Source organism: Sinobaca sp. H24, from assembly GCF_023845525.1.
Map to the genome: position 1 here is coordinate 1 of NZ_JALBWT010000037.1, position 53,266 is coordinate 53,266.

The following is a 53,266-nucleotide window of genomic DNA, read 5'->3' on the forward strand; positions in this document are numbered from 1 at the left end:
TTTTCCGACCAGACCTTCATATGCCTCACGCCAGGAGGCTTCTGCTGTCTTCTGTACATTTGTATATCTGCTTCGGTCATTTTTTTATTTTCATAGTATTCCTCCTTTAGAAATTCCGGGAAATCTGCATACTTTTCTGAAGAACGGGTAATGCGTAACAATATAAGATATTATGAGGAGGATTTTTTATGGGAAGCCAGGCAGGACAATCACTAAAAATCGGAGCCAACTATACAGCGAAAGAGCTGGACAGCTTCGTGGAAAATACGCACGTCACATTAATCGCTACAAATGAGAATTATTTATTCAGCGATCCTAACCGCCAGTATAAGGTCATTCATGAAGTACAAGGCTACTTCGATCATTCAAAGGAAATCGGCGGCAAAGAGTATATTGAGAAAAAAGCCTATATTGTAGAAAAAGCATAAAATATCTGCCTCTGCCGCCTGCAGAGGCTTTTATTATGTCAATAAAGCAGTCGCTTCTGAAATGACAGCCATTGTCCGGCCCTTAAAGGAAGGCGGCACACTTTCATTTTTTTCATTTTTATAATAAAACGCATTATTCTCTTCTAAACGAATATACCCCAGGGAAAGCAGTGCCTGCTGAAGAGAAACAGGAAGCTCCGGCGTTCCTTCCGATTTTATGTAAGCGGCAGAAGGATAAACATGTACATCTATATCTCCTTTGCCTGTATCAATGACAATAAGATCCTCGGGCTGGCGGGACACCCAGATTCCTTTGGAATAAACAGAGATTCTTGCTTCTTCCAATGATGCCACACCTTTGAGGTTGATGCCAAATACAGAATCGATCCACATCCGTGCTCTTTCTCCATCCCGATGCGCTTCCTGCTCCAGGCAGTCCTGCAGCACTTCCCATTTGGGAAGATTCATAATCTCAGCGTCGGTAATCGGCTGACGGTTCTCCGCCGCCGCTTCCATCACCGGATCGCTGTAACGTTCCTGCTGTAAGCCTTCCCCGCGGTCTGAAATTTCTTTCAGATCCAGGTCAAATATCTGCTTTACCGTTTCGTGAACTGTCTTTAAGTACCCGCTTTCTGAATGATTTATTACCTCATCCATCTGGTTTAGCTTTGACTGCTTTTTCGATTCTTGATTCATCCATTCCACTCCTATGTAGTTATCAATGATAGAAAGAAAGCATGAGGCCGGGCGGACGCGGCATCATGCTATTATCGTCCTAAACGTGCTGGACGTTCTCCCGGTGAATGAGTTCAAGTCGATCATCCACTTCTGCTTTAGACAGTTCATGTTTAATAATATAGCGGTTTCTCGGCGTGACACGGCATTCATGCGTGCAGCCTCTCATATATTTATCTTCATTTTCTTCCGAGCAGAGGATCTGCTTATTGCATTCAGGGTTGCCGCAGTTAACGTAGCGCTCGCACGGCTGCCCGTCAAAATGGTCACGGCCTACAACGACATGCTCGAGCTGATTAATAGGAACACTCAGGCGTTCATCGAAAACATAGCAATTTCCGTTCCACCCGGCCCCTTTTACTTCTTCATCTTTTCCGTAGGTGACGATGCCCCCATGAAGCTGAGAAACATTTTCGAAGCCTTCTTCTTTAAGCCAGCCGGAAAATTTTTCACAGCGGATGCCGCCGGTGCAGTATGTCAGAATCTGTTTTCCTTCAAATTGTTCTTTATTTTTTTCTATCCAGTCCGGCAGCTCTTTAAAAGAGCGGATGTCCGGACGTACAGCCCCTTCAAAATGGCCGATATCATACTCATAGTCGTTACGTGCGTCAAGAACAATCGTATCTTCACGCTGCATGGCTTCATAGAATTCTTTCGGGCTTAAATAGTCCCCGGTCTGCTCTTTCGGATCAATATCATCTTCCAGGCGCAGCGAAACAAGCTCTTTCTTCGGACGCACATGCATTTTTTTGAATACATGTCCTTCCACTTCATCTATTTTAAAAATAGTCTCTGCAAAATGTTCATCATGGCGCATGGCGCGGATATATTTTTCGGTCTGTTCCACCGTACCGGAAACGGTGCCGTTGATCCCTTCGGACGCTATAAACACACGCCCCTTTAAGCCGATATGCTTACAGTAGTTCAAATGGGCGGCCGCTTTCGTTTCCGGATCGTCAATCGTTACATAATGGTAGTACAATAATACCCGATACTGCTGGTTCTCTTCCATCTTTTATCACCTATTGTTTTATATTTGCAAGATATAAACTCGTAAGGCTTATTACACATACGATTTTCTTACACTGTACTATTGTATAGAGTTCCACTATTTTTGACAACTTTTCTTTCTTGAGCACTTTTTTCTATTTTTCCCGCGCCGGACGAAATACCGAAGACAGAATAAGCAGAGCGCTTCCCATGACTGTAGCCGCTAAAGCTACAGGATGGGCCGGTATGAGAAAATAGTAATCGGTAATTCCGGCTATAGGAAAAAATCCCATGAAAAACAGGATTAGTCCCGCGATTCTCATTAGTAGCGGCTTCATTGTTTACCCCTTTGTTCCTTTTTATTTCATGTTCTTTAGTATAGCAAAAAACCGGTGCAGACGACATCACCGGTTTTGCTGGTATATTTTGCTTTTCTATTTGTACATCAACGTCTGCAGGTGACGAATATTCTTGATAACAATATGATTTTCCTGAAAATCAATAACATCCTCATGCTTCCAGCTGTTTAAAAAAACGGTTCACGCTTTCTCTGGTCAGACCGATTAACGCGCCTATTTCTGTATTGGTGAGCCTGACCGACAGCTTTCGCCCTTCCGGACAGGGGATGCCAAAGGAAGCATCAAGTTCGAGAAGCGTCGAGGCCAGTGCCTCTCTCTTGCCATACAACAGCAGATCCCGGCACCTTTTTTGATACAAGTACTGCTTTCTGCCGACCCACCTTGAAAACTCAACGGCAAATTCTCCCGATTCCCTCATCAAATCTTCCAACGAACCGGCAGAGATAACCAAAGCCTCCACTTTTTCCAGTGCTACCGCTCCATAACTGTAAGAGCCGTCGACCTCTCCGTAGTACTCCCCAATCAAGTCCCCTTCATTAATAACGGCATAAATAATCTCCCGGCCATCTGAAGTCGTTTTCTGGAGCTTGACCTTTCCTTTTCGAATAAAATAAAATTCATCAGCACGATCTCCTTCGAAGAAAAGGTAGCTCCCGCGGCACTTATGAATCACCGGCCGCTGCATCCGGCTTTGCAGCCGGCGAAATGGATCATCATAAAGAAAATCACGAACCGCCTGGCTGTTCTTTAAACGCGCCGGCTTTCAATGGAAGAAGCAAAGGTCATGGTTATCACTCCCTTTACTATTTACCTTAATCATAACAGGTGCAGCACTTCTTTGTATGCGCTTAATTGGAAAAAATTTGTTAACTTTCCTGCTCGGTCATTCGAACATGAGCACATCACATTTAGCCCGCCTTGCAATTTGTTCGGACACACTTCCTATAATAAAACGTTCTACGGCTCCCAGACCGGTGGCTCCCGCAATAATAAGGTCTGCTTCGTATTGTCCGGCTGTTTCTTTTGGGATTTTCACTTTAGGAGACCCATGCTCTAGTACAGGCGTTACTTTTCTGACTCCCGCTTCATTTGCCTGCTTTCGTAGTCATCAACAAGTTCTTGGCGTAGTCTTCGAGACCTGCAATAAAGGCGGAGCTGTAATGTTCAATTCTGTTATAGGAGCTCGTGTCGACAACGTGGCAGATAATCAGCTCTGCATCTTCCTTTTTAGCCAGAGCGATTGCTTTTTTGAAAGCATTTTTAGATTCTTCTGATCCATCCACAGCTACTAGAATTTTTTGATAGGTTTCCATTGATCATTACCCCTTTCAAAGGTAGTTTTTTATCTACTCTTAGTATAATAGGTCTTTGTGCATAATAGTGTGATTTACATCACAGGGAAGCATACTAAAATTGACAATCTTAAGGCATCGCATGAAAAAAAGAAGCTGCCGGAAAGGGACAGCTTCTCTGTTTGTTACGATTCAATAATAAACGTTGTCTGGCCATAGTTAGGCTGAAACGATGTATCATGCTTTACTTTTTTTGTTAATTGTCCATTCTTGTCTGTCTTAAACGTCAGCTCAAATTCTTTTCCTTCTAAATCTTCTGCGTCAAGGAGACCATCTACGTGCAGAAGCTGGCCTGTCGTTCCGTGTGCATCTCCACTTTCAAGCACCGCTTTCGTAAAGGCCAGATTTCTTTCTGAAGTCGAGGCATTGGTTACGTATACTCTTTCCATATCCTTATCTCTCCTTTTATCATTCATGACCTTTGTATTCCCAAAATGAAGAGCAGCAACACTTCTTTTATAAAAATCCCTCTCGTCAAAAAAAGCCACCCTTTTCCAGGACGGCTTCATTCTTTTATTTGTTTTTGTTTTCAGCTTCTTCGAGCTCCTGCAGACCTTTATGCGTCTGTGGAAATCCGTTTGCCTGCCATTCTGATTTATGGGCGGAATCCAGCTGGGAAAGACCTTCTTCTGAAGGATCTATTTGAGCATCCACGCTCTCTCTTTCGTCTATTTTGGGGGAATTACTGATTTCTTCTTTTTCTGAGCGCTGCGGCAGTTCCTTTTGGCTGTTCTTGCAGGTGGCTGCCAATACGACAGCTGCTACAGCAGCAAAAACTGCGACCAGGCTCCATGTACAGTTCGAAACATTTTTCATACATTTCTCCTCCATCTTTATGCCAAAACCGTTTTGTTCGGCACCATCGGCATATATATAATCTATCTTTATTGTATGTATCCTTTTTCCGCCTCCTTGAAACCCCCTGAGGTCCATCAGCCGAAGGAAAAAACAGGAGTGTCGCTCCGAAGCGTGTTGTTTGCTATACTTACAAGTATTAAAATAAAATGCCTGAAGGAAAATATCCGGAAAGAAAAGGTGTCTGTATGGAGATTTCTATCGTACAAATTGGAAAAATGCTATATTTAGTCCTGTTTGTTGGATTTGGGCTGTTTTTTTGCCTATAATCATTTTCAGGAAGGCGATATGGTTTGGATGATTGCTTTTTTATTAGCTTCTGTTATCCCCTGCATTCTTATCGTAAAGGAATGGAAGGCAATTAAAGAAGCCAATGCCCACAACAATGAATCTTCTAAATAAACGAAGGAGGAAGATCAATGAGTTATTCTATTGATGTCTTTACCCAGCCCAACTGTGAATCCTGCCTTAAAATAAAAACGTGGATGCAGGAACAGAATATCTCCTATACGGAGAAGGATATCGTGAATGATCCGGCTGCGAATAAAGAATTCGGCGAAGCCGGCCAGAAATTTGTTCCTTATACTGTTATCAGCATAAAAGATAAAACGCTCAGCGTTGTAGGACCAAACACGAAAAAGATTGATAATATTCTCCGATTGAACGGGGCTTACGCTAAAAAGAGGTAATCCTGAACAATATCAGGCTGTATATTTTAATCCCCGTTGCCTTTCTGAGGCATCGGGGATTTTTCTGCTCTTTGATTACAATGCAGGTCTTCCCGCCTGCGTATGACGGAAAAACTCAATAGCATCTATAAACTCGATATCGTAATATTCTTCTACTTCTTCCAGACTGTAAAGCCTCATGCCATCACGGTTTTCCAGGGCAAACATATAATCATGACGCAGCCTGTCCATCGGCTCTTTGCCCAAAAACTGGTGCTCATATTCCCCGTACTTTTCCTGAAAGCTCTGCGTGAATTCCAGTATCGTGTCAAATGACAAGTCAATAAATGCGTGTACAAGCACTAATTTTTTCTTTCGGTAGGCTATGGCTCTATAATAATTACCTCGTTCGTCCTTAATGACATCTTTATATAAGGAAATATCCATTGTCCTGCCCCCTTTTCCTGGTGTACATCTATTATACGCCCAATCAGAAAGGCAGAAAACGAATCTGCTTCACTATTAATACAGTTTTTCCACGGATGTATAAAATAGTAGACAGCTTTGTGACAGAGTGAATAAAACAGTTTTGGCGGAGCGAAAAAGGATCGCCGAAGAACTGGGGGAGGATCGTATCCATCGTGTGCTTCATCTTGTCAATCAGCTGCTTAAATACTTGTTCTTCGGTGTACATGGTTGTTTCTCTTCCCTGCAGCCATTCCAGGTAGGAAACAATTACGCCCCCTGCATTAGCCAGAATGTCCGGAATAATCACGGTGCCCTTATTGCTTAAGTACTTATCTGCTTCTGCTGTAATAGGAGTATTAGCTCCTTCAACGAGCAGCTCCGCCTTTACATCTTTCATGTTGGTTTCGTCTATAACATTCCCAAGCGCTGCGAAAAATAGAGCGTCCACGTCTAATGTAATAATATCATCCCGTTCCATGATATCGGCTTCTATACCCAATGCCTTTATCTCTTCAGCAGTTTGGGGAAGATCTCCTTCATTTTCTTTTGTAAATGCGGCAAGCACAGGCACCGCCAGACCGTCCGCATTATAAAGCGTAACATTTCTATCATCACTGACGGCTACAACTTTATTATTGAGGCGGGAGCAGTGATACGCCTCCAGTGCAGCGACAGAACCGACATTTCCAAAGCCCTGTACGGCAATTTTCAGCGGCTTGTCTGTGTATTGTACCGCCGTTTTCAGAAAGGCATTTGTACTGTCCGGATAATCTTCTTTATGTTCTTTAAGAAAATCATGAAGGATGTAGCGAAAGGTAAAATAAACGCCTTTTCCTGTGGCTTCTCTTCGTCCGAGCGACCCGCCATTCAGAACACTTTTTCCTGTGAAGCTTCCTCTGTATGACTCTCCAGGATGAATGTTCTTAAACTCGGCCATCATCCAGTCCATTTCTCTTTCGCTTGATCCTACATCAGGTGCAGGGACATCCTTATCTGTGCCGAGAATATCGGCAAAGTACTGCACGTATTTTTTGCAGATTAGATTCAGCTCTTTTTTATTATAATCCCTCGGATTGATGGAAATACCGCCTTTGGCACCGCCAAATGGCACATCATGAAGCGCGTTTTTAAGAGACATCAGCGATGCAAGAGTAATCGTCTCTTCTTCGTTTACACTCTCGTGAAAACGAATGCCCCTTTATAAGCCCAAGCGTGTTATTATGCTGCACACGAAAAGCGGGAATCCGAACTACTTTATCGTCGCGCAGCGTCACCCTTAGAAAAGACTTATGAATATGATTAGGTGTGGAAAGAATGGACAGAAGAGAAGAAAAAGCTTTGTCTCTGGCATCACCCTGTAAATCGGGAAGAAAATCCTCTTTTTTCATCAGCGCCTGCAGAGAATGCTCTATAATAGCTTCTGTATTATCCATCATACTGACAGCCCCTTTCGATTATGTATTTGCTCTTTCATCTATTCCACTTTTCTGCCGGGAATAATCACCGGTTTTTCAGATGAAGGCTTTGGCGTGTATGGTCCGGAATGTGGTACAATTCATTTTAGAAGATAAGCTGGAAATGACATTCTTATAGAGGAAAGAGAGCTTTTTATGCAGACAAATGAACGGGCACTCAGAGAAAAAAGTATTGTTTTTATCGGATTTATGGGCGTTGGCAAAACGACCATAGGCAGGCTTGTAGCAAAGAAACTGTACCGGTCTTTTATAGATATTGATGAAGTCATCGAACAGGAATATCAAATGCCGGTGCCGGAAATTTTCAAAACCATCGGAGAGAAAGAATTCCGGGAAAAAGAAAAGCAGCTTATTCAGCATTATGCCCAGCAGAAGTTAAAGATTATTTCTGTCGGCGGAGGCGCTTTTATGCAGGAAGAAGTCGCGAAACCTGTATGGCTAACTGCATTATCTTTTATCTTGATATTACATGGGATTCCTGGAAAGAACGCCTCCATATGATTGTGGACAACCGTCCGGTACTCCAGGGACGGAGTCTGGAAGAAATTGAAGAGCTGTTTAATAAACGGAAAATGATCTATTCGGACCACAGTTCCAAGATGGTTACAGACCAGCTGAATGAAGAAGAAGTGGCAGAGTATATTACAGATTCTTTAAAAGTAGCATGGGAAATGAACGACTAAAACCGATGGCTCAGGCACCATCGGTTTTGTTCTGTTTATTCGTCAAAGAAGACTGCCGGACTACCAGATCCGGCTGTAAAATTACCCGTTCTTCTGCTCTGGCAGGATCCTTTATTCTTTCGTGAAGCAGTTTGGCTGAAAAGCTTCCGATCTGTTCAGCATGGGAAGAAACGGTGGATAAAGAAGGATAGGACAACACCGATGCCTCCTGCGCGTTATCAAATCCGACCACTGCCACATCTTCTCCCGGTACATACCCCAGCTGCCTTAATTCCTGCATGACCCCAAAAGCAACCAGATCATTAAAACAGAACAACGCTTCAGGAATGATACCATGTGCTTCAAGATGACGAACGGCTTCTATACCGCCGGCGCGTTCTGCCGAACTCTCTACTATATATTTATCTTCTACTTCTATTCCTGCCTGTTTGAAAGCACGTTCGTATCCTTGTCTGCGTTCCTTCCAGGCGGACGATTCAGCGTCCCCGCCAAGAAAGCCGATACGTCGGTGCCCTTCGTTTATCAGGTGATTGACGGCAAGAAATGCTCCCTCTTCGTAGTTAATGCCGACATAGTCTTTTTTTATACCTTCAATTTCCCGCACAGCCAGAACAAGAGGAAGGTTCCATCGGGCCGCGTCTTCCACATTTTCAATTGACGCTTTTGACACCGGGCATAAAATAACCCCGCCTACCCGGTTTTCCATCATTGTAGAGAGCAGTTTTTTTTTGTTTTTCAATCGAATCAAACGTCGTACCGAGTAAAACGGTATAGCCTTCCTTTTCTAAAGCCTGATGCACTCCTATAAGAAGATCCGAATAAAAGGGGTTTGCAATATCTGTAATAATCAAACCGACCGTGGTTGATGTCTGTTCCCGGAGGCTTGCGGCCACTCTATCGTATACATAACCGAGCTCTTTCATCGATTTAAGCACTTTGTCTCTTGTCGGCTGGGAAATACTTGGACTGTTCCGAACAATTAAAGAAGCAGTTGCCCGGGAAACTCCCGCGTGTTCAGCTACCTGCTTTAAAGTCACCCGTGATTTATTCTGTTTCATGATTTACACTTCCTTCGGATGTCCCTGGAGTAAGCGGATTCAATCTCTTAATTATACGTAGCTGCAAAATCGACTGTCAACCCGCCTCTTCCTTAAGTTAAATAGTCTACCACTGCATGAAGTGCTTCTTCCGCGTCGTTACCTTCCGCCCGGATGTTTATCGCATCTCCATTTCCCAGATGTATAGTAATAAGACCAAGCAGGCTTTTCAGGTTAATTTCGTGCATCATGCCTCTATACATTTTTGTTACATACACTTCTGCCTCGTACTGCTGCATTCTGTCACTAAGCTCGATGATTGTCTGTTCTTCCTCAATGTGTACGGTAACTTCCTGTTCGCGTCTCATCCGATCCATCCTTTTTTATTTATTATAGTAAAAACATCGTAAGCTGAGGAATGAAAATAAGAATAAACAATGTAAACAGCATTGCTGCAAAAAAGGGCAGCACGGCTTTGGACAGAGATTCAATGGAGATGCCGGAAATACCGGAAGCGACAAATAAGTTCACGCCAAGCGGAGGGGTAATAAACCCTATAGCCAGGTTAACAATCATAATAATTCCAAAATGTACCGGGCTGTATCCCAGTTCTACTGCAATTGGCAGAAGAAGGGGTGTTAAAATAATAATAGCCGCGAGCGTATCCATGAAGCACCCGATCACAAGCAGAATAGCCGTAATAATCAGGATGATAACAATCGGATTTTCAGATAAGGACAGCATCGCCCCTGCTACCTGACCTGGAATTTGCTCGATCGTCATAATCCTTCCAAATACGGTAGCTGTGCCGATAATGATTAATACAGTAGCTGTTGTTAGTGCGGAATCCGCAATAATTTTCGGAAGATCCTTAAGCTTCAACTCTTTATATAAGAGAGTGCCTGCGATCAGACCATAAACTACTGCTACGGCAGCCGCTTCTGTAGGTGTAAACACTCCTCCGTAAATTCCTCCAAGAATAATAACAGGAATAATGAGCGCCCACTTGGCCTCCCAGACGGCTTTACCTAATTTGCTGAAAGTAAATGGAACACCGGTCCCATGATATCCTTTTCTTCTGGAATAAATATAAGCATAGAGCATCAAACCAAGGGCAACTAATATTCCGGGAACGATGCCGGCTATGAATAAGTCGCCGACCGAGGCTCCTCCTGTGATACCATATATCACCATTGGAATACTTGGCGGAATAATGACCCCCAGCGCGCCGGAGGCCGCTACCAGGGCTGTTGCAAATTTTTTGTCATATCCCATTTTCACCATAGCAGGAATCATAATTCCACCAATAGCCGCAACAGTTGCCGGACCGGAACCGGAAATAGCCGCAAAGAAAAGGCAGGTTATAATGGTTGCCATTGCAAAACCGCCGGTCTTATTCCCGACTAATGTGTTGGCTACCTCAAACAAACGGTTTGTCACTCCCCCTTTTCCCATTATCTCACCAGCCAGAATAAAGAATGGCACTGCCATAATCGGAAAAGAATCGACGGATGTCACAAGGTTCTGCACTATATATTCCACAGGCAGAGCCCCCGAATAAAGTAATGCAATTAATGAAGCCACTCCTAAAGCAATACCGATCGGCACGCTGATCAGCAGCAGAAACGCAAAGCTTCCGAATAAATATACTGCGGTCATGCTCTTCCCCTCCTGCCATCTATGCTTTCTTCGAGTTCATCGCTTACGCCGTAATTATCCGTCATTCGATCAGCGGTTACTTCCTCTTTATCTACTTTGCCGCCTCTTAAAAAAGTATACTGTTTCATCATCTGCTGAATAAGACGGATAGCTGTTGCTCCCATCCCTACCGGAGTGGCAAGATAAACCAATCCCATTGGGATGCTGAGAGCAGGAGAAGCCTGGCCCCATCCCAGAATGTATACAGCAATAGAAGATCCGTACACTACAACAAACAACGCAAACAGCAGAAAGATAAAGTTAGCCGCAAAATTCAACACTACCTTCCCCTTATCTTTAAATAAAAGGAGCAGTACATCTACTTTAATATGGCGCTGTTTTTTCACGCCGTAGCTGATACCCATATAGACCAGCCAAATAAAACAATACCTGGCCAGTTCCTCCGACCATTCCAGAGAAGAACCGACGATAAAACGCATAAAAACCTGTAATGAGATCGATCCAACCATAATAACGGAGAAGAACACGAGAAATAATTCCTCAAAATGCCGGTCGAGCCATTTAATCGCTTTCATAATCATCTCTCCTTTCTTTCATTTACTCTCTGCCGGACGCTTCTAATATGTCATCTACTAATTCTTCTCCGTTTTCTCTTCTAAATTGATCAATCACAGGATCGGCCGCGTCAATAAAGCGTTCCTCTTCTTCTTCTGTCAGCTCAGTAACTGTCATTCCTTCTTCCTCTAATAGTTCATAGCCTTCTTCACTTTCCAATGCATTTAATTCTCTTTGATGATCTTTTGCTTCTTCTGCAGCTTCCGTCATAATATTCTGTTCATTTTCAGTTAAAGAATCCCAAAAAGGTTTGCTGATCATAAATACACTTGCATTATATATATGATTTGTATTCGTAATATAAGGCTGTACTTCAAAAAAATTATCATTGGTTACATTACCTACCGGATTTTCCTGACCATTTACCGTCCCCTGCTCCAACGCTACGTAGAGTTCTGTGTAGTTAATAGGCGTTGGGTTGGCGCCGAATTCATTCCAAAGAGAAATATGCAGCGGATTTTCAAGTGTTCTTATATCCAGGCCATTAACATCTTCTATGCTTTCCACTTCCCTCACTCCATTAGTCAGCTGCCTAAAGCCATTTTCCCAATAGTTCATGCCGATAACGTTTTGATCCGGAAGGTCCTGCAGCAGGTCTTCTCCAATAGGTCCGTCGAGTACTTCATGGGCACTTTGTTCATCTGGAAATAAAAAAGGGAGGTCGAGTACTTCAAAGCGTTCTGCAAACTGTGCTACAGGTCCGGTGGAAATAGTCGTTCCCTGAATCGTGTTAAGCTGCATTCCCTCGAACACTTCCCTGTCTCCGCCCAGCTGTCCGCTTGCATATACCTCTACATTGACGCTTCCATTTGTTTCTTCTTCTACAATTTCTTCAAATTTATATAACCCTTTTGTTAACGATCGATCTTCTGACGTTACTACCGCCAGCCTCATCGTTTTTTCATCTTCAGACTCTTCTCCAGAAACACCTGAACAGCCTGCAGCCATTAGACAGCACCCAGCTCCTATAAGACTTGTTTTTATTTTTTTCATGTTTCTCCTCCTTATCTTTATCAAGTAAGCGCATACATATTTTTCATTTTATTAGATCGATCTAATAGACGGATCGACCGGTACTCAATTTATTCTTTTTCATGAATATTGCCATCTTACCTCACTCAATTATTTTATTCAACAACTTCTTTTACGTGATAGTACATTCAAAAACCCGTTCACTTTAAAAGAGAACGGGTTTTTATAGTAAATGCTTATTTGTGAAACATTGTCATCAATGCGTGATACAATTCGACGCACTGGAAAGTGACCAGGCTTAGTGCTGTAAGCCCCATTGCTCCCATCATGACAAAGCGGAAGCTTTGTAGAAAATGTGCTGCAATCATGTAATCATCTCCTTATTGAGATTATCATACTCCCTTCCTTGAAAAAATCAAGCATTTTTCACTAAAATTGTTAAAAAAAGTTCACAATCTACTATTGTTTTTTATATAACGTTTTTTCAAATGGTACTTACGAAGCTCCCCAGCAAACGCTGTTGAGCGCTGAATAATAGCTTTATTTTTCTGCTGTATTCATTTTTGTATCCTCCAGCATCCGGCTCACTGCAGTCAACTTTCCTTCCATATGTATGGTCTCCCACTCATCTTTTTCTTCTGCTGTTACTTCAAAGCCGTGCTTTTTCCAGAAAGAAAGTCCTCCTTCCAAAAATAACTGAGTGTGCAGATAAAGCGTATGGTAATGATGCCGGCTGCAAAAGTGAAGAAGTTCGGTGAGTAACGCCGTGCCGACCCCTTTTTGACGCATGGAAGGATCAACATAGCATTTAATAATTTCACACGTTTCTTCCAAATTATACCTTCCCTTTAGGGAGACAATTCTATCATCGTAAGGTCTTACTGCTATCGTACCTGCAATAACCCGTCGATGTAAGCACCGATTATGACAGTACCCTGCGGCTTTATGAACCGTTCATTCATGTATTGCGCATCGAGCCTGGCCGTTTCCGTTAATGGAAATGGAAAAGCTTCTTTCATCGTTTCAAGCAGAAAACGACCGGCTTCTTTCGTATCATCTTCCTGTAGTTCTTTTATGTACAGCAAGGCTGGTTCCCCTCTCCTTTTTCTATTCTTATTTATTTTCTTATACATTCCTTCAAGAAGAAAGCTTTAATTCTTTTCATTTTTTTGTAAAGTGTTTGCTGTCCCTGCCGATAATATAAGTATAAAGTCCTTAATTCAGTTTATAATAAGCCAAAAACAGGACAATAAGACTATATTTTATATAACGTTGAGAAGGGAAGCTGAAAAATGAAACGTATGAAACAATGGTTCACCTTATCCACTATACGAGGAAAGCTGATTACTTATTTTCTTCTCATTGGGCTTCTTCCAGTTACTATTGTATCGTTTCTGCTTTTTTATACGAGCAGTGATGAGATTATTGCAAAAGAAGAAGAGTCTGTACAAGCTTCTACTGAATACACAGCAGAAGCGATGAACAGCTGGGTCGATAAGCATCTAGATGAAATCCGTCTTGGTGCCGGAACCGAAGATATTCGGGGCAATGATCCTGATACGCAGCTCCAGCTCGTAAATGAAATTCAGGCTCAGAACGATAACTATGAAACCGTTGTATTTACGGACGATGAAGGAATAGTCCGTGCTCACACTATTGCGGAAAATATTGATACATTGGATTTGTCCGATCGTGATTATTATCAGAATGGGATGAACGGAGAGGAATCCACATCAGAAGTTCTCACATCCAACTCTACTGGAAACCGTATTGTGGTCGTTGCAGCTCCTGTGATAAATGACGCCGGTGACAACATAGGCGTCTTGTCTGCTTCCGTTAATTTTGAAAACGTCGTGACTCAATTTTTAACAGATGATAACAGTGGTTTTGCTTCAGCTGAACCTATTCTTATCGATCAGCAGAATGTGATCCAGGTTCATCCGCAGGAAGATCTAATCGGTACTACGACAGAAGAAGCAGGCTGGAGCGGCGAATGGAACAGCCTGCTTGAAACCGGTAAAACGGAAAGCGGCTATGCTACGATAGAAAGCGGCAGTAACGAAGAGCTGGTTGCCTACTCACCAATCGCAGCAGCCGGTTTGTCGCTGTTCACTGTAACTTCAATGAATGATGTTCTCGCAGCCAATGATGCTATCCAATGGATCAGCATCACTGCCATTCTTATTTCCGCTGCACTTATTGTTGCTGCCGCTGTCTTTATTGCTAAAAACATCAGCGTTCCTTTGAACAAGGTAGCAGAGCAGGTCCAGCTCGTTGCGGACGGCAATTTAACCGGAGACGAACTGGCAGTAAATCGTAAAGATGAAATCGGAACGCTTGCCATTAACAGCAATGCAATGACGGCCAGCCTTAAGGATTTAATCTCCCAGCTGGCTGTAGGCTCAGACCTTGTAAAGACCTCCTCTCAGGAACTCCTGACGAGCTCGGGTCAGTCTACAGACTCAACAAAAGAAATTACAGCCTCTATTCAGGAAGTGGCTGCCGGATCAGAAAAGCAGTCTGAAGGTGTGATGGAAAGCCTTCAATCCATGGAGGAAATGACAGAAGGCGTCCAGCAGATGGCCGACAGCTCTTCTTCTATTTCAGACAACGCCGGCCAGACGCTCGAAATTGCCGAAAAAGGTGATCAGCGAGTGCAGGAAACCCTGGATAAAATGAAATCCATCCAGCAGTCTGTTTTACACTCTACAACCATTACGGAATCGTTGAACGAAAGGTCCCGGGAAATCGAAGAAATTCTTCAGGTTATTACAGGCATCGCCGAGCAGACTAATCTTCTTGCATTGAACGCAGCTATTGAGGCCGCCCGAGCAGGCGAGCAGGGCCGCGGTTTTGCAGTCGTAGCCGATGAAGTCCGTAAGCTGGCAGAAGGTTCCCAGGATTCTTCGAAACAGATTGCTAAAATTATTAAAGAAATCCAGCTCGATATTACGGAATCCTCTCAGTCAATGGGTACAGTCACTACAGAAGTAGAAGAAGGATTATCTATTGCTGAAGAATCCAAGATGACTTTTCAGGAAATCGTCCAGCGCACCAGTAAAGTTGCAGGTCAAATTGAAAATATGGCTGCGGTATCTGAAGAGATGGCCGCTGGATCCGAACAGGTCGCTGCCTCGTTTACGAGTATCGCGTCGATTTCCCAGAACACGACAAGCAGTACCCAGCAGATCGCTGCAGCTTCCGAGCAGCAGCTTGCTTCTAGTGAAGAGATCAATGCAATTGCCCAAACGCTGCATCTTCTTGCAGAGGAACTAAATGGGCTGGTTGGAAAATTTGAAACAACCCAAAAATAAATAAAGTTTCAGTGGAGGTTTCCGCAGGCACAGCCTGCAGGGACCTCCATTTTTTTAATTTTATCATTTCCTAAAATAAAATATCGAAGATAGAATGTTTAAGATGCTCTTGAAAAGGAAATGAAAACCAATATGTAAATATTACACAAAAGGAGTTTTCATACATGGTTCAAGACCCACGCACTAAATATTATAATAACGACTATCCTAAACAATATCAGGAACCACCTGGTGTACAGAAATATATGGATCCGCAGCCGGACTGCGGCGAAGAAAGCTATACAGGCACCGGCCAGCTGAAAGGACGCAAAGCTCTTGTAACCGGCGGCGATTCCGGCATCGGCCGGGCAGCAGCTATTGCTTACGCTCGTGAAGGAGCCGATGTTGCTATTAACTATCTTCCTGTAGAAGAGCCGGATGGCCAGGAAGTTAAAGAACTCATCGAAAAAGCAGGTCAAAAAGCTGTGCTTATTCCAGGAGACCTTCGTGATGAAACCGTCACGCGTGAAATTGTACAATCCGCTGTCAAAGAGCTCGGCGGCCTCGATCTTCTCGCTATGGTTGCCGGAAAGCAGCAGGCCGTGGAAGATATTGCCGATTTAACGACAGAGCAGATCGTATCAACCTTTGAAACTAATGTTTTTTCCATGTACTGGATGACGCAGGAAGCCCTTCCTCATATGCCGGAGGGCAGCTCCATTATTACGACTACTTCCGTGGAAGGGTACGACCCATCCCCTATGCTGCTTGACTATGGTGCAACAAAAAGCGCTATTATCGGCTTTACAAAGGCACTTTCCAAACAGGTAGCATCTAAGGGTATTCGGGTTAACTCCGTTGCTCCAGGACCATTTTGGTCACCGCTGCAGATTTCCGGCGGACAGCCTCAGGAAAACATCCCGAAATTCGGAAAAGAAACGCCGCCCACTCCAATAGAGCGGGCCGGACAGCCGGTGGAGCTTTCCGGTATTTATGTTTTTCTTGCTTCTGAACAATCAAGCTACGTAACAGGTCACGTGTACAGTGCTACCGGCGGATTAAACGCCAACTAATCTTTTTATAAGAAAAATGGGGACCGATCTCAGGATCGGTCCCCATTTTTGTATATATGACTTACTAATACTGTCCAAACGTCCAAGATGACGCATGCTCCATAGAAGAGCCGTCTCCCAGAACGCCATACAAAACAATGACAGCGGCGAGATAAAGCACGCCGGAAATAATCCAGGTCAGAATCGTTTTATCCATCAGCCGGCCCTCCTATGCTTGATTTTCTGAAGTCTGAGCGAGTTTGTTACAACAGATACGGAGCTGAAAGCCATTGCCGCACCGGCAATCCATGGTGCCAAAAGGCCTGCAGCTGCGATAGGAATACCAAGCGAATTGTATAGAAATGCAAAGAAAAATTCTGCTTGATGTGCGCATCGTTTTCCGGCTCATTGTTACGGCATCAACGACGCTTAGAAGATCGCCGCGCATCAGCGTCACATCAGCAGCTTCAATCGCAATATCTGTCCCTGTTCCAATAGCCATGCCAATATCCGCGGCAGCCAGAGCCGGAGCATCATTAATCCCGTCTCCGACCATCGCTGTTTTTTTCCCTTCCTTTTGAAGCTCGCGAACATGGAATGCTTTTTCTTCCGGAAGCACTTCAGCCAAGACTCTTTCAATACCGACCGTTGAGGCGATAGCCTGGGCCGTTTTTTCATTGTCCCCTGTCATCATAACCACTTCGAGACCCGCTTCTTTCAGCAGGCGGACGGCTTCAGCAGATGTTTCTTTTACCGTATCTGCTACAGCGAGCGCGCCCATATATAATCCGGCGGAGGAAATAAGCATAACTGTTTTCCCTTCGGCTTCGAGAGCTTCAACCGCCTCCCGGGCCGACTCAAAGTCTATGCCGTTTTCTTCCATCAGCTTTTTGGTTCCTGCAAGTATTTCCCTTCCTTCTACTTCCGCTTGTATACCTTTGCCGGGTATGCTTTTAAAAGATGCAGCGGAAAACAGAGAAGCTTCTTCTTTTTCAGCCTTTTCCATAATCGCTTTTGCTAGTGGATGCTCCGAATCTTTTTCAGCAGAGGCAGCTATAGAAAGAAGCTCTCTTTCTTCTTCCGGACGGACTGCCAGTATATCAGTCACTGCCGGACGGCCTTCTGTAATCGTACCGGTCTTATCAAGAATCACTGTATCGATGCTTTGCGTGCTCTCCAGGTATTCCCCGCCTTTGAACAGAACTCCCATTTCTGCCGCACGGCCGGATCCTGCCATGATGGAGGTTGGTGTCGCGAGACCAAGCGCACAGGGACAGGCAATAACCAAGATAGAAATAACAGGAATCAACGCTGTACCGAATTCACCCGGTGCAATCCAGATCATCCAGACAGCAAAGGTGAGAAACGCTATTCCGATAACCGTTGGTACAAAAATACCTGAAATACGGTCAGCGAGGCGCTGGATATCTGCTTTTGAATTCTGTGCTTCTTCAACGACTTTAATAATACGCGCAAGCGCCGTATTTTTTCCGACCCTTGAAGCCTGCACACGCAGTGATCCGTTGCTGTTCATCGTTGCACCCGTCACCGCGTCGCCTGCTTCTTTATCAATAGGCATGCTTTCACCAGTAAGCATGGATTCATCGACAGAAGAACTGCCTGAAAGGATTTCTCCATCCACTGGAATTTTATCCCCGGGACGAACCAGCACAATGTCTCCCTGCACTACCTCTTCAACAGGAAGAGTCATCTCTTCACCGTTTCGTTCCACAAGCGCCGTTTTCGCCTGAAGGCTGAGCAGCGATTGAATGGCCTGTGAGGTTCGGCCTTTAGCCCGGGCTTCGAAGAGTTTTCCGAGCACGATCAGTGTGATAATAACAGCCGCTGCTTCAAAATAAAGCTCCGGCATTCCCATCGAGCCTGCGGCTGTCCATTCCAGACCTAAATAAATACTGTAAAAATAGGCCGCAGAGGTTCCCATGGCAACGAGAACATCCATATTAGCGCTTTTATTCCGAAGCGCTTTGTATGCTCCTTTGTAGAAAGGAGCCCCGACTATAAACTGAATAGGAGTGGCCAGCGCCAGCTGTACCCATGGATTCATAAACATTGCGGGCACCCAGATAAAGGAAGTGAATTCAAAATGGGTGACCATCGTCCAAAACAATGGAAGTGCCAAAATCAATGAAAAATAAAACCTTCCTGTTTGTACGGAAATATCATGCTCCCGCTTAGAAGCGGTTTCACTGCCGCTCTCGGTTTTCTGCTTTAATTCATATCCCATTTTATCGACAGCTGTTTCCATATCTTCCGGCTGGATTGTTTCTGGAAAATACTCCACGGATGCTGTCTCCGTGGCAAGATTCACTGCAGCATATGACACGCCGGGAAGCTTGTTCAGCTTCTTTTCTACTCTGGTCGAACAGGCGGCGCAGGTCATGCCCAGAACATCAAATTCTGTTTTTTCCTGTTCCACATGGTATCCGAGAGCCTCTATTTTATCTGCCATTTCTTTTTGAGACACGCTGTCCGCATCGTAGGTAATCGCAGCCAGCTCCATAGCAAGGTTTACCTGGGCTTCCTCTACTCCGGAAAGCTTCCCTACCCCTTTTTCAATTCGCGAAGCACAGGCCGCGCAGGTCATACCGGATATATCAAAAGTGACTTTTTTCTCGTTGGACAATGTAAATCCCCCTTTATACCCTATAAGGGTATATGAAATACAAAAATATAAGCAGGGAGCCCCTGCTTAAGAAACGACGTCGTATCCCTGGTCATCGATAGCTTCCACGATATCTTTATGGTCTGTTTTCGTTTCATCGTAATCTACAGAAACGGTTCCTTTTTTTAGATTCACATCAACAGACGACACCCCGGAAAGCTCTCCCACTCCGGATTTCACTGCTTTCACACAATGATCGCAGGACATTCCTTTTACGTTTAATGTTTCCAAAGCCATATAAAGTCCTCCTTTATTTTCATTATGATACTTCCATTATATACCCTATATAGGTATATGAAAAGCTTTATTTCAACATTTTTCCCATTACACTCATTAGTTCCTGAATAGACTCTTCACCATTTCCCTGCTTAACTGCGCTGGAAACACAGTGATTCGTATGATCTTCCAGCAAAGCAAGCGATACTTTATTGGTTGCGGATTGAATGGCTGCGATCTGGTTAAGAATATCCACGCAGTAGCGGTCGTTTTCCACCATTTGATGAACTCCTCTTACCTGGCCTTCAATACGTTTCAAGCGATTGAGAAGCTGTTGTTTATTAGGCTGAACGGTACCTTTTACGCTTATTTCTTTTTCCATGCTAAAGCCCCCTTTTTATACATATACCCTGTATTTATTTTAGTTTAACAAAAAACGGAATTATTTCCTAGAGAAATAATTCCGCTTCTGATTATTTAAGCCGCTGCCTCTTTTTGATAGGCTGCTTTTTTGTTCATTCTGGCTACGTTTGCCAATATTCCAAGACATAGCATAGAAACAAGCAGGGAAGATCCGCCGTAGCTTACCATCGGAAGCGTAATGCCTGTAATCGGCATCAGGCCGGTAGCCGCCGCCAGGTTAAATAACGCCTGCATTAATAGGAAAAACACAATGCCAAATGACAGCAGTTTTCCAAATGTGGTTGTACTTTTTCTGCCAATTAAAAATCCTCTCCAGGCAATAACGGCAAAACAAAGCACTACAAATAGTAAACCGAGAAATCCAAGTTCTTCTGCGATAACGGCAAAAATAAAGTCTGTATGAGGCTCCGGAAGATAATGCATTTTCTGGACGCTCTGTCCAAGACCTGTGCCCGTAACGCCTCCATTAGCCATCGCAATATAGGATTGAATAAGCTGATGCCCGCTGCCTTCTGCCTCCCATTCAAATGGGTCCCGGAAAGCAACCAGCCTCTGCATCCGATAAGGCTCCTGCACGGCAAGAATTGTAACAACTGCGGCCGCAAGGCCCCCCAGCACACCAAGATGCTGCCAGCGCGCTCCTGATAAAAATACGATCGTTCCACCGATCAACAAAATCATCATTGCGGTTCCCAGGTCAGGCTGGAGCATGATCAATGCGAAGATAAACACTACAACGACAAGGGGCGGAAGTACGCCCCGGATAAAGCTTGTGATATAATGCTGTTTTCTGGAATATACATGTGCTAAGTAAATAATAATCGCCAATTTCACAAATTCAGAAGGCTGAATCTGTATAGGACCGAATGACAGCCAGCGCTGCGATCCATTGACTTCGATACCTACAGCAATTACTGCCAGAAGCATCAATATGCAGGCTCCTATAATAAAAGGAGTTAATTTCTGATAATATGTATAAGGGAAATGCACCACAAAAATAAATACTACAGTACCTAAAACAAAAAATATTAACTGTCTGCTGATGAAATGAAGCGGATTATCAAACAGGTCAATACCGAGTGGAAAACTGGCACTGTATACCATAATTAATCCAAATACTGCTAATATAAAAGAAGCACCTATGAGAGGCCAATCGTAAAAACTCCATTTTGTTTTCATATAAACGCCTTTACCCCTTTTCAAACGATCATTCACGTGTTCACAGCCCGCTTTTTACATGGCCTTTAGGTGTAAAACTACTAGAAAGCAGTAATGGTTTCAAGCGGTTTTTATTATTCCTATAAAGAAATAAGCAGAAATAGCACTATTTAATGAAAATTAAACAAGACAATTGCAATGGAGGATACTATGACACAATGGTTTGCCCACCGCGGCGTTTCAATAATAAAACCCGAAAATACAATGGCTGCTTTCCGTCTCGCAGAAGAAAGAGGTGCGGACGGTATTGAGCTTGATGTCCAGCTTACCCGCGACAACCGGGTCGTCGTTATACATGACCTGAGCGTTAACCGTACAACCAACGGCCGCGGATCCATCCGCAGCAAAACGTGGGAGGATTTAAAAAAACTCGACGCCGGATCCTGGTTTGGCGGTACGTATGAAGCTATTCCCCTTCTAGAAGAAGTGACAGAGTGGCTTGCCGGAAATAATCTGATTGTTAATATTGAATTAAAAGGACCATTAAAAACAATGCCCGAGCTTATCCGGGCCGTGAAGACTATTGTTGAACCTGTTCTGCCCGCATCCCGGGTTATTATCTCAAGCTTTCATCATCCTTCTGTTGTTTCTCTGCATGAAGAATGGGAGGAACCGGAGAAAGCACTGCTGGTTTCCTCCGGCCTGTATAAACCTCTCCGCTATCTGCAGCAGGCAGACGTCTTTTCGCTTCACGTAAAACGCCAGACTATTTCTGATAAAGAAATTGTCGAGCTGATGGACCAGGGCATTATAGTACGTGTGTTTACCGTTAACGATGAAAAAGCCCTGCAGCGCCTTGTGAACCTGCAGGTAGACGGCATTATGACCGATCACGGCATTCTGCCAATTACACTCTCCCACTAGACCAATATTGATAAAACAGGTGGTGCCTCTATGACTCGCAGCAAAGCTTATCTTCTTACTCTTATAGGGGCCTCTCTTTGGGGAACGATTGGCCTATTCGTTGAATATTTGTACCAGGCAGGCTTTACTCCATGGGAAACGGTAGCCATTCGGGCCGTGTTCTCTGCTGTATTTATTGTATGTATTCTCGCTGTTAAATTTCCACACTACTTGAAAATAAAAGCCAGGGACTTTCCCTTTTTTATGGGAACCGGCATTGTAAGTATTGTATTTTTTAACTACTGCTACTTTTTAGTCATCCAGGAGGCTTCTTTATCTTTAGCCGTCGTTCTTCTCTACACCGGTCCTCTTTTTGTGACGATTTTATCGAGGTTGTTATTTAAAGAGTGGCTCACGCCTAGAAAGCTGCTGGCTCTTGGCTTTACAATTACCGGCTGCGCCTTTGCCGTTGGTCTTCTGCCGGGCTTTCAGACGTCTGTGACCACTCTTGCCATTGCGGCCGGTATCGCTTCCGGCTTTTTCTACGCCCTTTATAGCATTTTCGGTAAATATGTAAGCCGGACGTATCATTCTATTACCATCACAGCGTATTCGTTTATCTGCGCCAGCCTGCTGATGATACCTACCGGGGGTATTTTTGCTAAAAGCAGCCTGCTGTTCCAGCCGCAGGTGCTGCTGTTTGCGTTCGGTCTTGCGATTATCCCGACGGTACTTGCCTATATCTTGTACACGATCGGTCTGACCCATGTTGAATCAAGCCGTGCTTCTATTCTTTCCACGGTGGAGCCGGTAGTCGCCATTATTATCGGGGTTGCTGTATTTGGCGACCGGCTTGATGGATGGCAGACGCTCGGGGTGCTGCTCGTCCTGTCCTCTGTTCTGCTTGTTGCCGAAACTAAGAAATCAAAATCCGCTCTTCTGCCCGAGAGTCCATAAATAAGCCAGCTTTCCTTTGATTAGGAGAGCTGGCTTTTTCTGCGCAGTATTTCTGCTGTCTGTGCGGCTTTTTTTAATGCAATCACGTGCATCGTATCGTCTTTCATAATCACGATCAGCCTCTTTTTTTCCGCATAGGGCGAGCCGACGCGGTTTGCCTCATCATGTTCGAGTGCAGACGGCCCCTGTGATACCTCAATTCGTTTCATCTGATCAATCGGAAGCGCCAGTGTCTGCAGAGAATGCTTAAGTATCCTCCCTATTTTGGCACGTGTGCGCACAAAGTACACATACACTGCCGCAATAACGAGCAGCAGAAGAATGCCAGCAGCCATTTTCATGTTTATTCCCTCTTTTCTATTTATCCTGCCAGGGTCTATTCTAACAAAATATCGAATCCGCTTTGCAATTCTTTTATTCTCCCTATAAAATAAGAACAAATGTTCGTAAAATGGTTTGTTTTTTTTGCTGTATTTACCTTTTGTTCATATAGAAGCATATCTCACACCCTGATTGTTGCACGGAAGAATAGAAAGGAGGGAACATCGTGGCTTATTATTTATCACATCTTCTGGGAAAATGCCCTCAGCTTGATCACTATATTCATACCCACAAACAAGCGCTCTCTTCTCCTCTTCTCCGGCAGTTTCTTGCCGATCCTGTTCACTGTAATTTGTTTATAGAGGCAGTATGCTGTAAGAAAGAAGGAGATCAATCAGCGCTCGATAAAGCATTCCGGCAGTATCGGGAGGAAAAGAAATTAACAGCGTATATTTTAAAGTCTCTTCATTGGCACGCAGTACAGTTTGATAAAAAACACCGGAAAATAGAAACCCTTCAGCCGCTTATTGTGGACAGCGATACGTGGGAAGAGCCGGTATGGGAAGCGCCGCTGTCCTCGCATGTTCTTGCCGAAGAGCTGGAAAGCAGAACGCTGTATACCGCCTATCAGGCATTAACTTCACATCAACAGTGGATTTTGCAAAAAAGCTATGCAGAACAAATGAGGGATTATTGCAAAACAAATGAGGGACCTGAGGGATATGACGCCTCAGGCTATTTACCGGTCCAGACATCAGGGCCTTTCCAGACTTTACGCTTATATTACAGCGACCATCTATTAAAAGGAGCGAGATATAATGACAGCCTCTCTATATGTCTTAGCAGAAAAAGCGAAACAGCAGGACCGGGAAGCCATGTATGACTTTCTGCAGAAATTTGAGCCCTTTATTCAGAAATCGCTGTCGCAGACAAAACCGCAGAACCGGGAAGATCTGCGCCAGGATCTTCGATTAAAGTGTATGGAATGCGTCCACCGCTTCGAACCGGGCCGGACGCCGGGGATTTTTCGAATTTGTCAACACACTCGAACACAATCAAAAATAACAGCAGAATCGGGTTTTTTAATCGCTATTTCCTTTTTTACACGGAATAGGACCTATTATATGTCTTACATGTCAATCTGATGACAGGGTCTTTAAGACTATATAACGCTTTGCAAATCCCCTTCTCTTTCGGTGCTTGTCCGGCTTATACTAATAAATGACAACAAACCTGACATTTTAAACAGCAGCAGACAGGTATCGATTAAAGGGGGATTATGGTGAAAAATCGTTTTTCATGGATGAAGTGGGGAATTCCGATAGTTATTGTTCTTACGCTGGGATGGGCTACGTATTATTTTGTTACTCCTACCTTCAGCCATCAGTATCAGCAGTTGACCGAACGTGTAGAAGTTGGCGTTAAATACACTAATCCCGAGGACTCTATTGTTTATATCCACCCCTACGTCGAAAATCCTAACAACGAGGAAATCACCTGTTATCACGATGATCAATTTGTAGAGATACGCGTGCTTGATGAAGACGGTAACCACCTTGATGAAGCGGTCTCTATGGAAGAAAAGCGAGGCGGATCTTCAACAGGCGAAGAAGTATTAAAGCCAGGCCAAAAAACCATGAACTCCACTTATTATAAAGTAGAACTTCCCGATAATGCTGATTCGATTCAGCTTGTCTATAATGGTTCCGTGAAGGATCAGCATGGTATCGACCAGGTAGAGGAAACGATAAATGTAAACCTGGACTACTTGATTATGTAGAATAGATGATAAACCAAAAACGGCTTCGTGCTCATAGAGAGCACAAAGCCGTTTTTTATTCTGACATATTTACAAATATATCATCAACGTTAGGCGTCTCGGAAATGTACTCCATTTCTTCGAGCCAGCTGATCGTTTCCTCCCAGGATTCCCGATCCTGGCTGCCAAAGGCTTCGTCTTCTGTTTCCATTTTATCCATCAATATATTCAGGCTTTCTTCTTCTACTTCCCGTTCCAGCGGAAAATTTTCCTGATCCTCATTCTCAAATAAAATGTCCAGGCTTTCTTCCGGATGATCTTTCATGTATGTGTAGCCTTTTTCTGCCGCCGTCCAGAAGGCATTAATTTTCTCTTCTTCCACTGCCAGCGTCTCTTCATTTGTGACGAGAACAAGCTCGTAAAACGGAGGAACGCCGTAATCGACCGGATTAAAATATTCTACAGACGTACCGGCATGTTCCAGCACAGGTACTTCATGATTAATGTATGCCCCGCTTACCGCATCGGCCCGGTCACTTACGAGAGAAGACTGCAGCTCAAAGCCGATGTCTACCAGATCTACTTCTTCGAATTGGCCGCCGTCGTCCTCCACCATCGTTTCTACAATCGGCTCATTAACCGGAATACCCGGATATCCGACGGTCCGGCCTTCTAAATCTCTCGGCCGTTCTATGTCAGAGTCCGCTTTGTACACAATGTGGTTAAGAGGAGACCGTACAATGGCCGCAACGCTTACTACAGGAATACCTTCAGTACGCGCCGTAATGACGTCCGGCTGATAGCTGATACCAAGATCCACTTCCCCTGCAGCGGCCAGATTCAAAGGATCCGTCGGATTCGTTGGAAACATAATATTCACGTCGAGCCCCTCTTCCTCGAAGTATCCTTTTTCCTGGGCCGTGTACAAATAGCTGTGCACCGCGTTGGGGTACCAGTCCAGCATAATATCAACTTCCTGCAGCTCTTCGTTTTCTGCCTGCTGTTCGCTTTCGCTTCCACATCCCGCCAGTACTGCAGCCCCTGCAGCAAACAGTACGGCCTGCCTGATCCATTTATTCCGCTTATTCATTATCTATTTCCTCCTTTTTTTGTAGTTGCATATTCTACTGCTTTTACTGCCAAAAAAAGACCAATGCCTACGAGCGACAACAGAACAATCGGTGCAAATACGCCGGCTGCGTCCATCTGCGTCATCATCCTGCGGCTGAAATATCCGAGTCCCGCATCTGCTCCCAGCCATTCTCCAATAGCCGCACCTATGACACTCAGCGTAACTGCAACTTTTAATCCAGAGTAGAAAGAAGGAAGGGCCATCGGTACCTGAACTTTTCTGAAAATCTGCCAGCTTCCGGCGCCCATCGTCCGAAGCAGATCCTGCATATCCCTGCTTGCTGTCCGAAGACCGTCAAACGCCCCGACTGTGATTGGGAAAAAAGTAATCAGCACCGTAACAGCGACTTTGCTCCACATGGAATAGCCAAACCACAAAACAAAGATCGGAGCAAGTGCAATAATCGGTATGGTCTGCGACGTGATAAGTAAAGGAAACACACTCTTTTCCACCACCCGGCTCCGGCTCATCAGCACCGCAATGCCAACTCCGCAAACAATTGAGATGCCAAGTCCGGTTCCTATAACGAGAAGTGTGGCCGGCAGGTGTACAAGAAATAATATATCAGCGAGCTCCACCAGCCGTTGCAGCACCGCAGACGGTGCCGGCAGTATATAAGGCGTGTCATACCAGCGGGCTCCTGCTTCCCAGATAATAAAAAAAACAGACGCAAGCAGAGCCGCTCCGATGTAAGAAACGCCTGTCCCTTTCCAGCCATTCATCGCAGCCTCTCCTCCCTGCGCATTCTTTCAATCAGCTCCCGCTTCAGCTTTAAGAGCTCCGGGTGATCCCGTGCCCCCTCGTCTCTCGGCCTTGGAAGCGGGACAGTAATTTCCGTGAGGGGACCCTTTATCGGCGGTTCGGTAAATAATAAAATACGATCGGATAGAAATAACGCTTCTTCGATGTCATGGGTAATAAAAATAAGCGTCTGCCTTGAAGCCTGCCACTTCTCAAGCAGCCACTCCTGCATCATAAAACGGGTTATGGAATCAAGCGCACTGAATGGTTCATCCAGCATGAGGATGTCGTTTCCTCCTACTACGGCACGAAGAAAAGACACGCGCTGCTTCATTCCACCGGACAGTTCATGTGGATACTTATGTTCGAGACCCCCGAGGCCGAATGCTTCTAAATGAGCGGATACCCGTTTTCCTGCCTCTTTTTTGGAAAGACCGTTTATTTCCAGAGGAAGCATGCCATTCTCCAAAATGGTGCGCCAGGGCAGCAGCATATCCTGCTGCGGCATGTAGCCTACCCTGCCAAGCCTTATGCCGGAATCTGATCCGTGCAGATGCACAGACCCATTGACTGGATTGCTTAACCCTGCGGCAAGCCGGAAGAACGTTGACTTTCCTGAGCCGCTCGGTCCAAGCAGGCTGACAAATTCTCCTTTCTCCACTACAGCCTGCACCTGCTCGAAGATCGGTGCATCGGTATCAGCATAGGCATAGGTCACATCCCGAAATTCCAGTGCCGGTTTCTGCTTTTTATTCATTTCCGCCCCCTTTTTTACATGTGCCTTGCTTTCCCGGAACTTGTATCTGCACACAAAAAAGCCGCTCCAGTAGAGGAGCGGCGGAAAAATCGTTCTATCATTAAAAACAGCACGAGAGGCTGCTTTTTCAGGTGAACATTCCGCACTTTCCTCCGCTGGTGTTATCCAGATCAGGTTCCAGGGTTAGGATGAATATCATCCCTCTCAGCTTTGCAGCACCCCTAGTGCTTGTTATATGATTTGTCTTTGCCTCTTAAAGATAGCACATATTCGAAATGGTTCATACCGGAAGTTTTATTCCAGAAAAATCTCTGCTCCTGTAACACGTACACGCATGATATGATTAAGAAAATGTCTACATTAGGAGAGTCTATTATCGCTGATACCATACTCACTATACATCTTGCTGCTGTAGCAGTAGTTATTCTGCTCGCAGGTGCTGTTTATATATTTCACAAGACCAATATGAATCGGACCGCTGTTCTTCTTCACTACCTGCTTCGATTCTTCTATCTGCCGCTGCTGTTAACCGGCGGGCTTGTTCTCGGTCTTCGTCCCGTTTATTTAGGCGGCCTGTTTAAACTGGCCTGCGGCTTAATAAGCATCGGATTAATTGAAGTTTACTTTGTTCACTTATTCAAGAACACCGGCCACCCTCTCTTCGTCCGTTTTGTGATAGGATTTGTTATATTTACTATTATTTTAGGATTGCTGCTCCCTCAGGGCATTTATTTACTATAAGACGAATTTGACACATAAAGGAGCGTTTTCCCATGGCAAAAAACAAAAAACAATTTGCTGTTATAGGCCTAGGCCGATTTGGAGGGAGTATCTGTCGGGAACTTTATCATTTAGGCTATGAAGTTCTTGCGATTGATCAGGATGAAGAAAAAGTGGACGAATACGTCACGTATGCTACGCAGACAGCCTGCATCGACTCTACGGATGAAAAAGCATTAAAGTCCCTGGGTCTTGGCAACTTTGACCATGTGGTTGTCGCTATCGGTGACCATATTCAGGCAAGTGTGCTTACGACACTTGTATTAAAAGATATGAACGTACCGATTGTCTGGGCCAAAGCCCAGAATAAATACCATCAGAAGGTGCTAGATAAGATCGGCGCTGACCGGGTAGTACACCCGGAATTTGATATGGGAATCCGTGTTGCCCACAACATGACTTCGGAAAAAGTTATTGATTTCATCGACTTGAGCAATGATTACACAATTGTCGAAGTGTATGCTACAAAAAAACTACACCGTAAAACCTTGATTGATTCAAATGTCCGGGCCACGTATGGCGTGACGATTCTTGCGATTAAACGAAATGAAGACGTTAATGTATCTCCCCGCCCTAATGATCAAATTGAGCAGGGAGACATGCTGATTGTTTTAGGTCACAAAGATGAGATCCGCCGCTTTGAGAACGAAGGCCTTTAGATTTAAAAGATTTCCGTTTTTAATGAAGCGGGGTCTCCCAAAAGGTACCCCTGACCAGCAAAATGCTGCCAGCCAAACCAGGCGCACGCTTTCGGCAGGCCATGCCTCAGCTAAAGAGAAAACCTTTCTTTATCTTCAGCGATGGCTGGTCTGCCTGAGTCGGCACCTGGTTATTTTTATGATTTTTCATAAGAGTCAGCTTAAAAAAATAAATAGCTCAACGATGCAAAAAGAACCTCACATCCTTGTAAAGTGGATGCGAGGTTCTTCATTTATTTCCTCATAGCATGATAAAAATATTTTTTGGGACAGTCTCTTTTTAATAAGATTCTTCAAAAGTGGTTGGATTTTCTTCGAATCGAACGCTTTTGCCTGTTTCGCTGCTCTCATAGAGCGCCTCAACGATTTTTGTCACTTTCATCGCCTGCTCCGGCTTCACAATAAGCTCTGCTTCACCTGTGCAGGAATCCACAAAATTATTTGCCTGATAGTACGGCTCTATATTATCGATTTTATTAATTTGAGCCGTGCTGTTTAACAGGGTGCCATATTTAGATTGATACAGTTCAAACGGAAAGAGCTGTAAACCGCCTTCTACTCCGGAAATGCTCAGCTGTTCCGTATCTTCTTTTATATTAGCTGCCCAGGAGCATTCCAGCTGCATCGTAATATCGTTTTCAAATGTGATATATCCGGTTACATGGTCTTCCACGTTAAATGTGTTCTGGTCAAACTGACCCCACTCGTTCGTGAGATTCGGCGCTTTGCTCAACCGATCGTACGTTTTTGCCATTACTTCCAGCGGCTTCGGATTTCCAAGCAGCCATAAAGACAGATCAAGCAGGTGACAGCCGTAATCAATCAGGCTTCCTCCGCCCTGGAGTTCTTTATTTGTAAAGACGCCCCAGCCCGGAACTTTCCGACGGCGCAGCGCCTGGAAACGACAGACGAGCGGGTCACCGATTTCATGGTTCTCCATCATCTGCTTGGCAATTTGGGCTTCCGGCCCAAAGCGGTAGTGAAAGGCAATAGCAAGAACCGAGTCTGTTTTTTCAGCGGCTTCTATCATGCGTTCGCATTCTTCTGTTGTGATAGCCATCGGCTTTTCGCAAAGAACGTGAATGCCGCGGTCCAGAGCCTGTACTGCTATATCTGCATGAAACTTGTTCGGCGTGCAGATCACAACGGCATCTACTTCTTCAAGCATTCTTTCAATGTTGTGATATACCCGGGCAATAGAAAAAGCAGCTGCTACTTCCTGAGCCCGGTCCTGATTAATATCATATACGCCTTCAATGGAAACTTTATCTTCCAGCTGCTGAAAAGTGGGAATGTGCCTGGACTGCGCGATTCCACCTGATCCAATGATGCCAATTTTTAGCTTATCCATTAGAATATACCCCTCTAGTGTCGCCATCAGCGTTTAACAGCGGTTGTGCCGGCAATAGGTTCAAGCGGCTGAGCGTTTCCGTAAACCGGCTTTGGTGTGGCCAGTCCAGCTGCCCAGTGCACGCCGTTACGTATCACACGCTGAATGTCTGCATGGTAGTACGTCGGATACGTTTCATGTCCAGGGCGGAAATAAAAGATTTTTCCACGCCCGCGCTGAAAAGTGGCACCACTTCTGAATACTTCTCCACCCTCGAACCAGCTGACAAATAACAATTCCTCCGGTACAGGGATGTCAAAATGCTCCCCGTACATTTCTTCTTTTTCCAGCTCAATGAATTCTCCTATGCCTTCTGTAATAGGATGCGTCGGATTGACGACCCAAAGGCGTTCCTTTTCATCCGCTTCCCTCCACTTCAAATCACAGGAAGTACCCATCAATTTTTTAAATATTTTCGAGAAATGGGCAGAATGCAGTACCACCAGTCCCATTCCTTCCAATACGCGTTCTTTCACACGCTCTGCGACTTCTTCGGTCACTTCGTCATGAGCCTGATGACCCCACCAGATAAGAACGTCTGTATTGTCGAGAACCTCTTTTGTTAATCCGTGCTCCGGTTCGTCCAATGTAGCCGTGCTTACATCAAGTCCCTCTTCTCTCAGGAAGCCTTGAATCGCTCCGTGAATTCCTTCCGGATAAATGGAAGAAACCACTTCGTTTTCTTTCTCGTGCCTGTTTTCGTTCCATACAACTATTTTCATAAAAGCCTCCTGTATTCATTATAATATATTTTCGTAATAAATTAACCTTTTGTTGCTCCAGCGGTCAGCCCGGAAATGAGCCATTTCTGCAAAAATAGATAAATGGTGGCAATCGGAAGCGCGATCAATACGGATCCCGCAGCAAATCGGGTGAAATTATTAGAAAACTGATCATTTACAAAATTAAATAATCCCAGTGCCAGCGTATAATTTTCTTCACTTCTTAAAATAATGCTGGGCAGAAGAAAATCCATAAAGGGCATCATAAAGTTAAACAAGGCAACGATTGCCAAAATCGGCTTTGCCAGGGGAAGAAGAATCGTAAAGAAAATTCGGAAATGACCAGCTCCATCCATCCTCGCTGATTCATCAAGTTCTTTTGGAATCGTATCAAAATATCCCTTCACAAGAAAGGCGTTCATCGGAATGGCTCCGCCAATATAAATCAGCATAAGACCGGCCAGCGAATCAAGCAGACCGATAATATTTAATAGAATATAAAGAGCTACCATTCCCATTAATACCGGAAACATCTGCAGAATTAAGAAAGCATAAATGCCGTACTTTCTGCCTTTGAAACGGTATCTGGAAAAAGAATAGGCCGTTAAGGCGACGATAAATGTAGCGACGACAGAAACGGTAACGGCAACAATTAATGTATTTTTATACCAGGTTAAATACATGCTGTCAGGATCGGTGAACAGCCAGATGTAGTGTTCCAGGGAAAAATTCTCAGGAATAATGCTGGAGGAATATAGACTCGTGCCTTCGTTAAAGGAGAGACCGAGTGTCCAGAGCAGTGGATAGGAGATGACAGCAAACATAAAAGCAATCACCAGATAAATACCCGCTACCTCAAGCCTTGATTTTAGTTTAGATGACATTTATATTTCCCCCTCTTCTTTAAATGACCTGGTTCTTCTAAACTGCAGAATAGCAAATACTGCAATCATCAGCCCCATAATCAAGGAAATAACTGCCGCCATATTGAACATGTTGTTCTGGAAGGTTAAATCGTAGACCCAGGAAATGAGGATATCCGTTCCCCCGGCATTCTGACCCCGCACGGCAGGTCCGCCTTCATTAAACAAATAAATAATATTAAAGTTGTTCAAGTTCTGCGCATATTGCATGATAAGAAGCGGTGCGGTGGCAAACAAAACGTGAGGCAGTGTGATAAAGCGGAATTTCTGCCGTTTTGAGCCCCCGTCTACTTCCGCTGCTTCGTACCACTCTTTGGAAATGCTCTGCAGTACGCCGGTAAAAAGCGCAAAGACAAACGGAAAGCCCAGCCAGACCTGAATCATAATAAGCGCCGTTCGCGCCCAAAACGGATCGGTCAGCCACGGCAGGCCGTACCCCAGCAGCGGTTCCACAATGCTTCGGTTAACCGCTCCGAAATTATCATTAAATAGTGCAGCAAATATTAAAATAGTAACAAAAGCCGGCACGGCCCACGGAAGAATAAAGATCGTCCGGATCAACTTTTTGCCCTTGATTCGTTCATCATTAACGAAAACCGCTAAAATGAGCGCAAGCCCAATCTGCAGGGTGGTTGCGACAAATGTCCAGACAAGCGTCCATGCCAGAACGGATATAAACGTTTCCCGCCACACGGGTACATTTACAATATCTATGAAGTTTTCAAAACCGACCCAGTTTAATAAGTTACCCGGCGGTGAATTGTAGCGGTTATAGTCTGTGAAAGCGATGAGCGTCATAAAAAGAAGCGGAAAAACGACTACAAATATCAGGAGAAGCAGTCCCGGTGTTACCATTACATATGGAAAGGCAAAATCCCACCAATCTCTTAGAGACTGCATAACAGAAGGGATCTGCCACCCTTCTTTTAATTTAGCCGCATCCTTTCTCGCGTCCAAAATGTTTAATATATAAAAGCCCAGAGCAACCAGGCAGAGAAAGACAGCCAGTACCCCTTGAATAAGAAGTGTTCTGGAATCGTCAATCCCTTCTAGCGTCCCAAGTGTCCGTATGCCCCACAGCCCAATATTTATAAATTGAAGAAATGTAAGAACAAACGATAAAGCAAGAACAAATAGAATCGATCCTTTTATCCACCGCTTATTATAAAATTGTCCAAAGCCTGGAATAATACTCAATAAACCAGCCGTTCTTACACTATGCTTTTCGGGATGCTTTATTTTTTTATTTTTAGTCATCAAAAGCTCCTCTCCCCTGCTTTCTTTTATCTTTCAGGTGGTGCCTGCATTTCAATATTTACGTTAATTTCTTCAACTGCTTCATTTAATACTTCTTCTGCATCATCACCCTCAGAAATAAACTGCTGGGCATCTTCCATTGGGTCCCAAACCTGATTTATCTCAGGAGGATTCGGCATTGCTTCAGAACGCCGGACCTGTTCAGCAAAACCGGATAAAAAAGGATCTTCCTGAATCAGGTCGGACTCTACAACGGCTTTGTTTCCGGGAATATGGCCTGTCGTTTCCACATAAGAAGTTGAACTTTCTTCATTCGTCATATAGAAAGCAAGCTCTTCTGCCCAGTACCTGCGTTCCACGTCAATGAAGCTTGAAACAAGCCACCCCTGGACGCCGGAAAATGAACGAAGTGCTTCCCCCTCATCAGTTGTAGGAAGCGGAGCAACGCCGAGATTGTCTTCACCCAGTGCCTGCTGGTAATCCCGTAAAGACCAGGGACCGCTTACTACCGCTCCGACATTTCCTTCTTCGAACAACCCATTCATAATGTCTGCGTTAACACCGCGGGGCAGGTACCCTTCATCGAACCAGGACTGCAGCATCTCTGCGCCTTCTACGGCTCCGGCTTCATTCAATCCAATATCGTCTATGTTGTAAGTGCCATCTTCATTTTCACCGAATACATATCCCCCGAATGCGGTCATAAAAGGATACGTAAAGTAAAAGTTAATGCCTTCCATTAGAAAGCCGTATTCATCCTGGGAAGCATCTGTCTCTTCCTGTGCAAGCGTTTCTAATTCTTCAAGCGTCTCCGGCGGCGTTTCTGTAATCGATTTATTGTAATAGAGGGCATAGGTTTCCTGAACAGCCGGCAGACCATATAACTCTCCTTCATAGGTCATGGCATCCAAAGCAGCTTCCTCATACTGATTCCGCTGTTCTTCCGTAATGTCTATAGGAACCGCCAGTCCCTGCAGGGCAATATCACCAATTCTGTCATGCGGCTGAAAAAACAAGTCAGGTCCTCTTCCGCCGGGGCCATCCAAGGACATTCCCTCAGTCTGTTCATCAATCGTCATACCCCGCAGATTCACTTCAATACCGGTTTCTTCTGTAAACTGCTCTGTAATATCTCCATAGGCCTCAACAGCAAGTTCCAGGTCAGATGTCCATATGCTGAGTGACTCCGGTTTCCCCGGGTCTCCGCCTGTGCTGTCACCACCGATTACTCCCTGCGCATCTCGTTCAGGAGCACAGGCTGTAAGCAGCAAAGCCGGGATAAGCAGGCTGGTTCCAAGCCATTTACTACGTTGTTTCATTATGTAAAAACCTCCTTAAATATAATCCGAAACGTTTCGGATAAAAAGTAAAATAATAGGCCTGATTCTAAGAGAATATATTGTTTAATATAATCAAATCGAAACGTTTCGGTTTCTATACAATAATTATAGTAAGCGTTTTCAAAAATAGCAAGCAGTATTTTATGAAGCAGAAAAATAGGCGCATCCCATTCTTTCCTCTATACTAATAAAAGATAAAAAAAGAGGAGGAATCAGCATGCGGCAGTCCCCTTGAATTGCAAAAAAAGGAGCTGGGTCCAGCTTTCCTACCGATCACGCATTGACGAATGCGGCGTCCCTTGTTCCATCTGAAGAAAAGGCTGTTTTTTTAACCTTTGATGATGGACCGAGCCGCTGCACCCACCAACTTTTGGATATATTAAAAGCCAAACACGCACAGGCGACATTTTTCTGGCAGGGACGGCTGATTCATCCAGAGCGGCCGGCAGTAAGGGTTATTGAGGAAGGCCATACGCTTGGTTCCCATACCCACCGCCACCCTAACCTTACGTCGCTTTCCTATGATAAACAAAAGCACGAAATACAAAGCAGCCTTCAGGCCATTAAAAGCATCAACCCTTCACCCATCGAATATTTCCGCCCCCCCTACGGCCGCTATAATGAGGAAACGGTCCGCGTCGTACAGGAGCTCGGCCTCGAACTTGTGATGTGGGACACCGCCTCCTTCGACTGGAAAGAAAAAAGAGTCCGGACGCTATCATTCCAAACGTCATGGACTCTGTACAGCCGGGATCAATTATTCTCCTGCATGAATTGCAGCAGACCGTATCCGTTCTCCCTGAACTGATTGACCGTCTTCATCTAAAAGGCTATACGTGCCTGGCCCTTCCTTCTCACTGAAGCGGATAATCATGGTCAATCGGCCGGAAGAAATTGATGCGGGTTACTTCAGCTGCCGTTTTGGAATCGCGCTTTTCCATCGCATGAATAATCTGTTCATGCTCCTCTATCGATTCTTCCGTCAGTTTAATGGAATCGTGGTAGAACAGCCGTCGAACGTGCGACTGCAGGGAAAGGGTTGTTTTGGAAATATACGGGTTCTCAATACTGTCGACGATAATATCATGAAATCTTTCATCCCACTGCAGCGCAGCCCGGTGATCACCGGCCTGAATCGCTTCTGTAAACATTTCATTTATCCCGCGCAGCTCTTTTATCGTTTCCTGATTCATATCCTTCGCTGCTATTTCCGCAGCCAGCGCCTGCAGCGAAGCGAGCGGAGGAAAGATCAGGACAGCGTCTTCCGGCTTCACTTGCGTTACCTGTGTGACCACTCCGGGCTTCATTTCTACGAATCCATCTTCGTTTAATAGCTGCAGCGCTTCCCTAATAGGTGTTCTGCTTACTCCAAGCGCCTCCGCCAGTTCGGAGTCGTTAATTTTTTTTCAGGCTGAAGCGTTCCGTTAATAATCCATTGCTGAATTTGTAAATACGCCCGGTCTTTTGCGGATTTTCTTTCCGGTATAGGTAAATCGGATGGAATCGGCACAGTCTATATCACCTTTCACGTCTTTTTCGTTTAATTAAAGTATAAAGCAAATAAAATATCCGCGCTACAGCGTGCTTTTCCCTCTTAACTATGATATATTCTAATATGTAATATATTGCATATGTATATTGTTAGGAGACTTGCTCTATGGAAAATTTACCAGCCTATATATTGATGGCTGCTATGATGTCTATGCTTCCCGGAGCAGACACCGTACTTATTATGAAAAATACACTCTCGCACGGCGCTAAAGCCGGACGCTTTACGATACTTGGGATGGCTACAGGCCTGACTTTCTGGACGATTATTGCGGTATTGGGATTATCTGTGGTTATCTCCCAGTCCCCTGTCCTATTTGAAACGATTAAATATATGGGAGCCGCCTATTTATTTTATTTAGGCGTCCGTTCCTTTACGACGAAAAGCTCTTTTTCTTTCAAAGAGGTTCAGAAAAGCGCGGATGAAACAGCCGCTGCCGGCAGCAAGGGGCATTCCAGAGACTCCTATCTGCAGGGAGTGCTGAGCAACATCCTGAACCCTAAGACAGTGGTCGTTTATATCACCTTTATGCCGCCGTTTGTAGATATGAGCGGTAATGTACCCCAGCAGCTGATGGTTCTGGGCGGTATCTTAACCGTTATCGCCGTCACGTGGTTTCTTGTGCTCGTTTTTGTACTCGGCCACGTGCAGCGCTGGTTAAACAGCCCGCGCTTTCAGCAGATATTCCAGAAATCGACCGGTCTTGCTTTAATGGCATTCGGTGCAAAATTGATTTTCTAAAAAAACAATCTAAAAAACCGGCTTCCTTTTAAAAGGAAGCCGGCTTTTTCATATTATTTACTGATGAGGTTCGATCTTTAAAATAGATCCACACAATGCCGAGCGCTGCCAGGGCAAAGACACTTCCCATCACAAATACAGCGTTTAAGCCGAGATTTTCAGCCACGGCTCCTCCAATAAGAGGACCAAGAAAAATACCGAGCGCATAAAAGGACTGATAAAATCCCATCACGGAATTTTTCAGCTGATTGGCCGGGAGCCGGGCAATATTAGCAAGCAGCAGCGGAAGTACAACACCGAGCGCCAGTCCAATCACGCCGTGCACAAGGCTTAAGGTCAGCAGCGAGTTAGTAAGCGGCACCACTGCAAGCATAACGACGGTTAAAACCAATCCGCCGATAAAATAGAACCGCTCCCTTTCCGCTGATATAGAAGCAAAGGCGACGCCAAGCGACGCGGCGGCATGAGGCACAAAAAAGCCGGTCATAAGCCAGATCAGTTCGCTTTCCGTCACACCCAGCGAACTGGCGTATAGCGGCGTAAATCCGAAAATAGTAATAAACATAATCGCGTGGCACAGCATGGATACCGTTGTTACCGGCAGCAGATATTTTACTTTCAGCGTCCCGGTGACATAGTCCGACAGCTTCATTTTTGGAGCACTCCCGGTTTCCACCGGCACCACTTTAACCCCTAAGGCAAGCACGAGGCCGAGGACAGAAAAGACAACGGCAATCCAGAATGGCAGTGCCCAGCCAAGCTGGGAGACGAGAAATCCGGCACTTGCCATGCTGATAAACTGAGGCGTTACCGTTAAGAACTGTACGGTTCCCATCGCCCGCGAAGATTGATCAGGCCGGAAATACTGGGCATACATAATGGTGGCCATGACCCACATCGCTGCCGTTACACCGGCAAACAGCCGGGCCAGTAAAATAGGGAAAAAGGAATCAAAGTAAATTAACATCAGCCCGCTCACAATAGCAAAGGCAAAACCCGCTACATACAGTACTTTGCGCATATGCTGGAGCCGGTCGGAGAGAATACCGAGCGGAAACCGCAGCAGCACCTGGGTCACACCATAGCTTCCAAGAATGATGCGATCATATCCAATGGAAAAGCCTGGTATTCCAGGTATAAGCTGAATGTTGGAATATAAATATACGTAGCAAACCAAAAACAAAAAATGCTGGCTAAAAATAATATATGGTGGCGGAGCGTAATGGTCGTTTTCATGTAGTACCTTCTTTCAGCCGGAACTTATTCGCTGGTGCCTTTTATTAAGTCTACTGCCTCTGCGGCAGAAGTCACCGGAGTGTGGCAGGAATAATTTTCGCATACATAAATAGTCGTACTGTTTTCCAGCTTTTTATAGCCTTTTATAAAACGTACCGCCGGCTGCAGCTCTTCCGCCTCTTCCGCTACGAGGAAGGTAACGTTCGGATGAAAGTCTTCCTGAAGCGTGTCGACGATATACTTGGTTTCTTCATCCTCCATGCTGGAAAGAATAACCACTTCTTTGGAAGACGCTACAAGTGCACCAAGCGCCTGCAGAAAATACATATGGCTTTGCGGATATTGGGCCAGGTTTCCGGAAAATGCCTGTACGCATGCTTTTGCAGTGTTCTCAAAAACAGGATCTCCTGTCAGCCGTCCCAACCGGAGCAGCTGGTAAGCAGCTATACTATTTCCGGATGGCATCGCCCCATCGCTTGTTTCTTTCGGACGTACGAGAAGAGACTCCGCATCGCTGCCGTAAAAGAAAAAGCCGCCTTCCGCTTCATCCCAGAACAATCGGATCATTTCATGTCCGAGTGATTTAGCCTGTTCCAGGTAGTGCAGTTCAAATGTACTTTCATACATTTCAATCGAGGCCCACAGCATGTTCGCATAATCCTCCAGAAAGCCTTTATGCTTTACTTCGCCGTCACGAAAGCGGACCATCAGGCGTTCATTGTTGTACAGTTCTTTTTCAATAAAGGAATAAGCCTGCTTGGCCGCAATTAAGCTGTCTGCCTTTTTAAACACCCGGCCTGCTTTGGCCAGAGCCGCAATTGTAAGGCCGTTCCAGGAGGTAAGAATTTTATCATCTTTTAATGGAGCTGTCCGTTTTTTTCTGGCTTCAAAAAGCTTATGCCTGGCTTCTTCCAGCCTTTCACGGAACTCTCCTTCGTCGATCTGGAAAGAAAGCGCGGCTTCTGATATAGAAGAGCCGATCATATGAGGAATATTTTTGCCTTCAAAATTACCATGTTCGGTAATATGATAAACGGCGCCGTACTGCTCCGCCAGATCGTCTCCGAGAACCTGCTTCAGTTCGTCAGGTGTCCAAGTATAAAATTTCCCTTCCACGCCTTCAGAATCTGCATCTTCTCCGGAATAGAAGCCGCCTTTACCATCCTGCATGTCCCGCAGCAGGTAGGTTTGTATGTCTTCAGCCGTTTTCCGGAAACGGCGCTCTTTCGTGATTTGATAGGCTTCGGTGTATGCCATCAGCAGGAGTGCATTGTCGTACAACATTTTCTCAAAATGCGGAATAAGCCACTTCTCATCCACGGAATATCGGGAAAAGCCGAATCCGATGTGGTCATATATACCGCCGGATGCCATGTGATCCAGCGTCTGCACGGCCATATTAAGCGCTTCTGCTTCATTTGTATCCTGATAATAGCGAAGCAGAAACAGAATGGTGTGAGGCGTTGGAAATTTCGGAGCAGAGCCGAAGCCGCCGTGCAGCTTGTCAAAGCTGTGAAACAGCTGCCCGTATCCCTGAGCCAGCGTTTCCCGGCCAATGTCCATCTGGCTCGATGTATCTCCCGGCTGAAGCACGATTTCCATCTGACTGCTCACCTGCTCAATTTTAGCAGGGTCTTCCTTGTACTTGTCTGACAGCTGGGTGACGACATCCGTGATCCCAGGCATCCCCTGCATACTCTTTTTAGGAAAATACGTTCCGGCGTAAAACGGCTTTTGATCAGGCGTCAGAAATACGTTGAGCGGCCAGCCGCCGCGGCCTGTCATCGCCTGGCATGCTTTCATATAGATGGCATCAATATCGGGACGTTCCTCGCGGTCCACTTTGATCGCAATCATCCGTTCATTTAAAAGCGCCGCTGTTTCTTCATCCGCGAAGCTCTCCTCCTCCATCACATGGCACCAGTGGCAGGTGGAATACCCGATGGAGACGAGGACCGGCTTATTTTCTTTTCGGGCTTTCTCAAATGCTTCCTCGCCCCACGGAAACCAATCGACGGGGTTATCTTTATGTTGAAGTAAGTAAGGTGATTTTTCATATTGCAGTTTATTCATTCAAACACGTCCTTTCTTTCATAGTATAGACGAAAAAGAAGCCGCCCAAACGGCGCCTTCTTTATTTTCTCATAGTTTGTCGTTTTTTTCTTTCGAGTCCTTTTATCCGGCTTCGAGTGTTTCGGTAACGCCCCATATTTTTGTGTTGCCGTCGTAGTAATTCAGTGCAATATCGAGATCATGAAAATAGCGGTGCAGCATGCGCACGTCTTCTATTTCCCTGTTGGCAGCCACACTTTCTGACAGGCTTTTTATCTCACCAAGGTCTTCTTCAAGACTGGCGCTGTCCGGATCCATTTCGTTCACATGCTCTATGTTTTCCTCTGCCTGATCGATCTGCTTGTCCATTTCAAGACTCTGAAGGCCGCCATAACCGGCTGTATTGTTATAAAACTGATGAGATGTCCTTACTATCTCTCCAATATCCTCATGGTCTTCTCCTACGGTCTCCTGGATTTCCTCTACTTCTTTTTCAGTCTGAGCCTGCTGTTCTTGCTGGGCCGTTACGTACAAATAGGCTGAAACGCCAATAACAGCCAATACTGCACCCGTAATCCATAATGCTGTTTTCATGGTTCTCCCCCTTTTTTCATCCTTTACTACTCTAACAATTTCCCTCTTTCTCTGTAAATATTATACAGGAACTTTCATAGAACGAAAAAAACGCCGTCCTGCTGGACAGCGCTGGATATTTTTACAATTTTTTGATGCGTACTTTACTAATAGTTCTTCCTTTGGTTTCCAGTATTTCAAACGCCAGCTGATCGCGTTCCAGCATTTCCCCTTCTTCCGGGAAGCCGTTATGCTCTTTGAGCAGATATCCTGCAAGCACATCCTCTTCTTCTGGAATCTTCGTATTAAATGTAGAGTTCAGACGTCGCAATGTTACTTTCCCATCGCAGATCACCTCGAAATCAGAGACTTTCTTAATACTTGCTCCCTCTTCGAGATCCATTTCGTCTTCGATTTCCAGACCGATCATCGCTTCAATAATGTCCTCATGCGTCAGAATCCCTTCGGTGCCGCCGTATTCATCCAGAACGATAGCCATATGTTTCTTTTCTTTCGTCATGCGGCGGAACACCCATTCAATTTTATGGAATTCATAAACAATCAGCGGATCGGGTGAACTAAAGGCTTCCAGCGGCTTTTCTGATTCCATCGCCCAGGAAATTAAATATTTGGAATGAAATACTGAACAATATCATCAATATCATTATCGTACACCGGGTATCTTGTATACGGCTTAGCGATAACAATATCCCTCACTTCTTCGAAAGTAGAGCTGAGCGGTAAGGCTTCCATCTCTACGCGAGGCGTTTTTCAGCACGTCTTTTACATTCAGGTTATAGAAATCAAGCATCCTTTAATACGTGGGATTCGGCCTCATCGAACGTTCCTTCGGAGCCGGCAATGTCAACCATCGTCCTGAACTCTTCCTTTGACACCGATGCTTCCTGTACCTCTCCTTTGGCCAGAACCTTGTTATAGCCCCTGTTAATTTATTAAGAACAATCGTAATCGGCTTAAATATGATGACAAAAAATCGGATAATTGGATAAACCAAAAGTGAAATTCGATCTGCAAATGTTGCTGCGACAGATTTTTGGAATCACTTCGGAAAAGATAATAATAATAACAGTAAGAATAGCTGATGCAATACCAATACTTACGCCATATTGAATCGCAAGTGCCGTAACGAGCGTCGGCAGCAGAATATTTGCTATGTTATTACCAATTAAAATGGTTGTAATAAATTCACTGGGTCGCGATAACAGATCAAGCAGCCTTCCTGCTTTTTTTGTCTCCGTTTTCCGCTTTTGTCTGAAGCTTCATTTTGTTTGTTGCCGTCAGTGCTGTTTCACTTCCGGAAAAGAAAAAAGATACGAATAATAAGATGATGATCGCAACGATCACTGGGGGTTCCTCCTTGGCTATGTGCAATGACATAATCGTTAGTTTATTAAGTGTGCAGATAAATCCTATGTTTATTATACTTACCCTTAATGCCTGCTGTATATCCTTATCGTTTTTTTCATTCGGCGCCCTTTTTAAACATGCTATACTTGAAAAAAGAACAGCTGAAGCTATACTGCAGCGAGCGAAAGGAGCTTGTTTCACGTGAAACAACCGGTCATTCAAAAGCCCATTCCTTATTACGAGCAGTTTTACCATTCTCTTAGAGCCATGATACTGGAAGGCACGCTTATCCCCGGTGAGCGCATTAATGAAACGCAGCTGGCGAAGGATTTCGGGGTAAGCCGAAGTCCGATCCGTGAAGCCATCCGGGTGCTTGAACGGGAAGGACTTATCGTTTCCGATGAGAAAGCTAAAGTAATGGTGTATCAGCCTACGTTTCAGGATGCAGAAGAAATTTATCAGTGCAGACAGGCTTTGGAATCGTTTGCCGTGCGCTTGATGATAGATGCAGCAGGGGCAGATGAAACCGAACAGCTCGGACGGGTGCTTGACGAAACAAAACAGGCTGTACACCGGGAAGCCCCGGCCCGTGAGATTATCGAGCTGAACGAATCCTTTCATAATCATATCATTCTCTTCAGCAGAAACAACCGCCTTAAAAAACATATTGGTGAACTTCGCTCGTTAATATATCTGTTCCGCACTTATAATTTTACCGGTACTGAAAGAGCCTTAACGATAGAAGCCGAGCATGCAGCCATATACCGGGAAATCAAAGATGGTAATAAAGAAGCTGCCGCAAAAGCCATGACGGATCACCTGGAGCACGACCTGAGCTATTTGAAAGAACAGCTGCAGGCGAAAGCACTTATTGTATAAGCGCGTTAGACAAAATAAAAGCCCGGCTGGGATGCCGGGCTTTTGTCTGTATTATGCTTGAAGGCGGCGGATAATTTCGTCTTTTACCTCTGTTGTTGTAGAGGTTCCGCCAATATCACGGGTCATGATGCCGTCTTCAATAACGCCTTCAATCACTTCAAGTAAACGATCAGCTATTTTTTCTTCGCCGAGGTGATCAAGCATCATTTTGGCCGTCCAGATCTGACCGATGGGATTAGCAAGCTCTTTGCCGACAATATCAGGTGCGGAGCCGTGTACAGGCTCAAACATAGAAGGATATTTTCCATTCATATTAATGTTCGCAGCCGGGGCAATACCGACGCTGCCCATAATAGCTGCCCCAATGTCGGTTAAGATATCACCGAACAGGTTACTCGCCACAATGACATCAAACCGTTCCGGGGCTGTAACAAAAAACGCAGCCAGCGCATCAATATGCTGGGAATCTGTTTTGAAATCCGGATATTCCAATGCTACCTCTTCAAAGATTTCATCCCAGAAAGGCATGGAATGAATGATTCCATTGGATTTTGTTGCGCTCGTTACTTTTTTCCCGCGCTCTGAGGCCAGTTTAAACGCATGCCGCACAGCCCGCTCCGTCGCTTTTCTCGAAAACACTGCGCTTTGAATAGCTATCTCATCTTTCCCTTGATAAATACGGCCTCCGACTTCGCTGTATTCCCCTTCGCTGTTTTCACGAACGACCATAATATCAAAATCATTGGGATTGGCAAGCTTTGACTGCAATCCTTTAAACGTTTTCGCCGGCCTCATGTTAAGCACCTGTTCGAAATTACGGCGGATATTGATTAAGAGTCCCCATAAAGAAACATGATCAGCTACCAGCTCCGGGTTTCCTACAGCTCCAAGAAACACAGCATCGAATTCTTTTAATGTCTCCAGACCGTCATCGGGCATCATTTTTCCATGCTCTAAGTAATATTCACAGCTCCATGGAAACTGCGTGAATTCAATCTCCACTTCTCCGGAGGCCTGCACTGCAGCCTGAACAACTTCCTCTGCTGCGGGTACAACTTCTTTTCCAATCCCATCACCAGGAATACTTGCTATTTTTAATGTTCTCATCTATTCGCCCTCATTTCCGTCGACCGTCGACTTTTTGTCATCATATCGCATCCGCTTCTATTTGTAAACGCCTCCATTTCTGCTGTAAAAAAGAGCCTCCCCTTTTATAAAGAGAAGACTCCTGACTTTTAGCGGCGGGCCGGACGGCTGGGACGGAACTGCTGCCGCATAATATTATAAATCGCGGACACGTAGCTCATCGGATGGGAAATTTCTTCGTTCTGCATCGTGTAGCGCTCCATCTCGATACGGCCGGACCGTGTGCTCATGGACGTCGACAGGTCTTCATTGTAAATCGCCATCGCCCGCTTTAAATAATACTGGTGTTCTTTTTTCAGTTTGCTGTTGGCGGACAGTTGATGGGCTATGTCGTCGCGGACTGCCCGGGATAAGTCAGTGCGGTCCCGCGAGGACAGAATCAGCATATCCATTAAATGAAGCGTTTTGGCACCGGAATGCTCTTCAATTTTACGCTTGGCTGTAATGATGGAGCTGAGCATTATTTGGTACAGCGCCCCGTACGCAATAATATTCAAAAGGCTTGTTAAAAAGCCGCCTCCGAACAATTCAAACAGATACAGACCAGCATTGCGGTACAGCAGGCTCCCATAAATAATGTTGAGTACAATAGAAGCAAGCAGCCACTCCATAGCAATCATACCGAGGAATACGGCGTAGTTTCGGTTCAGCTTGTCTTTAAGCATACGGCGGAGGGCAATGGCAAGAGTGAAGAGCAGAATCGGCGTCATAATAATGACGAGTAAGTCAAAAAAGTTGGCACTTCCTGTGGGTACGGGAAGGGACGTAATGCTCCCTGTTCCCCCGGAAATAATCCCGCGGCTGCCTTCAATAGCTGCAAATATCATATATGTTGTTCCCCCTGTTCATATGTATCCATTCATTTTACTATTATATCATGCGCGGCCGGCTTTCCCATCTGATAAAAAAGACGTCCCTTTCCGGGCACGCCTAATGTATTAAATAAGCTATGAGTGCTGTCTTCGCCGACTTCGTCGGTCCAGAATACTTCAATTTCATTTAAACGGTGAAATTTGCTCGGGATCAGTGTAATAACGAGGTTCGCCCCGTTGCCTTTAATCACGCCTTTTCTCCAGTTGCTGCCTTCGTAAGAGCGGTGTTCGGTATAGTCGGCACCATCAAACAGAATTTCCGTAATTCTTGCTTCCCCGTTGCCGATATTCGTAATAACAATTTCCTGACGTGCCCCTTTGATCACTTTCTCGATCGTGAAAAAGGCTTTATGCTGATTGTTAATTTCGTCCTGGAGTCGATTTTCTTCCTGCTCATAGTTCTTTTTTACATATTCTATGTGATCCTGGGCAATAGTAACCTGCTCTAAAGCGGCCTGTGCCTGTTTTTTGGCTGTATTTGCCTGAAGCCATGCAAAAACGGCGGCTCCCAGACTGATCACAAGTACAAGTAGATTTATTGAGGTCATCGTTATCCTTAACTCCCTTCTATGATACATAGTATAAGAAAAAAACAGTACGCCGCCAAGTCCTGTGGGCAGAGAAAGTCTTTATTAGTATAACAAAAATGTAAATCGTTATTGGCGAATTGATACTTTTTCGATGATTTTCCACATTAAAAAGCAGGAGAACCGAAGCTCTCCTGTTTTTATAATTGATGAATCGGCGTACCTATTATTTTTTCCGCTGCTTCCATGACACTTTCTCCAAGCGTCGGATGCGCGTGAACGACAAGGGATACATCTTCGGCGGTTAAGCCTGATTGAATACAGACGGCTAGCTCATTAATCAGCTCCGGAGCGCCTTCACCGGATGCTTCTGCCCCTAATATCGTTCCATCTGCAGCATCCGTAATCAGCGTCACCATGCCGGATGCTGCATTTAACGTCAATGCACGGCCGTTATGACTCATCGGGAAGCTTTCACCGCTCACGTCATACCCTTCTTTTTCTGCCGATTCTTTCGATAAACCGACGGTTGCGAGCGGCGGATCGGAAAAGACAACAGCTGGAATAACGAAGTCGGTGCTGTCTCCATCCTGCCCTTCCAGCGCCTCACTTACTAGTTTCCCCTGCATCGACGCGCGGTGGGCCAAAGCAGGACCGGGGGTGATGTCACCGATCGCAAAAATATGGGATACATCCGTGCGGCAGGACGGGCTTACTGCAATAAAGCCTTTATCATCTGTTTGAATGCCCGCCTTTTCCAGCCCCAGTTTCTCTGTATTTGGCTTTCTCCCCACTGTAATAAGCACATACTCACTTTCTTTCGTTTCCGTTCGACCGTCTTTTTCATACGTAACGTAAGCCGACTGACCGCCCGTCTCTACCTTTGTTACCTTTGTATTGGTATATACTGCTACATTCGAACGTGCTTTCAGCTCCTTCGCAGCAAGCCCGGACATGGAACCCGGAAACCCCGGCAGAATAGCGGACAGTCCTTCGATAATGGTCACTTCCGTACCGAAATTCGCAAACATCGTTCCAAGCTCGATGCCGATATAACCTCCGCCGATCACCGTTATCGACTTCGGCTTTTTGGTTAAAGCAAGCGCCTCTGTCGATGAGAGCGTTCGTTCATTAAACGGAAATGCCGGAATTTCAACAGGAGAGGAGCCGGTCGCCACAATACAGTAAGAGAATGTGATTTCCTGCTCCTCTTTCCCCGCCACTTTCACTCGGTTCGGATCAACGAAAGCCGCTTCTCCTTTTACAATAGTTACTCCCGCTGCCTGCAGCAGTCCTTTCACGCCTCCGGTAAGCTGTTGCACAATACCTGATTTCCACTGCTGCAGCTGTTGAAAATTAATCTCCGGCTCCGGGAAATGAATGCCGGCCGGCGCCGCGCGGACGGGAGTTGCTGCGTAGTGCCCGGCTTCGATTAACGCCTTCGAAGGAATACAGCCCACATTTAAACATGTGCCGCCAAGCTCCCCCTTATCAACGATCGTCACCTCCCTGCCTTTTTGGGCGGCGCGGATCGCTGCCACATATCCCCCGGGGCCCGCACCAAGAATAAGAAGTTCTGTCTGATTCTCCTTCATCAGACCACCTCCTACAGCAGCATCTGATACGGATGCTCCAGTGCTGATGCGACATCCTTTAAAAACCGGCTTGCCGGATCGCCGTCAATAGTACGGTGGTCAAAGGTTAAGCTGAGCGGCAGAAATCTTCGTGCCACGGGCTTTCCTTCCACCATGACCACTTCTTCCTGGAGCGAGCCAATGCCTAGAATGCCGGCTTCCGGAGGGTTCAGAATCGGTGTAAAATACTCGATACCTGTTGCTCCCAGGTTTGTAATCGTAAACGTGGATCCCGACATTTCATGCGTGTCAAGCTGGCCTTCGCGCGCTTTTTCTGCCAGGGTTTGAATGCTCTCCGCTAGTCCCAGCACTGTTTGCCGCTCAGCGTGGAACACTACCGGTACGACCAGGCCATTTTCCAGCGATGCGGCAATACCTAAATGAACGTGCGGATACGTGTGAATCGCGTCTTCTATATACGCACTGTTCATACCGGAATGAGCCAGCAGGCTTTTTACCACTGCTTTTGCAATAAAAGCAGTCAGCGTCAGCGGCACGGTCTCTCCGCTTGTCTCCAGGCTCTGTTTGGCCTGCTTCTGCACGTGGAGCAGGTCGGTGACGTCTGCTTTTTTCATTAAAGTCAGCTGCGCGCTTTGCTGCAGGCTTTGATACATATTGTCCGCAATCGCTTTTCGCATGCCTCGTACCGGTGTTTTCGTCACTGCTTCTTCTATACCAGCGTAAGGAACGATATCTGTCTGCGACGCCGGCTTCTCCGTAGCTGGCTCAGCATAGTTTTCTACATCCTGCTTCGTGATTCGTCCCTGCGGGCCTGTTCCCGTGAGCGCTTCAAGCGGAATGTTTTTTGATTTTGCCAGCTTTTTGGCGGCCGGTGAAATTTTGATATTTCTGGAATCCGACGCGGAGCGCCCATTTGTCTTCGGCGCATCTTTTACCTCCGCAGAAGCAGGCTCCTCTTCTTTGGCTTCCGGTGCGTTGCTGTCTGTTTCGGCTCCCGGCTGGGGCTTTTCTCCTTTTTCCCCAATATAGGCAAGCGTCTTCCCTACTGCCAGGGTGTCATCCACATCCGCAATCACTTCTATAATAACTCCGTCAGCCGGAGCTTCCAGGTCGTTTGTGATTTTGTCAGAGCTGATCGTAACGAGGGGATCCCCTTTTTTGACTTTATCGTCTTGTTTCACGAGCCATTCTACAATTGTACCTTCCTCCATGCTCATTCCAAATTTAGGCATCACCACTTCCTGTGCCATGCGTCTCACTCTCCTTCAGCCTGTTCTTGGATTTATCAGCTTGCCACAATTGATTCGTCATCAATCAGTTCAGCGACCACTTGAATAATCTTCTCCGGCGACGGCAGATACAGGTCTTCGAGCGATGGAGAAAACGGAACCGGACTGTGCGGCGCGGTTACCATTTTTATCGGGGCATCGAGGAAATCAAAGCCTTTATCCGCTACCATGGCTGAAATATCCGTTGCAGCGTTGCAGCGCGGATTTGCCTCATCCACAATAATGAGACGGCTCGTTTTTTGAACCGATTTTAAAATCGTATCTTCATCAAGCGGTGACAGGCTGCGGGGATCTACAATTTCGGCCTGAATGCCTTTTTCCGCCAGTTTATCCGCTGCATCAAGTGCCGTCTGCACCTGCTTTCCGATAGCAACAATCGTCACATCGCTGCCTTCCCGCTTAATATCCGCCTTGCCGATCGGAATTTTGTAATGACCCTCGGGCACTTCTCCTTTTACGTTGTAGAGCGTTTTGTCTTCAAAAAAGATCACAATGTCATCGTCTTCAATTGCGGAGATTAAAAGTCCTTTGGCATCAGCCGGCGTTGACGGTACAACCACTTTCAATCCTGGAATGGCTGTAAACATGCCATACAGGCTCTGCGAGTGCTGAGCCGCCGCCCGGAAACCGGCTCCGTGCATCGTCCGGATAACGAGAGGGATTTTCGCGTGCCCGCCAAACATGTAGCGCAGCTTTGCACCCTGATTCATCACTTCATCGAGGCAGCTGCCGATAAAATCGTTAAACATCAGCTCGGCGATCGGCCTCATACCGGTAGCCGCGGCACTCACAGCCGCTCCTACATAGCCCGCTTCTGCGATCGGTGTATCAAGAACACGGTCCCGGCCAAATTCCTGGACAAGTCCCTGGGTTACGCCCATGACGCCTCCCCATGCTTCCTCATCCTGCAGATGGTCTACATTCGCTCCACCCGCTACGTCCTCTCCGAGCAGAATGACAAGTTCATCGTTTCGCATCGTAATGGCCATCGCCTCATTAACTGCGTCTGAAAAAGATATTTTTCTTGCCATTTTTATTCCTCCCCGCCTGGCTGGTAATCTACATACACGTCTGTCGTCAGCTGGTCTGCTTCCGGCATTGGACTTTTCTCTGCAAATTCCACGGCATCTTCTATTTCTTTTCTGACACTTTCATCAATAGAATGGAGCTCATCTTCTGAAGCCATGTCTGTAGTCAGTACATGCTGACGGAAGCGGATAATCGCATCCAGTTCCTTTAAGTGCTCATCGCGCTCTTCATTTGTTTTGTATTTCTGAGCGTCTCCTTCAAAGTGACCGTAGTTCCGGTACGTTTTGCACTCAATTAATGTCGGGCCTTCTCCATTTCTCGCCCGTTCGACAGCGCGCTCCGCTGCTTCATATACCGCCATCGTGTCTTTTCCGTCCACCGTTTCACCCGGGATTCCGTATGAGGCTGCCCGATCGGCAATCGATTCACAGCTGGACGCATATTCAAACGGAGTTGCTTCGGCATAGCCGTTGTTTTCGGCTACAAAGATAACCGGAAGCTTCCAAATCGCCGCCATATTAATGCCTTCGTGGAAGGTGCCGTGGTTATTGGCTCCGTCGCCAAAGAAACACACCGCTACTCCGCCGGTTTTGCGGAGCTTGGCAGACAGCCCTGCTCCGGTTGCGAGAGGGAAACCACCTCCTACAATCCCGTTTGCTCCAAGCATGCCCTTACTGACGTCAGCGATATGCATCGATCCGCCTTTTCCTTTACAGAGTCCGGTAGACTTGCCGTAAATCTCAGCCATCATCCCTTTCAGGTCACACCCTTTAGCGATACAGTGGCCGTGGCCCCGGTGCGTGCTTGTAATACTGTCCTTATCATCGAGATGCGCGCATACTCCTACGGCCACCGCTTCTTCTCCCGCATACAAGTGAACAAATCCCGGCAGTACACCTGTGCTGAACGTTTCATGGACCTGGTCTTCAAACCTGCGGATCTCCGCCATCTTCTGATACATCCATTTTGCTTTTTCTGACGTGAGGGACTGCTTTTGAATTTCCGATACTCCCATTCTCGTTAACCTCCTTCTGAGTAAATAATGCCGGAAGCCGGCCGTTCTACTACGTTATATTGCAATATCCATGCCAAAATGATAACGCTTACAAATAAGGCGTTTTATTATTTTTCTTTATACAAAAATGAGACAAACCGGGATATATCCCAATTTGTCTCATTTCGTCCCACTCTGTCTTTTAAGAAAGTTTATACTTCGCTAGTTTTCGATAAAAGGAGCTTCGGGGAATGCCAAGCTGCTCCGCAGCCAGAGAAGCTTTTCCCCCATGCTGGCGAAGCGCCTTTTCCAGATAGTCCTTTTCCATCTGTTCCCGGACAGAGAGTGATGGAGCAGGCGGTGCTTCCTCGTGTTCAGATGAAATCTGCTGCATGTAGGCTTCAATCTGATGAGGAGCTGGCGTTTCTTCCTGAAACTCTACATACAAACCTTCGAGCACGTTGAAAAGCTCACGGATGTTCCCCTTCCACTCCTGTCGCTGCAGCACCTGAATCGCTTCCTCCGTCCACGTAAACGGACGTCCGTTCTGATGAAAATAGTAGTGTACGAGAGCAGGAATATCCTCCCGGCGCCGGCGAAGCGGCGGCAGGTGAATTGCGTATACATAAATCCGGTAATACAAATCCTCCCGAAAGGTGCCGTTCTGTACCTGTTCGCCGAGCGATCGGTTTGATGCAGTGATCAGCCGGAAATGGACGCGCCTCGTCTTGTCTCCTCCGACCGGCGTGACTTCTTTTTCCTGCAGCACCCGAAGCAGTGCCACCTGCATCGCAGCAGGCACTTCACCGATTTCATCCAGAAACAGCGTGCCTCCATCCGCCTGCATAATCTTTCCGGGCGCCCCTTCTTTTTTCGCGCCCGTAAACGATCCAGGCGCATAACCGAACAGTTCACTCTCCAGCAGATTGGCCGGAACGGCTCCGCAGTTAATGGCAATAAACGGAGCACTCGGCCCGGCATGGCTTTCATGTATGGACCGGGCCATGACTTCTTTTCCGGTTCCCGTTTCTCCTGAAATATGCACCGTAACGTTGGTCCGGGAGGCTTTTTCTGCTTTTATAAGCACGTGTCTGAATGCGCTGCTTGAACCTGCTGCACCACGAAAAGCAAAGGTCTGCGTCCAGCCTGTGCCATATCGTTCCGGCTCTTTCACCGGGACTGTTATAAAGCTTCCAATCTCCTGTCCGCCATCGATCGAATACACCGGCCTCCTGTTCATAGAGAAAGGCAGTACCTTCGTGGAGTCACCCGGAGATACGCTCAGGTTCTTTTTAGCTTCCGGAGAAAGATATACAATACGGCCCCTGCGGTCCGCCACAAGAAAGGATGTCTCCTGTTTTCCGAGATGTTCGAGTGCATAATGCATGAGAACAATTTCTTCTTCTTTGATCAACTGCTGCCATTTGTGTTCGATCGCAAACGCAGCTGAAACAACCGTACCAAGCAGATGCTCGTGATAGCCGGGCATAAATGGACTGGAAATATCAAGAACCCAAGCACCTCCCCCATCTCGTCGCGGATCGGGGAAGCTGAACACCCCCAGCTTTGCGAGGCCAGGGAAAAGTGCTCCGGGCCGTTCACCGTAATCGCCTCTTCCGTCGCAAGCGCCGTCCCGATCGCATTTGTGCCAACTTCTTTTTCCGTCCACTTCACCCCTTCTGTAAAATTAATGTGGGTCGCAAGCGCTTTTGCTCTGTCCTGTCCCACCAGCTTTAACACATATCCGTCCCTGTCAATCAGCAGAATAATCATATTAGACTGTGCATACATCTGTGCCAGCTTTTGCATAAAAGGCACTGCAATCTCAATCAGGCGCTTATTCTCCTCGCGTTTCTTCTGAAGATCTTCATTTTCCAGACGCAGAACCCCTTTTCCGTTGTAAGGATCCACACCGCTCTTCCGGCATTGATACCAGGAAGCCGCAATTCGCCTGCTGATTCTGGACGTATCCAGCGATCCTTCCTGCACGAACTGCTTCCACTGCTCTTTTGTTACCTGACCAGCCATCATGAAGCTCACCTCAATTTTTATTTAATCAAAGGCCTGCTTAGTCGTCTGTATGATAGGAGTATGTGAATAGGACCGCCCTGTCGGATTATCTCTATCTTTAAGTATATATGATAACGCTTACATATGATAGGAAGGTTTTATGTTCCGATTCCAACTGAACAGAAAAGCATTTCACATATAAGTATAACTAGATATAATTAGCTGTAACTGATTATATCTAGAGGAGGAAAACCGTGGCATTTTATACATTCATAAAACATTTCATTATCGTACTTTTCCCCCTGACCGCCGCCGCTCTGGCAGGATGCAGTCCCGGCATAGATTCTCCGGGCAGTGGACAAAGCGAAGCTGAGCGTGCAGATATTTCTATCATGGCTGCGGCCAGTCTTACAGATGCTCTCGAAGAGCTTAAATTAACGTACGAAGAATAGGAAAATGTAGAATTAGTCATTAATTATGGATCATCCGGGCAGCTCCGCCAGCAGATCAGCCAAGGAGCTCCCGCCGATATATTTTTATCAGCGGATATTTCCGACATGGAACTTCTGGAACAAGACGAATCTGTTTCTGAATCCATTGATTTA

At 45.6% G+C, this 53,266-nt stretch carries 57 protein-coding genes, 8 pseudogenes and 1 riboswitch; of the genes and pseudogenes, 17 read left to right on the top strand and 48 right to left on the bottom strand.

Going from position 1 to position 53,266, the window contains the following annotated elements; genetic code table 11:
- The first annotated feature begins 188 nt into the window (after positions 1 to 188).
- On the top strand, positions 189 to 428 hold the full coding sequence (locus MMY81_RS27550; RefSeq protein ID WP_252315309.1) for a hypothetical protein: 240 nt from the start codon (positions 189 to 191) through the stop codon (positions 426 to 428).
- Positions 429 to 461: 33 nt separating this feature from the next.
- On the opposite strand, the gene MMY81_RS27555 is transcribed toward MMY81_RS27550, so the two are convergent.
- The 7 genes and pseudogenes from MMY81_RS27555 to MMY81_RS27585 all read right to left on the bottom strand — a co-directional run bounded on the left by MMY81_RS27555 (position 462) and on the right by MMY81_RS27585 (position 4,680).
- Complete coding sequence (locus tag MMY81_RS27555) at positions 462 to 1,124, bottom strand: hypothetical protein (protein ID WP_252315310.1); 663 nt, start codon at positions 1,122 to 1,124, stop codon at positions 462 to 464.
- Positions 1,125 to 1,203: 79 nt separating this feature from the next.
- Positions 1,204 to 2,175 (bottom strand): oxygen-dependent tRNA uridine(34) hydroxylase TrhO, encoded by a 972-nt coding sequence (trhO, locus tag MMY81_RS27560; protein ID WP_252315311.1) that lies wholly within the window; start codon positions 2,173 to 2,175, stop codon positions 1,204 to 1,206.
- A 133-nt stretch (positions 2,176 to 2,308) separates the two neighbouring features.
- Positions 2,309 to 2,491 carry a hypothetical protein gene (locus MMY81_RS27565; protein WP_252315312.1) on the bottom strand — a complete coding sequence of 61 codons (183 nt, stop codon included), beginning with the start codon at positions 2,489 to 2,491 and terminating at the stop codon, positions 2,309 to 2,311.
- Between the two features lie 172 nt (positions 2,492 to 2,663).
- Positions 2,664 to 3,185 carry a Crp/Fnr family transcriptional regulator gene (locus tag MMY81_RS27570; protein ID WP_252315313.1) on the bottom strand — a complete coding sequence of 174 codons (522 nt, stop codon included), beginning with the start codon at positions 3,183 to 3,185 and terminating at the stop codon, positions 2,664 to 2,666.
- Between the two features lie 210 nt (positions 3,186 to 3,395).
- Positions 3,396 to 3,825 (bottom strand): annotated as a pseudogene (locus tag MMY81_RS35935) (universal stress protein).
- Between the two features lie 164 nt (positions 3,826 to 3,989).
- Positions 3,990 to 4,253: a hypothetical protein gene (locus tag MMY81_RS27580; RefSeq protein ID WP_252315314.1), complete on the bottom strand. Its 264-nt coding sequence runs from the start codon at positions 4,251 to 4,253 to the stop codon at positions 3,990 to 3,992.
- Between the two features lie 124 nt (positions 4,254 to 4,377).
- Complete coding sequence (locus tag MMY81_RS27585) at positions 4,378 to 4,680, bottom strand: hypothetical protein (RefSeq protein ID WP_252315315.1); 303 nt, start codon at positions 4,678 to 4,680, stop codon at positions 4,378 to 4,380.
- Positions 4,681 to 5,138: 458 nt separating this feature from the next.
- Here MMY81_RS27585 and MMY81_RS27590 point away from each other — a divergent pair, with 458 nt between their 5' ends.
- Positions 5,139 to 5,408 (top strand): glutaredoxin family protein, encoded by a 270-nt coding sequence (locus MMY81_RS27590; RefSeq protein ID WP_252315316.1) that lies wholly within the window; start codon positions 5,139 to 5,141, stop codon positions 5,406 to 5,408.
- A 75-nt stretch (positions 5,409 to 5,483) separates the two neighbouring features.
- Here the strand turns inward: MMY81_RS27590 and MMY81_RS27595 are convergent, their stop codons facing one another.
- Complete coding sequence (locus tag MMY81_RS27595) at positions 5,484 to 5,834, bottom strand: hypothetical protein (RefSeq protein WP_252315317.1); 351 nt, start codon at positions 5,832 to 5,834, stop codon at positions 5,484 to 5,486.
- A 43-nt stretch (positions 5,835 to 5,877) separates the two neighbouring features.
- Positions 5,878 to 7,291 (bottom strand): annotated as a pseudogene (locus tag MMY81_RS27600) (Glu/Leu/Phe/Val family dehydrogenase).
- Positions 7,292 to 7,465: 174 nt separating this feature from the next.
- Between MMY81_RS27600 and MMY81_RS27605 the strand changes: the two are divergent.
- Positions 7,466 to 8,013, top strand: a pseudogene (locus tag MMY81_RS27605) (shikimate kinase).
- Positions 8,014 to 8,023: 10 nt separating this feature from the next.
- Here the strand turns inward: MMY81_RS27605 and MMY81_RS27610 are convergent.
- From MMY81_RS27610 to MMY81_RS27640, 8 genes and pseudogenes are all read right to left on the bottom strand, one after another.
- Positions 8,024 to 9,074 (bottom strand): annotated as a pseudogene (locus MMY81_RS27610) (LacI family DNA-binding transcriptional regulator).
- Between the two features lie 89 nt (positions 9,075 to 9,163).
- Positions 9,164 to 9,418, bottom strand: coding sequence for an HPr family phosphocarrier protein (locus MMY81_RS27615; protein ID WP_252315318.1), 255 nt, complete (start codon positions 9,416 to 9,418; stop codon positions 9,164 to 9,166).
- Positions 9,419 to 9,440: 22 nt separating this feature from the next.
- Positions 9,441 to 10,709 (bottom strand): TRAP transporter large permease, encoded by a 1,269-nt coding sequence (locus MMY81_RS27620; protein WP_252315319.1) that lies wholly within the window; start codon positions 10,707 to 10,709, stop codon positions 9,441 to 9,443.
- The gene (locus MMY81_RS27625) at positions 10,706 to 11,284 is read right to left on the bottom strand and encodes a TRAP transporter small permease (protein WP_252315320.1); all 579 of its coding nucleotides are present in this window, start codon (positions 11,282 to 11,284) and stop codon (positions 10,706 to 10,708) included. The genes MMY81_RS27620 and MMY81_RS27625 overlap by 4 nt, the downstream gene beginning before the upstream one ends.
- Positions 11,285 to 11,306: 22 nt before the next feature.
- Positions 11,307 to 12,317 carry a DctP family TRAP transporter solute-binding subunit gene (locus MMY81_RS27630; RefSeq protein WP_252315321.1) on the bottom strand — a complete coding sequence of 337 codons (1,011 nt, stop codon included), beginning with the start codon at positions 12,315 to 12,317 and terminating at the stop codon, positions 11,307 to 11,309.
- Positions 12,318 to 12,532: 215 nt separating this feature from the next.
- Positions 12,533 to 12,664 carry a hypothetical protein gene (locus MMY81_RS33520; protein ID WP_256497878.1) on the bottom strand — a complete coding sequence of 44 codons (132 nt, stop codon included), beginning with the start codon at positions 12,662 to 12,664 and terminating at the stop codon, positions 12,533 to 12,535.
- Between the two features lie 172 nt (positions 12,665 to 12,836).
- A complete protein-coding gene (locus MMY81_RS27635; protein WP_308215512.1) occupies positions 12,837 to 13,196 on the bottom strand; it encodes a GNAT family N-acetyltransferase in 360 nt (119 codons plus the stop codon).
- Positions 13,181 to 13,381 carry a hypothetical protein gene (locus tag MMY81_RS27640; RefSeq protein ID WP_252315322.1) on the bottom strand — a complete coding sequence of 67 codons (201 nt, stop codon included), beginning with the start codon at positions 13,379 to 13,381 and terminating at the stop codon, positions 13,181 to 13,183. The genes MMY81_RS27635 and MMY81_RS27640 overlap by 16 nt, the downstream gene beginning before the upstream one ends.
- A 207-nt stretch (positions 13,382 to 13,588) precedes the next feature.
- Here MMY81_RS27640 and MMY81_RS27645 point away from each other — a divergent pair, with 207 nt between their 5' ends.
- Together MMY81_RS27645 and MMY81_RS27650 are read left to right on the top strand one after the other, a co-directional pair.
- Positions 13,589 to 15,610 carry a methyl-accepting chemotaxis protein gene (locus tag MMY81_RS27645; protein WP_252315323.1) on the top strand — a complete coding sequence of 674 codons (2,022 nt, stop codon included), beginning with the start codon at positions 13,589 to 13,591 and terminating at the stop codon, positions 15,608 to 15,610.
- A 164-nt stretch (positions 15,611 to 15,774) separates the two neighbouring features.
- The gene (locus MMY81_RS27650; RefSeq protein WP_252315324.1) at positions 15,775 to 16,662 is read left to right on the top strand and encodes an SDR family oxidoreductase; all 888 of its coding nucleotides are present in this window, start codon (positions 15,775 to 15,777) and stop codon (positions 16,660 to 16,662) included.
- A 64-nt stretch (positions 16,663 to 16,726) separates the two neighbouring features.
- Here the strand turns inward: MMY81_RS27650 and MMY81_RS33525 are convergent, their stop codons facing one another.
- The 5 genes and pseudogenes from MMY81_RS33525 to ftsW all read right to left on the bottom strand — a co-directional run bounded on the left by MMY81_RS33525 (position 16,727) and on the right by ftsW (position 21,142).
- A complete protein-coding gene (locus MMY81_RS33525; protein WP_256498014.1) occupies positions 16,727 to 16,858 on the bottom strand; it encodes a hypothetical protein in 132 nt (43 codons plus the stop codon).
- Positions 16,858 to 19,246 (bottom strand): annotated as a pseudogene (locus MMY81_RS27655) (heavy metal translocating P-type ATPase). The gene MMY81_RS33525 and the pseudogene MMY81_RS27655 overlap by 1 nt, the downstream one beginning before the upstream one ends.
- A 105-nt stretch (positions 19,247 to 19,351) precedes the next feature.
- Entirely contained in the window at positions 19,352 to 19,561 is a 210-nt protein-coding gene (gene copZ, locus MMY81_RS27660) for a copper chaperone CopZ (protein WP_252315325.1), read from the bottom strand.
- Positions 19,562 to 19,628: 67 nt separating this feature from the next.
- Complete coding sequence (locus MMY81_RS27665) at positions 19,629 to 19,922, bottom strand: metal-sensitive transcriptional regulator (RefSeq protein WP_252315326.1); 294 nt, start codon at positions 19,920 to 19,922, stop codon at positions 19,629 to 19,631.
- Positions 19,923 to 20,017: 95 nt separating this feature from the next.
- The gene (gene ftsW, locus MMY81_RS27670; protein ID WP_252315327.1) at positions 20,018 to 21,142 is read right to left on the bottom strand and encodes a putative lipid II flippase FtsW; all 1,125 of its coding nucleotides are present in this window, start codon (positions 21,140 to 21,142) and stop codon (positions 20,018 to 20,020) included.
- 189 nt (positions 21,143 to 21,331) lie between these two features.
- Between ftsW and MMY81_RS27675 the strand changes: the two genes are divergently transcribed.
- Complete coding sequence (locus MMY81_RS27675) at positions 21,332 to 22,045, top strand: glycerophosphodiester phosphodiesterase family protein (RefSeq protein WP_252315328.1); 714 nt, start codon at positions 21,332 to 21,334, stop codon at positions 22,043 to 22,045.
- A gap of 30 nt (positions 22,046 to 22,075) precedes the next feature.
- A complete protein-coding gene (locus MMY81_RS27680) occupies positions 22,076 to 22,981 on the top strand; it encodes an EamA family transporter (RefSeq protein ID WP_252315329.1) in 906 nt (301 codons plus the stop codon).
- A gap of 20 nt (positions 22,982 to 23,001) precedes the next feature.
- Here the strand turns inward: MMY81_RS27680 and MMY81_RS27685 are convergent, their stop codons facing one another.
- On the bottom strand, positions 23,002 to 23,322 hold the full coding sequence (locus MMY81_RS27685; protein ID WP_252315330.1) for a hypothetical protein: 321 nt from the start codon (positions 23,320 to 23,322) through the stop codon (positions 23,002 to 23,004).
- A gap of 206 nt (positions 23,323 to 23,528) precedes the next feature.
- On the opposite strand from MMY81_RS27685, the gene MMY81_RS27690 reads away from it, so the two are divergent.
- The 3 genes from MMY81_RS27690 (at position 23,529) to MMY81_RS27695 (ending at position 25,082) form a co-directional block, all read left to right on the top strand.
- Positions 23,529 to 24,185, top strand: coding sequence for a hypothetical protein (locus tag MMY81_RS27690; RefSeq protein ID WP_252315331.1), 657 nt, complete (start codon positions 23,529 to 23,531; stop codon positions 24,183 to 24,185).
- Positions 24,178 to 24,447, top strand: a complete 270-nt coding sequence (locus MMY81_RS35940; protein WP_374562946.1) for a helix-turn-helix domain-containing protein — start codon at positions 24,178 to 24,180, stop codon at positions 24,445 to 24,447. Before MMY81_RS27690 ends, MMY81_RS35940 begins: the two co-directional genes overlap by 8 nt.
- A 137-nt stretch (positions 24,448 to 24,584) precedes the next feature.
- Complete coding sequence (locus tag MMY81_RS27695; RefSeq protein WP_252315332.1) at positions 24,585 to 25,082, top strand: hypothetical protein; 498 nt, start codon at positions 24,585 to 24,587, stop codon at positions 25,080 to 25,082.
- A 55-nt stretch (positions 25,083 to 25,137) separates the two neighbouring features.
- Here MMY81_RS27695 and MMY81_RS27700 read toward each other — a convergent pair whose 3' ends face one another.
- From MMY81_RS27700 to MMY81_RS27710, 3 genes are read right to left on the bottom strand one after another with little or no spacing between them, the layout of a single operon-like run.
- Complete coding sequence (locus tag MMY81_RS27700) at positions 25,138 to 26,151, bottom strand: ABC transporter substrate-binding protein (RefSeq protein ID WP_252315333.1); 1,014 nt, start codon at positions 26,149 to 26,151, stop codon at positions 25,138 to 25,140.
- Positions 26,151 to 26,915 (bottom strand): ABC transporter permease, encoded by a 765-nt coding sequence (locus tag MMY81_RS27705; protein WP_252315334.1) that lies wholly within the window; start codon positions 26,913 to 26,915, stop codon positions 26,151 to 26,153. The genes MMY81_RS27700 and MMY81_RS27705 overlap by 1 nt, the downstream gene beginning before the upstream one ends.
- Positions 26,912 to 27,691 carry an ABC transporter ATP-binding protein gene (locus MMY81_RS27710; RefSeq protein ID WP_252315335.1) on the bottom strand — a complete coding sequence of 260 codons (780 nt, stop codon included), beginning with the start codon at positions 27,689 to 27,691 and terminating at the stop codon, positions 26,912 to 26,914. Before MMY81_RS27710 ends, MMY81_RS27705 begins: the two co-directional genes overlap by 4 nt.
- Before the next feature lie 130 nt (positions 27,692 to 27,821).
- Positions 27,822 to 27,924: riboswitch (TPP riboswitch) on the bottom strand.
- 118 nt (positions 27,925 to 28,042) lie between these two features.
- Between MMY81_RS27710 and MMY81_RS27715 the strand changes: the two genes are divergently transcribed.
- Both MMY81_RS27715 and MMY81_RS27720 read left to right on the top strand, forming a co-directional pair.
- Entirely contained in the window at positions 28,043 to 28,432 is a 390-nt protein-coding gene (locus tag MMY81_RS27715) for a DUF1516 family protein (protein ID WP_252315336.1), read from the top strand.
- Between the two features lie 32 nt (positions 28,433 to 28,464).
- Entirely contained in the window at positions 28,465 to 29,130 is a 666-nt protein-coding gene (locus MMY81_RS27720; RefSeq protein ID WP_252315337.1) for a potassium channel family protein, read from the top strand.
- A gap of 319 nt (positions 29,131 to 29,449) precedes the next feature.
- Here MMY81_RS27720 and MMY81_RS27725 read toward each other — a convergent pair whose 3' ends face one another.
- Genes MMY81_RS27725 through MMY81_RS27745 form a run of 5 tightly spaced genes read right to left on the bottom strand, consistent with a single transcriptional unit; the run spans position 29,450 to position 34,780 of the window.
- On the bottom strand, positions 29,450 to 30,520 hold the full coding sequence (locus MMY81_RS27725) for a Gfo/Idh/MocA family protein (RefSeq protein ID WP_252315338.1): 1,071 nt from the start codon (positions 30,518 to 30,520) through the stop codon (positions 29,450 to 29,452).
- A 26-nt stretch (positions 30,521 to 30,546) separates the two neighbouring features.
- Positions 30,547 to 31,281: a ThuA domain-containing protein gene (locus MMY81_RS27730; RefSeq protein ID WP_252315339.1), complete on the bottom strand. Its 735-nt coding sequence runs from the start codon at positions 31,279 to 31,281 to the stop codon at positions 30,547 to 30,549.
- A gap of 41 nt (positions 31,282 to 31,322) precedes the next feature.
- Positions 31,323 to 32,165 (bottom strand): sugar ABC transporter permease, encoded by an 843-nt coding sequence (locus MMY81_RS27735; protein ID WP_252315340.1) that lies wholly within the window; start codon positions 32,163 to 32,165, stop codon positions 31,323 to 31,325.
- Complete coding sequence (locus tag MMY81_RS27740; protein ID WP_252315341.1) at positions 32,166 to 33,461, bottom strand: sugar ABC transporter permease; 1,296 nt, start codon at positions 33,459 to 33,461, stop codon at positions 32,166 to 32,168.
- Between the two features lie 26 nt (positions 33,462 to 33,487).
- Complete coding sequence (locus MMY81_RS27745; protein ID WP_252315342.1) at positions 33,488 to 34,780, bottom strand: sugar ABC transporter substrate-binding protein; 1,293 nt, start codon at positions 34,778 to 34,780, stop codon at positions 33,488 to 33,490.
- A 301-nt stretch (positions 34,781 to 35,081) separates the two neighbouring features.
- On the opposite strand from MMY81_RS27745, the gene MMY81_RS27750 reads away from it, so the two are divergent.
- Positions 35,082 to 35,609 (top strand): polysaccharide deacetylase family protein, encoded by a 528-nt coding sequence (locus MMY81_RS27750; RefSeq protein ID WP_252315343.1) that lies wholly within the window; start codon positions 35,082 to 35,084, stop codon positions 35,607 to 35,609.
- 46 nt (positions 35,610 to 35,655) lie between these two features.
- On the opposite strand, the gene MMY81_RS27755 is transcribed toward MMY81_RS27750, so the two are convergent.
- Together MMY81_RS27755 and MMY81_RS34655 are read right to left on the bottom strand one after the other, a co-directional pair.
- The gene (locus MMY81_RS27755) at positions 35,656 to 36,108 is read right to left on the bottom strand and encodes a GntR family transcriptional regulator (RefSeq protein ID WP_308215511.1); all 453 of its coding nucleotides are present in this window, start codon (positions 36,106 to 36,108) and stop codon (positions 35,656 to 35,658) included.
- Positions 36,109 to 36,132: 24 nt separating this feature from the next.
- Positions 36,133 to 36,201, bottom strand: a pseudogene (locus tag MMY81_RS34655) (GntR family transcriptional regulator); the annotation flags it as partial.
- A gap of 257 nt (positions 36,202 to 36,458) precedes the next feature.
- Between MMY81_RS34655 and MMY81_RS27760 the strand changes: the two are divergent.
- Positions 36,459 to 37,091 carry a LysE family translocator gene (locus tag MMY81_RS27760; RefSeq protein WP_252315344.1) on the top strand — a complete coding sequence of 211 codons (633 nt, stop codon included), beginning with the start codon at positions 36,459 to 36,461 and terminating at the stop codon, positions 37,089 to 37,091.
- A 28-nt stretch (positions 37,092 to 37,119) separates the two neighbouring features.
- Here MMY81_RS27760 and MMY81_RS27765 read toward each other — a convergent pair whose 3' ends face one another.
- The 6 genes and pseudogenes from MMY81_RS27765 to MMY81_RS27785 all read right to left on the bottom strand — a co-directional run.
- Positions 37,120 to 38,238: an MFS transporter gene (locus tag MMY81_RS27765; protein WP_374562948.1), complete on the bottom strand. Its 1,119-nt coding sequence runs from the start codon at positions 38,236 to 38,238 to the stop codon at positions 37,120 to 37,122.
- Positions 38,166 to 38,327: a hypothetical protein gene (locus MMY81_RS27770; RefSeq protein ID WP_252315346.1), complete on the bottom strand. Its 162-nt coding sequence runs from the start codon at positions 38,325 to 38,327 to the stop codon at positions 38,166 to 38,168. Before MMY81_RS27770 ends, MMY81_RS27765 begins: the two co-directional genes overlap by 73 nt.
- 24 nt (positions 38,328 to 38,351) lie before the next feature.
- Positions 38,352 to 40,400 (bottom strand): thioredoxin domain-containing protein, encoded by a 2,049-nt coding sequence (locus MMY81_RS27775; protein WP_252315347.1) that lies wholly within the window; start codon positions 40,398 to 40,400, stop codon positions 38,352 to 38,354.
- Between the two features lie 102 nt (positions 40,401 to 40,502).
- The gene (locus MMY81_RS27780) at positions 40,503 to 40,973 is read right to left on the bottom strand and encodes a hypothetical protein (RefSeq protein ID WP_252315348.1); all 471 of its coding nucleotides are present in this window, start codon (positions 40,971 to 40,973) and stop codon (positions 40,503 to 40,505) included.
- 121 nt (positions 40,974 to 41,094) lie between these two features.
- Positions 41,095 to 41,355, bottom strand: a complete 261-nt coding sequence (locus MMY81_RS34660) for a transporter associated domain-containing protein (protein WP_308215513.1) — start codon at positions 41,353 to 41,355, stop codon at positions 41,095 to 41,097.
- A pseudogene (locus MMY81_RS27785) lies at positions 41,341 to 42,317 on the bottom strand (hemolysin family protein); the annotation flags it as partial. The gene MMY81_RS34660 and the pseudogene MMY81_RS27785, both read right to left, overlap by 15 nt.
- A gap of 204 nt (positions 42,318 to 42,521) precedes the next feature.
- On the opposite strand from MMY81_RS27785, the gene MMY81_RS27790 reads away from it, so the two are divergent.
- Positions 42,522 to 43,199, top strand: coding sequence for a GntR family transcriptional regulator (locus MMY81_RS27790; protein WP_252315349.1), 678 nt, complete (start codon positions 42,522 to 42,524; stop codon positions 43,197 to 43,199).
- Positions 43,200 to 43,250: 51 nt separating this feature from the next.
- Here the strand turns inward: MMY81_RS27790 and MMY81_RS27795 are convergent, their stop codons facing one another.
- The 9 genes from MMY81_RS27795 to MMY81_RS27835 all read right to left on the bottom strand — a co-directional run bounded on the left by MMY81_RS27795 (position 43,251) and on the right by MMY81_RS27835 (position 52,682).
- A complete protein-coding gene (locus tag MMY81_RS27795) occupies positions 43,251 to 44,306 on the bottom strand; it encodes a tartrate dehydrogenase (protein WP_252315350.1) in 1,056 nt (351 codons plus the stop codon).
- A 128-nt stretch (positions 44,307 to 44,434) separates the two neighbouring features.
- The gene (locus tag MMY81_RS27800; protein ID WP_252315351.1) at positions 44,435 to 45,172 is read right to left on the bottom strand and encodes a hypothetical protein; all 738 of its coding nucleotides are present in this window, start codon (positions 45,170 to 45,172) and stop codon (positions 44,435 to 44,437) included.
- Positions 45,173 to 45,204: 32 nt separating this feature from the next.
- Positions 45,205 to 45,765, bottom strand: a complete 561-nt coding sequence (locus MMY81_RS27805) for a hypothetical protein (RefSeq protein ID WP_252315352.1) — start codon at positions 45,763 to 45,765, stop codon at positions 45,205 to 45,207.
- Between the two features lie 179 nt (positions 45,766 to 45,944).
- Positions 45,945 to 47,339, bottom strand: coding sequence for a dihydrolipoyl dehydrogenase (gene lpdA, locus MMY81_RS27810; RefSeq protein ID WP_252315353.1), 1,395 nt, complete (start codon positions 47,337 to 47,339; stop codon positions 45,945 to 45,947).
- Positions 47,340 to 47,350: 11 nt separating this feature from the next.
- Entirely contained in the window at positions 47,351 to 48,589 is a 1,239-nt protein-coding gene (locus MMY81_RS27815; protein WP_252315354.1) for a dihydrolipoamide acetyltransferase family protein, read from the bottom strand.
- 35 nt (positions 48,590 to 48,624) lie between these two features.
- Complete coding sequence (locus MMY81_RS27820) at positions 48,625 to 49,659, bottom strand: alpha-ketoacid dehydrogenase subunit beta (protein ID WP_252315355.1); 1,035 nt, start codon at positions 49,657 to 49,659, stop codon at positions 48,625 to 48,627.
- A gap of 2 nt (positions 49,660 to 49,661) precedes the next feature.
- Positions 49,662 to 50,672 (bottom strand): thiamine pyrophosphate-dependent dehydrogenase E1 component subunit alpha, encoded by a 1,011-nt coding sequence (locus tag MMY81_RS27825; RefSeq protein ID WP_252315356.1) that lies wholly within the window; start codon positions 50,670 to 50,672, stop codon positions 49,662 to 49,664.
- A gap of 181 nt (positions 50,673 to 50,853) precedes the next feature.
- Complete coding sequence (locus tag MMY81_RS27830; RefSeq protein WP_252315357.1) at positions 50,854 to 52,140, bottom strand: sigma-54 interaction domain-containing protein; 1,287 nt, start codon at positions 52,138 to 52,140, stop codon at positions 50,854 to 50,856.
- On the bottom strand, positions 52,062 to 52,682 hold the full coding sequence (locus MMY81_RS27835) for a GAF domain-containing protein (RefSeq protein WP_252315358.1): 621 nt from the start codon (positions 52,680 to 52,682) through the stop codon (positions 52,062 to 52,064). Before MMY81_RS27835 ends, MMY81_RS27830 begins: the two co-directional genes overlap by 79 nt.
- 233 nt (positions 52,683 to 52,915) lie before the next feature.
- Between MMY81_RS27835 and MMY81_RS27840 the strand changes: the two genes are divergently transcribed.
- Together MMY81_RS27840 and MMY81_RS35945 are read left to right on the top strand one after the other, a co-directional pair.
- Complete coding sequence (locus MMY81_RS27840) at positions 52,916 to 53,113, top strand: hypothetical protein (RefSeq protein ID WP_252315359.1); 198 nt, start codon at positions 52,916 to 52,918, stop codon at positions 53,111 to 53,113.
- Between the two features lie 15 nt (positions 53,114 to 53,128).
- A pseudogene (locus MMY81_RS35945) lies at positions 53,129 to 53,266 on the top strand (molybdate ABC transporter substrate-binding protein); the annotation flags it as partial.

Excerpts from the sequence above, each read along its gene's own strand:
- MMY81_RS27755 (WP_308215511.1), bottom strand. The coding sequence starts at position 36,108 with ATGAAGCCCGGAGTGGTCACACAGGTAACGCAAGTGAAGCCGGAAGAC.
- MMY81_RS27795 (WP_252315350.1), bottom strand. The coding sequence starts at position 44,306 with ATGAGAACATTAAAAATAGCAAGTATTCCTGGTGATGGGATTGGAAAA.
- MMY81_RS27825 (WP_252315356.1), bottom strand. The coding sequence starts at position 50,672 with ATGGGAGTATCGGAAATTCAAAAGCAGTCCCTCACGTCAGAAAAAGCA.
- copZ (WP_252315325.1), bottom strand. The coding sequence starts at position 19,561 with ATGGCTTTGGAAACATTAAACGTAAAAGGAATGTCCTGCGATCATTGT.
- MMY81_RS27580 (WP_252315314.1), bottom strand. The coding sequence starts at position 4,253 with ATGGAAAGAGTATACGTAACCAATGCCTCGACTTCAGAAAGAAATCTG.
- MMY81_RS27585 (WP_252315315.1), bottom strand. The coding sequence starts at position 4,680 with ATGAAAAATGTTTCGAACTGTACATGGAGCCTGGTCGCAGTTTTTGCT.
- MMY81_RS27735 (WP_252315340.1), bottom strand. The coding sequence starts at position 32,165 with ATGTCATCTAAACTAAAATCAAGGCTTGAGGTAGCGGGTATTTATCTG.
- MMY81_RS27835 (WP_252315358.1), bottom strand. The coding sequence starts at position 52,682 with ATGATGGCTGGTCAGGTAACAAAAGAGCAGTGGAAGCAGTTCGTGCAG.
- MMY81_RS27630 (WP_252315321.1), bottom strand. The coding sequence starts at position 12,317 with ATGAAAAAAATAAAAACAAGTCTTATAGGAGCTGGGTGCTGTCTAATG.
- MMY81_RS27685 (WP_252315330.1), bottom strand. The coding sequence starts at position 23,322 with ATGAAAATGGCTGCTGGCATTCTTCTGCTGCTCGTTATTGCGGCAGTG.
- MMY81_RS27760 (WP_252315344.1), top strand. The coding sequence starts at position 36,459 with ATGGAAAATTTACCAGCCTATATATTGATGGCTGCTATGATGTCTATG.
- MMY81_RS27675 (WP_252315328.1), top strand. The coding sequence starts at position 21,332 with ATGACACAATGGTTTGCCCACCGCGGCGTTTCAATAATAAAACCCGAA.
- MMY81_RS27725 (WP_252315338.1), bottom strand. The coding sequence starts at position 30,520 with ATGGATAAGCTAAAAATTGGCATCATTGGATCAGGTGGAATCGCGCAG.
- ftsW (WP_252315327.1), bottom strand. The coding sequence starts at position 21,142 with ATGAAAACAAAATGGAGTTTTTACGATTGGCCTCTCATAGGTGCTTCT.
- MMY81_RS27800 (WP_252315351.1), bottom strand. The coding sequence starts at position 45,172 with ATGATATTTGCAGCTATTGAAGGCAGCCGCGGGATTATTTCCGGGGGA.
- lpdA (WP_252315353.1), bottom strand. The coding sequence starts at position 47,339 with ATGAAGGAGAATCAGACAGAACTTCTTATTCTTGGTGCGGGCCCCGGG.
- MMY81_RS27625 (WP_252315320.1), bottom strand. The coding sequence starts at position 11,284 with ATGAAAGCGATTAAATGGCTCGACCGGCATTTTGAGGAATTATTTCTC.
- MMY81_RS27715 (WP_252315336.1), top strand. The coding sequence starts at position 28,043 with ATGTCTACATTAGGAGAGTCTATTATCGCTGATACCATACTCACTATA.
- MMY81_RS27815 (WP_252315354.1), bottom strand. The coding sequence starts at position 48,589 with ATGGCACAGGAAGTGGTGATGCCTAAATTTGGAATGAGCATGGAGGAA.
- MMY81_RS27705 (WP_252315334.1), bottom strand. The coding sequence starts at position 26,915 with ATGAATGGCTGGAAAGGGACAGGCGTTTCTTACATCGGAGCGGCTCTG.
- MMY81_RS27620 (WP_252315319.1), bottom strand. The coding sequence starts at position 10,709 with ATGACCGCAGTATATTTATTCGGAAGCTTTGCGTTTCTGCTGCTGATC.
- MMY81_RS27820 (WP_252315355.1), bottom strand. The coding sequence starts at position 49,659 with ATGGCAAGAAAAATATCTTTTTCAGACGCAGTTAATGAGGCGATGGCC.
- MMY81_RS27590 (WP_252315316.1), top strand. The coding sequence starts at position 5,139 with ATGAGTTATTCTATTGATGTCTTTACCCAGCCCAACTGTGAATCCTGC.
- MMY81_RS27645 (WP_252315323.1), top strand. The coding sequence starts at position 13,589 with ATGAAACGTATGAAACAATGGTTCACCTTATCCACTATACGAGGAAAG.
- MMY81_RS27745 (WP_252315342.1), bottom strand. The coding sequence starts at position 34,780 with ATGAAACAACGTAGTAAATGGCTTGGAACCAGCCTGCTTATCCCGGCT.
- MMY81_RS27805 (WP_252315352.1), bottom strand. The coding sequence starts at position 45,765 with ATGACCTCAATAAATCTACTTGTACTTGTGATCAGTCTGGGAGCCGCC.
- MMY81_RS27720 (WP_252315337.1), top strand. The coding sequence starts at position 28,465 with ATGGCAAAAAACAAAAAACAATTTGCTGTTATAGGCCTAGGCCGATTT.
- MMY81_RS34660 (WP_308215513.1), bottom strand. The coding sequence starts at position 41,355 with ATGGATCTCGAAGAGGGAGCAAGTATTAAGAAAGTCTCTGATTTCGAG.
- MMY81_RS27595 (WP_252315317.1), bottom strand. The coding sequence starts at position 5,834 with ATGGATATTTCCTTATATAAAGATGTCATTAAGGACGAACGAGGTAAT.
- MMY81_RS27830 (WP_252315357.1), bottom strand. The coding sequence starts at position 52,140 with ATGCCCGGCTATCACGAGCATCTGCTTGGTACGGTTGTTTCAGCTGCG.
- MMY81_RS27680 (WP_252315329.1), top strand. The coding sequence starts at position 22,076 with ATGACTCGCAGCAAAGCTTATCTTCTTACTCTTATAGGGGCCTCTCTT.
- MMY81_RS27615 (WP_252315318.1), bottom strand. The coding sequence starts at position 9,418 with ATGAGACGCGAACAGGAAGTTACCGTACACATTGAGGAAGAACAGACA.
- MMY81_RS27780 (WP_252315348.1), bottom strand. The coding sequence starts at position 40,973 with ATGAAAACAGCATTATGGATTACGGGTGCAGTATTGGCTGTTATTGGC.
- MMY81_RS33525 (WP_256498014.1), bottom strand. The coding sequence starts at position 16,858 with ATGGATAAAACGATTCTGACCTGGATTATTTCCGGCGTGCTTTATCTC.
- MMY81_RS27565 (WP_252315312.1), bottom strand. The coding sequence starts at position 2,491 with ATGAAGCCGCTACTAATGAGAATCGCGGGACTAATCCTGTTTTTCATG.
- MMY81_RS33520 (WP_256497878.1), bottom strand. The coding sequence starts at position 12,664 with ATGATTGCAGCACATTTTCTACAAAGCTTCCGCTTTGTCATGATGGGA.
- MMY81_RS27710 (WP_252315335.1), bottom strand. The coding sequence starts at position 27,691 with ATGAATAAAAAGCAGAAACCGGCACTGGAATTTCGGGATGTGACCTAT.
- MMY81_RS27650 (WP_252315324.1), top strand. The coding sequence starts at position 15,775 with ATGGTTCAAGACCCACGCACTAAATATTATAATAACGACTATCCTAAA.
- MMY81_RS27555 (WP_252315310.1), bottom strand. The coding sequence starts at position 1,124 with ATGAATCAAGAATCGAAAAAGCAGTCAAAGCTAAACCAGATGGATGAG.
- MMY81_RS27730 (WP_252315339.1), bottom strand. The coding sequence starts at position 31,281 with ATGAAAATAGTTGTATGGAACGAAAACAGGCACGAGAAAGAAAACGAA.
- MMY81_RS27665 (WP_252315326.1), bottom strand. The coding sequence starts at position 19,922 with ATGGAAAAAGAAATAAGCGTAAAAGGTACCGTTCAGCCTAATAAACAA.
- MMY81_RS27740 (WP_252315341.1), bottom strand. The coding sequence starts at position 33,461 with ATGACTAAAAATAAAAAAATAAAGCATCCCGAAAAGCATAGTGTAAGA.
- trhO (WP_252315311.1), bottom strand. The coding sequence starts at position 2,175 with ATGGAAGAGAACCAGCAGTATCGGGTATTATTGTACTACCATTATGTA.
- MMY81_RS27775 (WP_252315347.1), bottom strand. The coding sequence starts at position 40,400 with ATGAATAAACTGCAATATGAAAAATCACCTTACTTACTTCAACATAAA.
- MMY81_RS27550 (WP_252315309.1), top strand. The coding sequence starts at position 189 with ATGGGAAGCCAGGCAGGACAATCACTAAAAATCGGAGCCAACTATACA.
- MMY81_RS35940 (WP_374562946.1), top strand. The coding sequence starts at position 24,178 with ATGTATGACTTTCTGCAGAAATTTGAGCCCTTTATTCAGAAATCGCTG.
- MMY81_RS27770 (WP_252315346.1), bottom strand. The coding sequence starts at position 38,327 with ATGAAAACGACCATTACGCTCCGCCACCATATATTATTTTTAGCCAGC.
- MMY81_RS27700 (WP_252315333.1), bottom strand. The coding sequence starts at position 26,151 with ATGAATAAGCGGAATAAATGGATCAGGCAGGCCGTACTGTTTGCTGCA.